At 73.1% G+C, this 57,671-nt stretch carries 46 protein-coding genes and 2 pseudogenes (2 of these 48 running past the window's edge); 28 read left to right on the top strand and 20 right to left on the bottom strand.

The annotated features are described in order from the left end of the window. Both DC008_RS03410 and DC008_RS03405 read left to right on the top strand, forming a co-directional pair. Positions 1-1,587, top strand: the 3' portion of a protein-coding gene (locus DC008_RS03410) for a galactose-binding domain-containing protein (RefSeq protein WP_244221329.1). The gene continues 477 nt to the left of window position 1, outside the view; only the last 1,587 of its 2,064 coding nucleotides appear in the window; the start codon falls outside the window, past its left edge; the stop codon is at positions 1,585-1,587. A 19-nt stretch (positions 1,588-1,606) separates the two neighbouring features. Continuing rightward, positions 1,607-2,203, top strand: coding sequence for a TetR/AcrR family transcriptional regulator (locus DC008_RS03405; protein WP_108705648.1), 597 nt, complete (start codon positions 1,607-1,609; stop codon positions 2,201-2,203). On the opposite strand, the gene DC008_RS03400 is transcribed toward DC008_RS03405, so the two are convergent. Next, positions 2,200-3,258 carry an acyltransferase family protein gene (locus DC008_RS03400; protein WP_425276564.1) on the bottom strand — a complete coding sequence of 353 codons (1,059 nt, stop codon included), beginning with the start codon at positions 3,256-3,258 and terminating at the stop codon, positions 2,200-2,202. The two genes, DC008_RS03405 and DC008_RS03400, sit on opposite strands and share 4 nt — an antisense overlap. 315 nt (positions 3,259-3,573) lie before the next feature. Between DC008_RS03400 and DC008_RS03395 the strand changes: the two genes are divergently transcribed. The 8 genes and pseudogenes from DC008_RS03395 (at position 3,574) to DC008_RS03360 (ending at position 12,742) form a co-directional block, all read left to right on the top strand. Then, entirely contained in the window at positions 3,574-4,254 is a 681-nt protein-coding gene (locus tag DC008_RS03395; protein ID WP_108705646.1) for a hypothetical protein, read from the top strand. Positions 4,255-4,460: 206 nt separating this feature from the next. After that, on the top strand, positions 4,461-5,090 hold the full coding sequence (locus DC008_RS03390; RefSeq protein WP_244221328.1) for a class F sortase: 630 nt from the start codon (positions 4,461-4,463) through the stop codon (positions 5,088-5,090). A gap of 105 nt (positions 5,091-5,195) precedes the next feature. Then, the gene (htpG, locus tag DC008_RS03385; RefSeq protein ID WP_108705644.1) at positions 5,196-7,094 is read left to right on the top strand and encodes a molecular chaperone HtpG; all 1,899 of its coding nucleotides are present in this window, start codon (positions 5,196-5,198) and stop codon (positions 7,092-7,094) included. Positions 7,095-7,189: 95 nt separating this feature from the next. Next, positions 7,190-7,600 carry a VOC family protein gene (locus DC008_RS03380; protein ID WP_108705643.1) on the top strand — a complete coding sequence of 137 codons (411 nt, stop codon included), beginning with the start codon at positions 7,190-7,192 and terminating at the stop codon, positions 7,598-7,600. 196 nt (positions 7,601-7,796) lie between these two features. After that, positions 7,797-8,924 carry a GNAT family N-acetyltransferase gene (locus DC008_RS03375; RefSeq protein WP_108705642.1) on the top strand — a complete coding sequence of 376 codons (1,128 nt, stop codon included), beginning with the start codon at positions 7,797-7,799 and terminating at the stop codon, positions 8,922-8,924. Positions 8,925-9,089: 165 nt separating this feature from the next. Continuing rightward, positions 9,090-10,331, top strand: a complete 1,242-nt coding sequence (locus tag DC008_RS03370; protein ID WP_108705641.1) for a DegT/DnrJ/EryC1/StrS family aminotransferase — start codon at positions 9,090-9,092, stop codon at positions 10,329-10,331. Between the two features lie 20 nt (positions 10,332-10,351). Further along, a pseudogene (gene polX, locus DC008_RS03365) lies at positions 10,352-12,087 on the top strand (DNA polymerase/3'-5' exonuclease PolX). Positions 12,088-12,289: 202 nt separating this feature from the next. After that, on the top strand, positions 12,290-12,742 hold the full coding sequence (locus DC008_RS03360) for a phospholipase (RefSeq protein ID WP_108705640.1): 453 nt from the start codon (positions 12,290-12,292) through the stop codon (positions 12,740-12,742). A gap of 61 nt (positions 12,743-12,803) precedes the next feature. Here DC008_RS03360 and DC008_RS03355 read toward each other — a convergent pair whose 3' ends face one another. Both DC008_RS03355 and DC008_RS03350 read right to left on the bottom strand, forming a co-directional pair. After that, positions 12,804-15,071 (bottom strand): heavy metal translocating P-type ATPase, encoded by a 2,268-nt coding sequence (locus tag DC008_RS03355; RefSeq protein ID WP_108705639.1) that lies wholly within the window; start codon positions 15,069-15,071, stop codon positions 12,804-12,806. A 64-nt stretch (positions 15,072-15,135) separates the two neighbouring features. Continuing rightward, complete coding sequence (locus DC008_RS03350; RefSeq protein WP_055619592.1) at positions 15,136-15,351, bottom strand: heavy-metal-associated domain-containing protein; 216 nt, start codon at positions 15,349-15,351, stop codon at positions 15,136-15,138. 192 nt (positions 15,352-15,543) lie between these two features. Here DC008_RS03350 and DC008_RS03345 point away from each other — a divergent pair, with 192 nt between their 5' ends. Continuing rightward, complete coding sequence (locus DC008_RS03345) at positions 15,544-16,497, top strand: hypothetical protein (RefSeq protein ID WP_108705638.1); 954 nt, start codon at positions 15,544-15,546, stop codon at positions 16,495-16,497. A gap of 3 nt (positions 16,498-16,500) precedes the next feature. Here DC008_RS03345 and DC008_RS03340 read toward each other — a convergent pair whose 3' ends face one another. Then, positions 16,501-18,336, bottom strand: a complete 1,836-nt coding sequence (locus DC008_RS03340) for a glycoside hydrolase family 15 protein (RefSeq protein ID WP_108705637.1) — start codon at positions 18,334-18,336, stop codon at positions 16,501-16,503. Positions 18,337-18,420: 84 nt separating this feature from the next. Next, entirely contained in the window at positions 18,421-19,200 is a 780-nt protein-coding gene (locus DC008_RS03335; RefSeq protein ID WP_108705636.1) for a DeoR/GlpR family DNA-binding transcription regulator, read from the bottom strand. Positions 19,201-19,333: 133 nt separating this feature from the next. Here DC008_RS03335 and DC008_RS03330 point away from each other — a divergent pair, with 133 nt between their 5' ends. Both DC008_RS03330 and DC008_RS03325 read left to right on the top strand, forming a co-directional pair. Continuing rightward, a complete protein-coding gene (locus tag DC008_RS03330) occupies positions 19,334-20,215 on the top strand; it encodes an SIS domain-containing protein (protein WP_108705635.1) in 882 nt (293 codons plus the stop codon). 46 nt (positions 20,216-20,261) lie between these two features. Further along, positions 20,262-21,119 carry a class II fructose-bisphosphate aldolase gene (locus DC008_RS03325; RefSeq protein ID WP_108705634.1) on the top strand — a complete coding sequence of 286 codons (858 nt, stop codon included), beginning with the start codon at positions 20,262-20,264 and terminating at the stop codon, positions 21,117-21,119. Here DC008_RS03325 and DC008_RS03320 read toward each other — a convergent pair. Then, positions 21,116-22,249, bottom strand: a complete 1,134-nt coding sequence (locus DC008_RS03320; protein ID WP_108710546.1) for a methyltransferase — start codon at positions 22,247-22,249, stop codon at positions 21,116-21,118. The genes DC008_RS03325 and DC008_RS03320 overlap by 4 nt on opposite strands. Positions 22,250-22,352: 103 nt before the next feature. Here DC008_RS03320 and DC008_RS03315 point away from each other — a divergent pair. From DC008_RS03315 to DC008_RS03300, 4 genes and pseudogenes are all read left to right on the top strand, one after another. Continuing rightward, a pseudogene (locus tag DC008_RS03315) lies at positions 22,353-22,993 on the top strand (alpha-ketoglutarate-dependent dioxygenase AlkB family protein). Positions 22,994-23,029: 36 nt separating this feature from the next. Then, on the top strand, positions 23,030-24,274 hold the full coding sequence (locus DC008_RS03310; protein WP_079033432.1) for an ROK family protein: 1,245 nt from the start codon (positions 23,030-23,032) through the stop codon (positions 24,272-24,274). Positions 24,275-24,319: 45 nt separating this feature from the next. Continuing rightward, a complete protein-coding gene (locus tag DC008_RS03305) occupies positions 24,320-24,763 on the top strand; it encodes an RpiB/LacA/LacB family sugar-phosphate isomerase (RefSeq protein WP_108705633.1) in 444 nt (147 codons plus the stop codon). A 132-nt stretch (positions 24,764-24,895) separates the two neighbouring features. Continuing rightward, positions 24,896-25,177 (top strand): SHOCT domain-containing protein, encoded by a 282-nt coding sequence (locus DC008_RS03300; RefSeq protein WP_108705632.1) that lies wholly within the window; start codon positions 24,896-24,898, stop codon positions 25,175-25,177. A gap of 136 nt (positions 25,178-25,313) precedes the next feature. Here the strand turns inward: DC008_RS03300 and DC008_RS03295 are convergent, their stop codons facing one another. Both DC008_RS03295 and DC008_RS03290 read right to left on the bottom strand, forming a co-directional pair. Next, positions 25,314-25,856 carry an ATP-binding protein gene (locus DC008_RS03295; RefSeq protein ID WP_108705631.1) on the bottom strand — a complete coding sequence of 181 codons (543 nt, stop codon included), beginning with the start codon at positions 25,854-25,856 and terminating at the stop codon, positions 25,314-25,316. A 184-nt stretch (positions 25,857-26,040) separates the two neighbouring features. After that, a complete protein-coding gene (locus DC008_RS03290; RefSeq protein WP_108705630.1) occupies positions 26,041-26,364 on the bottom strand; it encodes a hypothetical protein in 324 nt (107 codons plus the stop codon). 323 nt (positions 26,365-26,687) lie between these two features. Between DC008_RS03290 and cds1 the strand changes: the two genes are divergently transcribed. Further along, positions 26,688-27,812: an L-cysteine desulfhydrase Cds1 gene (gene cds1 / locus DC008_RS03285; RefSeq protein ID WP_108705629.1), complete on the top strand. Its 1,125-nt coding sequence runs from the start codon at positions 26,688-26,690 to the stop codon at positions 27,810-27,812. 25 nt (positions 27,813-27,837) lie between these two features. On the opposite strand, the gene DC008_RS03280 is transcribed toward cds1, so the two are convergent. Continuing rightward, complete coding sequence (locus DC008_RS03280; protein ID WP_108705628.1) at positions 27,838-28,317, bottom strand: SRPBCC family protein; 480 nt, start codon at positions 28,315-28,317, stop codon at positions 27,838-27,840. A 60-nt stretch (positions 28,318-28,377) separates the two neighbouring features. Continuing rightward, positions 28,378-29,205: a DeoR/GlpR family DNA-binding transcription regulator gene (locus DC008_RS03275; protein ID WP_055619605.1), complete on the bottom strand. Its 828-nt coding sequence runs from the start codon at positions 29,203-29,205 to the stop codon at positions 28,378-28,380. A gap of 288 nt (positions 29,206-29,493) precedes the next feature. On the opposite strand from DC008_RS03275, the gene DC008_RS03270 reads away from it, so the two are divergent. Beyond that, positions 29,494-31,821, top strand: a complete 2,328-nt coding sequence (locus DC008_RS03270; protein WP_382110121.1) for a hypothetical protein — start codon at positions 29,494-29,496, stop codon at positions 31,819-31,821. A gap of 21 nt (positions 31,822-31,842) precedes the next feature. Here the strand turns inward: DC008_RS03270 and DC008_RS03265 are convergent, their stop codons facing one another. From DC008_RS03265 to DC008_RS03250, 4 genes are all read right to left on the bottom strand, one after another. Beyond that, positions 31,843-34,284: a right-handed parallel beta-helix repeat-containing protein gene (locus DC008_RS03265; RefSeq protein WP_108705627.1), complete on the bottom strand. Its 2,442-nt coding sequence runs from the start codon at positions 34,282-34,284 to the stop codon at positions 31,843-31,845. A gap of 109 nt (positions 34,285-34,393) precedes the next feature. Further along, positions 34,394-34,999: an Rv1733c family protein gene (locus tag DC008_RS03260; RefSeq protein ID WP_108705626.1), complete on the bottom strand. Its 606-nt coding sequence runs from the start codon at positions 34,997-34,999 to the stop codon at positions 34,394-34,396. A 139-nt stretch (positions 35,000-35,138) separates the two neighbouring features. Then, positions 35,139-35,966 (bottom strand): MOSC domain-containing protein, encoded by an 828-nt coding sequence (locus tag DC008_RS03255; protein WP_108705625.1) that lies wholly within the window; start codon positions 35,964-35,966, stop codon positions 35,139-35,141. A 42-nt stretch (positions 35,967-36,008) separates the two neighbouring features. Then, complete coding sequence (locus DC008_RS03250; protein ID WP_108705624.1) at positions 36,009-36,446, bottom strand: DUF6643 family protein; 438 nt, start codon at positions 36,444-36,446, stop codon at positions 36,009-36,011. A gap of 293 nt (positions 36,447-36,739) precedes the next feature. Here DC008_RS03250 and DC008_RS03245 point away from each other — a divergent pair, with 293 nt between their 5' ends. Continuing rightward, a complete protein-coding gene (locus tag DC008_RS03245) occupies positions 36,740-38,011 on the top strand; it encodes a TerD family protein (protein WP_108705623.1) in 1,272 nt (423 codons plus the stop codon). On the opposite strand, the gene DC008_RS03240 is transcribed toward DC008_RS03245, so the two are convergent. After that, complete coding sequence (locus tag DC008_RS03240) at positions 38,012-39,205, bottom strand: glycosyltransferase (RefSeq protein WP_108710544.1); 1,194 nt, start codon at positions 39,203-39,205, stop codon at positions 38,012-38,014. A gap of 39 nt (positions 39,206-39,244) precedes the next feature. On the opposite strand from DC008_RS03240, the gene DC008_RS03235 reads away from it, so the two are divergent. Both DC008_RS03235 and DC008_RS03230 read left to right on the top strand, forming a co-directional pair. Then, a complete protein-coding gene (locus tag DC008_RS03235; RefSeq protein WP_108705622.1) occupies positions 39,245-40,030 on the top strand; it encodes a glutamate racemase in 786 nt (261 codons plus the stop codon). A 106-nt stretch (positions 40,031-40,136) separates the two neighbouring features. Next, a complete protein-coding gene (locus DC008_RS03230; protein WP_108705621.1) occupies positions 40,137-40,679 on the top strand; it encodes a hypothetical protein in 543 nt (180 codons plus the stop codon). Between the two features lie 108 nt (positions 40,680-40,787). Here the strand turns inward: DC008_RS03230 and DC008_RS03225 are convergent, their stop codons facing one another. After that, a complete protein-coding gene (locus DC008_RS03225; RefSeq protein ID WP_108705620.1) occupies positions 40,788-41,858 on the bottom strand; it encodes an O-antigen ligase family protein in 1,071 nt (356 codons plus the stop codon). 270 nt (positions 41,859-42,128) lie between these two features. On the opposite strand from DC008_RS03225, the gene lnt reads away from it, so the two are divergent. The 4 genes from lnt (at position 42,129) to DC008_RS03205 (ending at position 47,276) form a co-directional block, all read left to right on the top strand. Next, on the top strand, positions 42,129-43,739 hold the full coding sequence (gene lnt / locus DC008_RS03220; protein ID WP_108705619.1) for an apolipoprotein N-acyltransferase: 1,611 nt from the start codon (positions 42,129-42,131) through the stop codon (positions 43,737-43,739). A gap of 157 nt (positions 43,740-43,896) precedes the next feature. After that, a complete protein-coding gene (locus DC008_RS03215) occupies positions 43,897-44,370 on the top strand; it encodes an NUDIX hydrolase (RefSeq protein ID WP_108705618.1) in 474 nt (157 codons plus the stop codon). A 60-nt stretch (positions 44,371-44,430) separates the two neighbouring features. Next, positions 44,431-45,249 carry a 3-hydroxybutyrate dehydrogenase gene (locus DC008_RS03210; RefSeq protein WP_108705617.1) on the top strand — a complete coding sequence of 273 codons (819 nt, stop codon included), beginning with the start codon at positions 44,431-44,433 and terminating at the stop codon, positions 45,247-45,249. Between the two features lie 89 nt (positions 45,250-45,338). After that, positions 45,339-47,276: a helix-turn-helix domain-containing protein gene (locus DC008_RS03205; protein ID WP_108705616.1), complete on the top strand. Its 1,938-nt coding sequence runs from the start codon at positions 45,339-45,341 to the stop codon at positions 47,274-47,276. Positions 47,277-47,334: 58 nt separating this feature from the next. On the opposite strand, the gene DC008_RS03200 is transcribed toward DC008_RS03205, so the two are convergent. Next, a complete protein-coding gene (locus DC008_RS03200) occupies positions 47,335-48,729 on the bottom strand; it encodes an MFS transporter (RefSeq protein ID WP_108705615.1) in 1,395 nt (464 codons plus the stop codon). Between the two features lie 357 nt (positions 48,730-49,086). On the opposite strand from DC008_RS03200, the gene uppS reads away from it, so the two are divergent. Beyond that, positions 49,087-50,853: a polyprenyl diphosphate synthase gene (gene uppS, locus DC008_RS03195; protein WP_108705614.1), complete on the top strand. Its 1,767-nt coding sequence runs from the start codon at positions 49,087-49,089 to the stop codon at positions 50,851-50,853. A gap of 6 nt (positions 50,854-50,859) precedes the next feature. Here the strand turns inward: uppS and DC008_RS03190 are convergent, their stop codons facing one another. After that, positions 50,860-51,642 (bottom strand): thioesterase family protein, encoded by a 783-nt coding sequence (locus tag DC008_RS03190; RefSeq protein WP_235071714.1) that lies wholly within the window; start codon positions 51,640-51,642, stop codon positions 50,860-50,862. A 389-nt stretch (positions 51,643-52,031) separates the two neighbouring features. On the opposite strand from DC008_RS03190, the gene DC008_RS03185 reads away from it, so the two are divergent. Further along, positions 52,032-53,657, top strand: a complete 1,626-nt coding sequence (locus DC008_RS03185) for a sigma-70 family RNA polymerase sigma factor (RefSeq protein ID WP_108705612.1) — start codon at positions 52,032-52,034, stop codon at positions 53,655-53,657. A 26-nt stretch (positions 53,658-53,683) separates the two neighbouring features. On the opposite strand, the gene DC008_RS03180 is transcribed toward DC008_RS03185, so the two are convergent. Both DC008_RS03180 and DC008_RS03175 read right to left on the bottom strand, forming a co-directional pair. Further along, on the bottom strand, positions 53,684-56,134 hold the full coding sequence (locus tag DC008_RS03180; protein WP_108705611.1) for a SpoIIE family protein phosphatase: 2,451 nt from the start codon (positions 56,132-56,134) through the stop codon (positions 53,684-53,686). A gap of 186 nt (positions 56,135-56,320) precedes the next feature. Next, positions 56,321-57,671, bottom strand: the 3' portion of a protein-coding gene (locus DC008_RS03175; RefSeq protein WP_108705610.1) for a SpoIIE family protein phosphatase. It continues 725 nt past the right edge of the window; 1,351 of the gene's 2,076 nt are visible here — the last part of the coding sequence; its start codon lies off the right edge, out of view; the stop codon is at positions 56,321-56,323.

Here is a 57,671-nt window from a genome sequence, read left to right as displayed (position 1 = left end):
GCCTGGCGCGGCGGCCAGCGCGTCCTGGTCAACGATCTCGTCACCAACGGCGTGATCTGCTCCGTGTACTTCTTCAAGGACCGCTCCTGCGACGAGATGACGTCCATCCGGCTCCAGGCCAAGCTGACGTACGACCTCCAGGCCTACATCGACCGGATGTACGGCGGCCCCGGAAAGGGCTGGTTCCGGATCGTCACCGACAGCGCGCAGGCCCGCCAGGTCATCCAGCAGGGCAAGCTGGCCGTCGTCCTCGGCGTCGAGACCTCCGAGCCCTTCGGCTGCAAGCAGATCCTCGACATCGCCCAGTGCAGCAGGGAGGACATCGACAAGGGCCTCGACGAACTCCACGCGCTGGGCGTGCGCAGCATGTTCCTGTGCCACAAGTTCGACAACGCCCTGTGCGGCGTCCGCTTCGACTCCGGCACCCTCGGCACCGCCATCAACGTCGGCCAGTTCCTGTCCACCGGCACCTTCTGGAAGACCGAGAAGTGCACCGGCCCGCAGCACGACAACCCGATCGGCAACGCCACGGCCGCCGAGGCCGAGAAGAAGCTCCCGGCCGGCACCGACGTGCCCTCGTACAGCGGCGACGCCCAGTGCAACGTCCGCGGGCTCACCTCGCTCGGCGAATACGCCGTCCGGGGCATGATGAAACGCAAGATGATGCTCGAGGTCGACCATATGAGCGTCAAGGCCACCGGCCGCGTCCTCGACATCTTCGAGTCCGCGTCCTACGCCGGCGTCCTGTCCTCGCACAGCTGGATGGACCGCGAGTGGACCGAGCGCGTCTACGGCCTCGGCGGCTTCACCGCCCAGTACATGAACGGCTCGGAGCACTTCGTCGCGGAGGCGAAGCGCACCGAGGCGCTGCGCGACAAGTACGGCGTCGGCTACGGCTACGGCACCGACATGAACGGCGTCGGCGGCTGGCCGGCCCCGCGCGGCGCCGACGCCCCGAACAAGGTCACCTACCCCTTCCGCAGCGTCGACGGCGGCTCCGTCCTCGACCGCCAGACCACCGGCGAGCGCACCTGGGACATCAACACCGACGGTGCCTCCCACTACGGCCTCGTGCCGGACTGGATCGAGGACATCCGGCGCGTCGGCGGCCAGGACACCGTGGACGACCTGTTCCGGGGCGCCGAGTCCTACCTCGACACCTGGGCCGCCTCCGAGCGCCACGCGGCCGGCACGAACCTCGCGCGCGGAGCCGCGGCGACGGCCAGCTCCTCCGAGTGGAGCCTGTTCACCGGCTACCAGCCCGGCCGGGCCGTCGACGGCGACCAGAGCACCCGCTGGGCCAGCGACTGGAGCGACGACCAGTGGCTCACGGTCGACCTCGGCGCCACCCACCTGGTCGGCAGGGTCACCCTCGACTGGGAGCGCGCCTACGGCAGGGCGTACCGGATCGACCTGTCCACCGACGGCACCACCTGGCGGACCGCCTGGTCCACCTCGGCCGGCGACGGCGGCCTGGACACGGCCAGATTCACCGGCACCCCGGCCCGCTATGTGCGCGTCCAGGGCCTGGACCGGGGCACCGACTGGGGCTACTCCCTCCACGAGCTGGGCGTCCACAGCAGCTGACACCCACGAGAGGGGCTCCATGGCACGACTGCCGTCCGCCGAACGGCGGCGACAGCTCACCGAGGCGGCGATCAGAGCGATGGCCCGGGACGGCGTCCCCCGGACGACGACCCGGTCCATCGCCGCCGAGGCGGATGTCTCGCTGAGCGTGTTCCACTACTGCTTCGACTCCAAGCAGGAGCTGATCGAGTCCGTCATCACCACCATCACCGACCACTACGCGGGCGTGGTGAAGGAGGCCCTGCGCCCCCGGACGACCCTCGAGGACACCGTCCGCGCGGGCTTCCAGGCGTACTGGGACCACGTCCGCGCCCACCCGGACGAGCACATGCTCACCTACGAGCTGACCCAGTACGCCCTGCGCCAGCCCGGCTTCGAGCATCTGGCCCGGCACCAGTACGAGCTGTACGCCGCCGTCTACACCGACCTGATCGACCAGCTCAGCGCCACGATGGGCCTGCGCCTGCGGGTCCCCGTCCCGGTCCTCGCCCGCTATCTGGCCGCCATGACCGACGGCCTCACCCTCAACTACCTCGTCCTCGGCGACGACGCCGCCTGGACCGGCATCCTCGACACGGTCACCGCCCACGTGGCCTCGCTCGTGCGTGAACCCTAGGCGGGGTCCCGCCGGAACAGCCACGGCATCCGGGGCTCGACCACCCAGCGCAGGGCGTGCCGGACGGGCGGGGTGCACAGCAGCGTCACGACGGTCGCGGCGACGGCGGTCACCACCAGCGCGCCACCCGGCGTGTGGACCCACGCCGGGTCGTACCAGCCGAAACGCCCGGCCGCCTGCGCCACGAACCCGTGCAGCAGATAGCCGAACAGCGTGCCCGTGCCCAGCACCGTGCACCACATCCGCCGCCCCGGCACCCAGGACAGGAAACAGGCCACCAGCACCAGCGAGCAGACGAAGAGCACCGGCGTCATCACCAGCCCCGCCCACGGCGGCGCGCCCAGTTCCCCGGCGCTGTCCCGGTGGTAGAACCAGCCGCCCGTCATCCGCGGCTGCGCCCAGTACGCCACCGCGAGCGCGCCCGCGAACACGGGCACCGCGGCGATCCGCACCGCACGGCGCCGCACCCACCGGAAGTGCTCGGGCCGCAGCATCAGCCCCACCACGAAGTACGGCAGGAACTGCAGGACACGCTGCAGATCCAGGTCGTTGCCGATCGGTGACAGCGTGGCCAGCATCGCCACGGCCAGTGCCACCCCGACGGCGTAGCGCAGCCGCCGCCACAGCGGAGCCGTGAGCCGCCACACGAACAGCGCCGCCAGGAACCAGGTCAGATACAGGGGGTCCAGAAGGCTGATCGGCCGGCCGGGTTCCCCGTCCGTCCACCGGGTGAAGAACGTGTAGGCGGTCTCGAAGATCACATACGGCACGAGCAGCCCGGTGACCAGCCGTTTCAGCTGCTCCGAACGGGCCTCGAAGCTTCGCGAGAAGTAGCCCGAGACGATGATGAAGGCCGGCATGTGGAAGGCGTACACGAGCATGTACAGCGCGCTGACGGCCCGGCTGCCGTCCCGCAGCGGCTCCCACGCGTGCCCCACCGCGACGAGCACGATCGCCGCGTACTTGGCATTGTCGAAGAACGCGTCCCGCTGACCGGAAGCCGCAGGTCGCGGCGGTGCGGCACGCTCCGGAGCGGTCTGCGCGGCCGGGCTCACCACACCGCCTCCCGGGCACCGCGCACGGGCCCCGGGCAGGGGCCGGCGGCTCTCGGGGGCAGGGCTGGACGGAGGCTGGGCTTCGGCATCCCCCGCGTCTCACCACTTACGGGTGATCCAAACCCGGGGGAGGGGATGCCGCTGGTCACAGGGGTAGGGACACCCGTTCATACGGCCGTCAGGGTGTGCGGGTAACCCATGTGATCGCTTCGGATGGTGCCCCGGGTGGACATGGCTGACGGTGGATCACGTCAAGGCCTGGCTCCAGTGGTGATGAAGCGTCAGCCGCCCAGGCCGTGACGGGAGGACTCACCTATGCGCTCTGTTCGCATGCTGCTCGCCACCGCGACGGCCACGGCCGCGCTGGCGATCGCACCCGCCGCCCACGCCGTCACCACCGGTGACTGGGACAACAACGACGACCCGTCCCACAGCAAGGAGCACGGCAAGGGCACCGACAAGTCCGACGAGCACGCGAAGTCCGAGGACCACGGCAAGTCCGACGAGCACGGCAAGTCCGAGGACCACGGGAAGCCCGACCACGACCAGTCCTACAGCAAGGAGCACGACAAGGAGGACAAGCACGACGGTCCGCGCGGCGGGATCCACACCGGTGGCGGAGCGCTCGGCTCCGTCATGAACGGCGACGACTGGGGCGGCGACCCCAAGCACGACCCGGACACGTACCGCAACAAGGACGACGGCGAGAAGGACGGCTGGAAGGGCGACCACGGCAAGGACTCGTGGAAGGCCGAGGAGAAGAACGACTCGTGGGGCGGCGGTGACCACGGTGACGACTCCTGGGGCGGCGACCACGACGAGGAGGAGTCGTGGGGCGGCGGCGGTGACCACGACAAGCCGCGCGGCGGGATGCACACCGGTGGCGGCGGCCTCGCCTCCTCGGGTGTGACGGCCGGCGGACTGGCCGTCCTCGGGGTCGCGGGCGCCGGCGTGTACGCGATGCGTCGCAGGAAGGCCGCCGGGTCCGTGGCCTGACCCACACCCGGCGACCGGCCGTCGAGGCCGCCGCACGTGCCCGCGCGTCGCGGCGGCCCCGCCCGCCCCTCCACCCCGACCGTCCGCTGTCCCGCTGCCCGTCCCAGTGAGGTGGTTCCCCGATGGACGCCGGCCGTCCTCCCGCACCCCAGCCCGGCCCGGCCGGTCGCGACGACCCGCCCGCGCGCTCGCGGCGGACCCGACGCGTGGCCGTCGTGTTCTGGAGCGCCCTCGCCACGACGATCCTCTTCACCCTGTTCTCCGGCGGCCGCACCGACGGGGAAGGGCGCGTCGGCGCCCCCCACGCGCCGCCCGCCGCCACCTCCTCCGCACCCGCGACGGCCGAGCCGGCCGGGCCCGACGCGCGTCCAGGCAGCAAGCATCTGCCCAGGTCACGCCCGGTGCGCCTGGTCATCCCGAAGATCTCGGTGGACGCCCCCTTCACCGACCTGGCCATCGGCCGCGCCGGCCGTCTCGAGCCGCCGCCCGCCCATGACACCAACCTCGTCGGCTGGTACGCCAAGGGCGCCTCACCGGGCGAGCGGGGCACGTCGATCATCGCCGGGCACGTCGACACGGCGACGTCCCCGGCCGTCTTCGCCGAACTGCACCGGCTGGCCAAGGGGGACCGCTTCGAGGTGCGCCGCGCCGACGGGCAGAAGGCCGTCTTCGAGGTCGACGAGGCGCAGACCTTCGACAAGGACAGCTTCCCGAGCGACCGCGTCTACGAGGACACCCCCACCCCCCAGGTCCGGCTGATCACCTGCGCGGGCGACTACGACCGCCAGGTCCGCGACTACACCGCCAACCTGGTCGTCTTCGCGCACCTCGTCTGAGCCGCCCGGGCCGGGTTCCCCCGGCCCCGCTCTCCGCGCTGACCTCGTGTCTTACAGTGACTGCTACCAGATCCGGTGAACGAACCTGTGAGGTAGTCGCTAACCATGCCGACCGAGACGTTTGAGTTCCAGGTAGAGGCCAGGCAGCTGCTCCAGCTGATGATCCACTCGGTCTACTCGAACAAGGATGTCTTTCTCCGCGAGCTCGTCTCCAACGCCTCCGACGCGCTCGACAAGCTGCGCCTGGAGAAGCTGCGGGACGACGCGCTCGACGCCGATGTGTCCGACCTGCACATCGAGATCGACGTGGACAAGGAGGCCCGTACCCTCACCGTGCGGGACAACGGCATCGGGATGTCGTACGACGAGGTGGGGCGGCTCATCGGCACCATCGCCAACTCCGGCACCGCCGGCTTCCTGAAGGAGCTGCGGGAGGCCGAGGACGAGAAGGGCGCCGAGGGCCTGATCGGCCAGTTCGGCGTCGGCTTCTACTCCGGCTTCATGGTCGCCGACGAGATGACCCTGGTGACCCGGCGGGCCGGCGAGAGCAAGGGCACGCGCTGGTCGTCGCGCGGCGAGGCCACGTACACGCTGGAGACCGTCGAGGACGCCCCGCAGGGCACCTCCGTCACCCTGCACCTGAAGCCCGCCGACCCCGAGAACCAGCTCCACGACTACACCTCGCCGTGGAAGGTCCGGGAGATCGTCAAGAGGTACTCGGACTTCATCACCTGGCCGATCCGGATGGTCCCGGAGACCGCCGACGGCGACGGCACGCCCGAGCCGGAGACGCTGAACTCGATGAAGGCCCTCTGGGCGCGCTCGCGCGACCAGGTGACCGACGACGAGTACCACGAGCTGTACAAGCACATCAGCCACGACTGGCGCGAACCGCTGGAGACCATCCGGCTCCAGGCCGAGGGCACCTTCGAGTACCAGGCCCTGCTGTTCCTGCCCTCGCACGCCCCGTACGACCTGTTCACCCGCGATCACAAGCGCGGCGTCCAGCTGTATGTGAAACGCGTGTTCATCATGGACGACTGCGAGGAGCTGCTCCCGCCCTATCTGCGCTTCGTCAAGGGCGTCGTCGACGCGGCCGACCTCTCGCTGAACGTCTCGCGCGAGATCCTGCAGCAGGACCGGCACATCCGGATGATGCAGCGCCGGCTCACCAAGAAGGTGCTGTCCACGGTCAAGGAGATCATGACCAAGGACAGCGAGCGCTACGCCACGTTCTGGCGGGAGTTCGGCACCGTCCTCAAGGAGGGCCTGGTCACCGACTCCGAGAACAGCGAGGGCATCCTCGCCGTCGCCTCGTTCGCGACCACCCACTCCGACGACGAGCCGACCACCCTGGCGCAGTACGTCGAACGGATGGGCGACGAGCAGAAGGACATCTACTACATCACCGGCGAGTCCCGGCAGAGCGTCGAGAACTCCCCGCACATGGAGGCGTTCCGGGACAAGGGCATCGAGGTGCTGCTGCTCACCGACCCCGTCGACGAGGTGTGGGTCGACGCCGTCGGCGAGTACCAGGGCAAGAAGCTGCGGTCCGTCACCAAGGGCGAGATCGACCTCGACGCCAAGGGCGACGAGCAGGCCGACGAGGAGCGCGAGAAGCAGGCCGAGGACTACGCGGGGCTGCTCGGCTGGATGGGGGAGCGGCTCGCGGAGGACATCAAGGAGGTCCGGCTGTCGACCCGGCTGACGGTCTCGCCCGCCTGCGTCGTCTCGGACGCGCAGGACCTCACCCCGGCCCTGGAGCAGATGTACCGCGCCATGGGCCAGGAGGTGCCGCGCACCAAGCGCATCCTGGAGCTCAACGCCGACCACCCGCTGGTCAAGGGCCTCAACCAGGCGTTCAAGAACGACGACGACCGCACGCGCCTCGCCGAGTCCGCCGAACTGCTGCACACCCTGGCGGTGCTCGCCGAGGGCGGCCAGGCCAAGGACCCCGCGCGGTTCGTGAAGCTGGTCGCGGAGCGCATGGAGCGCACCCTGTAGCCGGGCCTGTGCCCCGTACGGCCGTGAGCGCGGGCCGCTGTCAGTGGCCCGCGCTACGTTCCGTGGAGTCGGCTTCCGTCACTCCAGGAGGAACCATGGCTTCACGACTCAACCCCTACATCACGTTCGCCGGCGACGCCCGCGAGGCGCTGGAGTTCTACCAGCAGGTCTTCGGCGGCACCCTCGACGTGAACACCTACGCCGCGTTCGGCCAGGCGGACACACCGCTCGCGGACAAGATCATGCACGGCATGCTGGAGACCCCGAGCGGCTTCACCCTCATGGGCGCCGACACCCCCACGGGCGACCACCGTCCCGGCAACAACATCTCCGTGAGCCTGAGCGGCGACGACGAGTCCGAGCTGCGCGGCTACTGGGAGAAGCTCAGCGACGGCGCCACGGTGAGCGTCCCGCTGGAGAAGCAGATGTGGGGCGACGTCTTCGGCATGTGCACGGACCGGTTCGGCGTCACATGGATGGTCGACATCACCGGTCAGGAGGGCTGAGCGGAGGCCGCCGGGCGGCACGGGCCCGGCACCGTCCGATCCCAAGTACTGCTAAAGGATTCTTCACCTGCCTTGACAGTGTGCGTCCCGCTTCGCGACGTTTGATCCTCGCCGCATGGTTCGACAGAGGGGGAGACCGTGTGGCGGGCGCGCCGGAAAGCGCGCCCTGGGGGGACATCTGGGGGGAGCGGTCGCCATGCGATCCACGAACGCCATCACCATTCACCGGCCCGAGGACCTGAGCGGCCCGCTGCGCGCGGCATGGCACCGGGCCATGGACGAGTCACCCGAGTACGCCAACCCGTTCCTGTCACCCGAGTTCGCGCTCGGCGTCGGCCGATTCCGGCCGGGCGCGCGGGTGGCCGTGCTGCACCAGGAGGGGGAGGCCGTCGGCTTCCTTCCGTACGAACGCAACGCCCTCGGCGTCGGCCGGGCCATCGGCCTCGGGCTGTCCGACTGCCAGGCGCTGGTGCACCGGCCGGGCGTCGGCTGGGACACCCGTGAACTGCTGGCGGCGTGCGGCCTGGCCGTCCTCGAGTTCGACCATCTGGTCGAGGAGCAGCGGCCGTTCGCCCCGTACGTCACGGGCACCTTCGCCTCACCCGTGCTCGACCTCAAGCCCGCCGAGGGCGACTACCCGGCCTGGCTGCGCGCCACCTACCCCGGGCAGGCCAAGACGACGCTGAAGAAGGAGCGCCGGCTCGGCCGGAACGTCGGCGAGTTCCGCTTCGTGTACGACGAACGCGACCCGCGCGTCCTGCGGACGCTCATGCGCTGGAAGTCCGCCCAGTACCGCAGGACGGGGCGGATGGACCGGTTCTCCAAGCCGTGGATCGTCGCTCTGGTCGACCATCTCTTCCAGGTCCGCGAGGACCACTTCACCGGCATCCTGTCCGTCGTGTACGCGGGGGACAGGCCCGTCGCCGCGCACTTCGGGCCCCGTTCACGCAGCGTGCTCGCCGCCTGGTTCACCGCCTACGACCCCGAGTTCGCGTACTACTCGCCCGGTCTGATGATGCACCTGCGGATGGCGTACGCCGCGGGCCGGGACGGCGTCACCCTCATGGACATGGGGCGCGGCGAGAAGGAGTACAAGGACTGGCTGAAGACCCGTGAGCTGCGGGTGGCCGAAGGGTTCGCGACGCGCCCCCACCCGGTCGCGGCGGCCCACCGGATGTGGCGCAGACCCGTCCGCGGCCTGCGCAACACCGTCCTCGCCCACCCGGCCCTGCGGGACCCCGCCGACCGGCTGCTCAGAACCGCCGGCGGCCTGCGCACCTCTGTCGTCGCCCGCACGAGAGGCACCGACTCCGGCACCCGCTGACCGCCGCCCCACCCCACTCACCGCCGCCGTCCACCACGGACGCCGCGGCCCTGGCCCCGCACGCCCTCATCCCACCCCCCGCGAGACGGCCCCGCACGACGTCCGCCAGCCCGCACAGCCCGCCCCCGGGCGGTCTTCGCCGAAGCTCTCACGGAAGAGGTGACCATGCCGTACGGATCGCGGCTCGCCGCGATGATGACGCGGCGCATCGGACGCGAATGCGTCTACACGCCCTCGGCCCGACTCGCCCTCTATCTGGCGCTGCGGCGCTGGTGCCGGCCGGGCGGACGCGTGCTGATGTCCCCGGTGAACGACGACGTGATCCTCTTCGTCGTCCTCGCCGCCGGACTGCGCCCCGTGCAGGCCCCCGTCTCCCGCTGGGACGGCAACATCGACCCGGACGCCGTACCGGAGGCCACCTGGCGCGGGATCGACGCCGTCCTGACCACCAACCTGTACGGCCTGCCGGACCGGGTCGTCGAGCTGCGGCGGCGCTGCGAGGCGCTCGGCATCCCGCTGATCGAGGACGCGGCGCACGCCATCGGCACCCATGTGGACGGACAGCCCGTCGGGACCTTCGGCACGGCCGCCGCGTTCAGCCTCTCCAAGCATGTCGCGGCGACGGCCGGCGGCTTCCTCGCCGTCGACGACGTACGCACCCGGCGCGAACTCGAACGGCTGCGCGACGACCTGCTCACCCCGCGCCGGCTGCGCGCCGACCTCACCGTCACCCTGCGCCCCCTGGCCCGGTCCGCCGTCCGCTCGCTCCACCTGGTGCGGCCCGTGTGGCGCACCATGCAGCGGCTCGGCCTGCTGGAACGCGACGAGTTCCGGATGGCCCTGCACGCCCCGCGCCTCACCGCGAGCGCCCGTCGCGCGCCCAGCCTGGCCGCGTACGAGCCCTGGGTACGGGTCGACCTCCACGGCTTCCGGAACCGGCACGGGGCGCTGGTGCGCGGGCAGCTGCAGCTGCGCATGGCCCTGCTCGACGGCGACCTCGCCCGCCGCAGGGACGGTGTCTCGCGGCTGGCCGGCACCACCTGGGCCAGCCCGGCGCTGCGGGAGCGGACCGCGCACGACGGCCCGCCCGCCCTCTTCCGCGCCCCGCTGCTGGTCCACGACCGTGACGCGCTGGTGGACCGGCTCGTCGACAGCGGTGTGGTCACGGGCTACATCTACGATCCGCCGCTCGACGACTACGCCGGCGCCGAGTTCGTGGAACCGTCGCCCGACCCGACGGCGGCCCGCTGGTTCGCCCGGCACGTCCTGCCGGCCGACCCCCTCCTGGCCCGCGGGATCGCCGCCTGCCTCACCAGGGAGCAGGTCACCCCGGCCCACCCGCCGCTCTCCGCCACGGCCGGCGAACCGGACCCGGCTGCCACACCGCCCGCCGGGAGCCCTGCCTGATCCGTGCCTACGCTGGAGGGGTGGCCCGGTCCAACGACGAGGTGGCCGCGCTCCTCCAGGAGTACGCGGACCTGATCTCCCTCACGGGAGGCGACGCGTTCAAGGCACGTGTCTACGAGAAGGCGGCCCGTGCCCTGGGCGCCCATCCCGCCGACGTGTCCACCCTCGACGTGGACCAGCTCAAGGAGATCCCGAACGTCGGCCGGTCCATCGCCGAGAAGGTCGTCGAGTACTTCTCCACCGGCCGGGTGGCGGCGGTGGAGGAGCTGCGGGAGCGTGTCCCCGCCGGGGTCCGGCAGCTGACCGCCATACCGACGCTCGGCCCGAAGAAGTCCCTCGTCCTCCACCGGGAGCTGGGCATCTCCACCGTCGACGAACTCGAGGACGCCATCGCCCAGGAGAGGCTGCGCGGCCTCAAGGGCTTCGGGCCCCGGACCGAGGCCAAGATCCTCCACGGCATCCGCCTGCTGCGGTCCTTCGGCGACCGGCTCCTGATCGACGTCGCCCTGGAACTGGCCGAGGACATCGTCGCCGCGCTGTCCCGGGTGCCCGGCTGCGAGCGCTGCGCCTACGCGGGATCGCTGCGCCGCGCCCGCGAGACGATCGGCGACGTCGACATCCTGGCCGCGGCCACCGAGCCCGGCCCGGTGATGCGGGCCTTCACCGCGCTGCCCGAGGTCCGGGAGGTCGTCGCGAGCGGCGAGAAGAAGACGTCGGTCCGCACCGCGCAAGGCCTCCAGGTCGATCTTCGGGTCGTCCCGCCGGACGCGTGGGGCGCCGCGATGCAGTACTTCACCGGCTCCAAGGCGCACAACATCCGCATCCGCGAGCTGGCCGTCGCCAGAAGCTCAAGCTCTCCGAGTACGGGCTGTTCGACGTGGAGAGCGGGGTGCGGATCGTCTCCGGGACCGAGGAGGAGGTCTACGCCCGGCTCGGCCTGCCGTGGATCCCGCCGCCGCTGCGTGAGGACCGGGGCGAGATCGAGGCCGGGCTGCGCGGCGAACTGCCCGTCCTGCTCCAGGAGCCGGACCTCCGGGGTGATCTGCACACGCACACCGATCTGACGGACGGCTTGGCCCCGCTGGAGGAGATGGCCGCTGCGGCCGCCGCACGGGGCCACGCCTACTACGCCGTCACCGACCACGGCCCGGACATGGCGATGCAGCGGATGACGGCCGAGCGGATGCTCGCCCAGCGCGCCCGCCTCCGCGCGCTGGACGGGACGTACGGCGGGATGCGGCTGCTGCACGGCGTGGAGCTGAACATCGGCCCCGACGGCGAGGTGGACTGGCCCGCCGAGTTCCTGGCGGACTTCGACGTGTGCGTGGCCTCGGTGCACTCGCACTTCGACCAGGACCGCGACACGATGACCCGCCGTCTGATCCGGGCCTGCGAGAACCCGCACGTCCACATCATCGGGCACCCCACCACCCGTCTCATCGGCCGGCGTCCCGGCATCGACGCCGACCTCGACGCGGTCTTCGCGGCCTGCGCGCGCACCGGCACCGCGCTGGAGATCAACTCCCATCCGGACCGGCTCGATCTGCGGGACGAGGACATCCTGCGGGCCCGGCGGCACGGGGCGCGGTTCGCCGTCGACAGTGACGCCCACGCGGTGACCCATCTGGCCAATCTGCGCTTCGGGGTGGGCACGGCCCAGCGTGGCTGGCTCACCGCGGACGACGTGATCGACGCCTGGCCGCTGAGCAGGCTGCGCCGCTTCCTCGACAAGGGGCGGGGCCCGACGGCGGATTGAGCGGCGCAACCCCCTGGAGACCGCTGCGGCCCGCTGTTCCAGGCCCTCCTGACCCTTGCCCCGAGTGCCCCGAACCCCTGTCAAGTCCCCCGAGTTGACGGTTTGTTGAGCCGTAACGGAGTAAACGACCGTTCAGGTGTCAATCATCTTGTCATGAACCTGCGGTCCGACGGGCGGACCGCAGCCTCATGGAGGTGTGGAAATGCGCCGCACACTCACCACCACGCTCGCCGCCTCGGCCGTGTCCGTCGCGACTCTCGTCGTCCTCGCACCGGCCGCCCAGGCCGCTCCCGCGGACAAGCCCCAGGTACTGTCCAGTTGGACGCAGACGTCCGCGTCCAGCTACAACGCCTGGGTCTCCGCCCGCAACAACCAGTCCGGATGGGCCGCCTACGGATTCGACTGGTCCACCGACTACTGCTCCTCGTCCCCGGACAACCCCTTCGGCTTCCCGTTCCAGACGTCCTGTGCCCGGCATGACTTCGGCTATCGCAACTACAAGGCCCTGGGCACGTTCAGCGCCAACAAGTCCCGTCTCGACAGCGCCTTCTACGAAGACCTCAAGCGTGTGTGCGCCGGGTACAGCGGCGCGAGCAAGACCACCTGCAACAGCACGGCGTGGACCTACTACCAGGCCGTGAAGGCGTTCGGCTGAGCCGACGGCACACGGCGGAGGGGCGCCGCGACCGCGGCGCCCCTCCTGTCCCTTACGGCCCTCAGTCCGTGGCGCGGAAGGACCGCAGCCGCAGCGAGTTGCCGACCACGAACACCGAGGAGAAGGCCATCGCCGCCCCCGCGATCATCGGGTTGAGCAGCCCGGCCGCGGCCAGCGGCAGCGCGGCGACGTTGTAGGCGAAGGCCCAGAACAGGTTCGACCGGATCGTACCGAGCGTACGGCGGGCGAGCCGGATGGCGTCGGCGGCGGCACGCAGGTCGCCGCGCACGAGCGTGAGGTCACCGGCCTCGATCGCCGCGTCCGTCCCGGTGCCCATCGCGAGCCCCAGGTCGGCCTGGGCCAGCGCGGCCGCGTCGTTGACGCCGTCACCCACCATGGCGACCGAACGGCCCTCGTCCTGCAGCCGCTTGACGATGTCGGCCTTGTCCTGCGGCAGCACCTCGGCGATCACGTCGTCGGCCGCGACGCCGACCTCGGCGGCGACCGCCAGGGCGACCCGACGGTTGTCACCCGTCAGCAGCATCGGCGTCAGACCGAGGTCCCGCAGCCGTGCGACAGCCTCCCGGCTGGTCGGCTTCACCGCGTCGGCGACCTCCAGCACCGCCCGTGCGGCGCCGCCCCAGGCCACCACGACCGCCGTACGGCCCGCCGCCTCGGCGGACTCCAGGGCCCGCCGCAGCTCCTCCGGCAGCTCCGGCACCTCGCCGGTGAGCAGCCGCTCGCGGCCCACGAGCACGCTGTGCCCCTCGACCACGCCCCGCACGCCGAGCCCCGGCACGTTCGCGAACTCCTCGGGCGCGGGCAGCGATCCGAGCCGGCCCAGGGCCCCCTCGGCCACCGCACGGGCGACCGGGTGCTCGGAGGCGTGCTCCAGCGCCCCCGCCAGCCGCAGCACGTCCTCCTCCTCCGTGCCGGTGGCGGTGTGCACGGCCAGCAGCGTCATCCGGCCGGTCGTGACGGTGCCCGTCTTGTCCAGGACGACGGTGTCGACCCGGCGCGTGGACTCCAGTACCTCGGGGCCCTTGATGAGGATGCCGAGCTGCGCGCCGCGCCCGGTGCCGACCAGCAGCGCGGTCGGCGTGGCCAGGCCCAGGGCGCAGGGGCAGGCGATGATGAGCACGGCCACGGCTGCCGTGAACGCGGCTGCCGTACCGGCGCCGTTGCCCAGCCAGAAGCCGAGGGTGCCCAGTGCCAGGGCGATGACGATCGGCACGAACACGGCGGAGATCCGGTCCGCCAGCCGCTGCGCGGCGGCCTTGCCGTTCTGCGCATCCTCCACCAGCCGAGCCATCCGCGCCAGTTGGGTGTCCGCGCCGACACGCGTCGCCTCGACGACCAGCCGGCCGCCCGCGTTCAGCGTCGCGCCCGTCACCGGGTCGCCGACGGAGACCTCGACCGGCACGGACTCTCCGGTCAGCATCGATGCGTCCACCGCGGAGGAACCCTCGACCACCGTGCCGTCGGTGGCGATCTTCTCGCCGGGACGGACGAGGAAGCGGTCGCCCACGGCCAACTGCCCGACCGGTACGGTCCGTTCGGTGCCGTCCGGGCCCAGGACGGTGACGTCCTTGGCACCCAGCTCCAGCAGGGCCTTCAGGGCCGCGCCCGCCTTGCGCTTGGAGCGGGCCTCGAAGTAGCGCCCGGCCAGGATGAAGGCGGTGACACCGGCGGCCGCCTCCAGGTAGATGTTCCCCGAGCCGTCGCCGCGGGCGATGGTCAGCTCGAAGGGGTGGGTCATGCCGGGCTCGCCGGCCGTGCCCAGGAACAGCGCCCACAGCGACCACAGGAACGCGGCCGACGTGCCGACCGAGATCAGGGTGTCCATGGTCGCGGCGCCGTGCCGCAGATTGGTGAACGCGGCCCGGTGGAAGGGCCAGGCGGCATACGTCACCACGGGCGCCGCCAGGGTGAGCGACAGCCACTGCCAGTACTCGAACTGCAGGGCCGGGACCATCGCCATCGCGACGACGGGCACCGCCAGGACCACCGCCGTCACCAGCCGCTGCCGGAGCGTCCGCAGGCCGTCGCCCCCGTCCCCGTCTCCGTCCTGGCCCGCCGGGATGTCGGCGGCGGGCGGCTCGGGCTCCCGGGCGGTGTACCCGGTCGCCTCGACGGTGGAGATCAGGTCCTGGACGGAGACCCCGGCGGCGAAGCTGACCCTGGCCTTCTCGGTGGCGTAGTTGACGGTGGCGGTCACGCCCTCCATGCGGTTCAGCTTCTTCTCGACGCGCGCCGCGCACGAGGCGCACGTCATGCCGCCGATGGCGAGCTCCACGTCGCTCGTCGGGCCGGTCGCGGTGGTGGTCATCACTGCTCCTGGTGAGGGATGCGGGCGGGGGCCCGGCGTGGCCGGGCCCCGGGGGAGGGGTGCGTCAGGCGGCGCGGCCGGTGAGCTCGTAGCCGGCGTCGTCCACGACGGCGGCCACGCGTGCGTCGTCCGGCTCGGCGGCGCTGGTGACGGTGACCAGTCCGGTGGCGAGATCGACGTCGACTCCGGTGACGCCGTCCAGCCCGCCGATGGCCTCGGTGAGCGTGGCCCGGCAGTGGCCGCAGCTCATCCCGGAGACCGCGTACGTGGTGGTGGACATGCGTTCCTCCTTGGCAGGGGGTCGGTGATCGACCCTGATACGGGGCGGGGGTACCCTCGCCGGAGTCCATGTATACCCCTGGGGGGTAAGGGAGGCAAGTCCTCTCCCTCGACTTGACTTGGTACCCCCCAGGGGTATGGTGAACTGCATCGAAGGACAGACGCAGCAGCATCAGACCCGCAGGAGACCGCCATGCATGCCGGACTGAGGATCACCGCGTTCACCGCCGCGCTGGCCGCGACATTCGGCACGGCCTACGGCGTCGGCCAGGCGTTCGACCCCGTCGTCGAGGACGCCGTGCCCGCCCGCCACGACACCCACCCCCGGGCCTCGGCGGAGCCGGCGGAGGAAGGTGACCACGGCGGGCACGAGGCGGAGCCCGCCGGGGGACTGCAGATCTCCGAGGGCGGCTACACCCTCGACCTCGCCACCCCGCGGGTCGCCGCCGGCGAGCGCTCGAAGCTGAGCTTCGTGATCCGCGACGGCGCGGGCCGGGCCGTCACCGCGTACCAGCGCGAGCACGAGAAGGAACTGCACCTCATCGTGGCCTCACGCGACCTGGGCACCTACCGCCATCTGCACCCCACCCGCGCCGCCGACGGCACCTGGAGCATCCCGGTGGACCTGCCGCGCGCGGGCGGCTACCGCGTCTTCGCCGACTTCACCCCGGCGAGGAAGGGTGCCGAGAACCTCACCCTCGGCGCGGACCTCGCGGCCTCCGGCCCCTACGAGTCGCAGCGCCTCCCGGTCCCGAACAGCACCGCGAAGGTCGACGGCTACGAGGTCCGGCTCGACGGCGGCCTGCGTCCGGGCAAGGCGGGCGAGCTCAAGCTGAAGGTGTCCCGCGACGGCCGCCCGGTGACCGACCTCCAGCCCTACCTCGGCGCCTACGGACACCTGGTCGCCCTGCGCTCCGGCGACCTCGCCTACCTCCACGTCCACCCCAACGGCGAGCCCGGCGACGGCACCACGAGGCCCGGCCCGGACGTCTCCTTCACCGCCACGGCACCGAGCGCCGGCAGCTACCGGCTCTTCCTGGACTTCAAGCACGAGGGCAAGGTCCACACCGCCGCCTTCACGATCCGGGCCGGCGCCACGCAGAGCACCGAGGAGCCCCACGCCGACGAGCCGGGGCACGGGCACTGAGCCTCAGCCCAGCGCACGGTCCAGGTTGAACGCGGCGCTGATCAGGGCCAGATGTGTGAACGCCTGCGGGAAGTTGCCCTGTTGCTCGCCCGTGTGGCTGATCTCCTCGGCGTACAGGCCCAGATGGTTGGCGTACGTGAGCATCTTCTCGAAGGCCAGCCGGGCCTCGTCCAGCCGGCCCGCGCGCACCAGGGCCTCCACGTACCAGAAGGAGCAGATGGAGAACGTGCCCTCGTCGCCGCGCAGCCCGTCCGGGCTGACCCGGGGGTCGTACCGGTAGACCAGTGAGTCGGACACCAGCTCCTCGCTGAGCGCGTCCAGCGTGGACAGCCACTTGGGGTCCGTCGGCGCGATGAACTTCGTCAACGGCATCATCAGGACGGCCGCGTCCAGCACGTCGGTGTCCTCGTGCTGGACGAACGCCTGCCGGGACTGGGACCAGCCGTGGCTCATGATCCGGCGGTAGATGGTGTCCCGGCAGCCCTGCCAGCGGGCCAGGTCGGCGGGCAGGCCGCGCCGCAGCGCCATCCGGATGGCCCGTTCGATCGCCACCCAGCACATCAGCCGGGAGTAGAGGAACTTCCGGCGCCCGCCCCGCGTCTCCCAGATCCCCTCGTCGGGCTGGTCCCAGTGCGCGCACACCCAGTCGACCAGGCCGCACACGTCGTCCCACTGGTCGCTGGAGATCGGCTGCGCCCACTTGTCGTACAGGTAGACGGAGTCGATCAGCGCGCCGTAGATGTCGAGCTGGAGCTGGCCGACGGCGCCGTTGCCGACCCGGACCGGCGCCGAGCACAGATGCCCCTCAAGGTGGCCGAGCTCGCGCTCGGGCAGGTCGGTGCGGCCGTCGATGCCGTACATGATCTGCAGCGGTCCCGAGCCGTGGCCCTCGCCCGGGGTGATGTGCCGGCTCAGGAACCGCATGAACGCCTCGGCCTCGCTGGTGAACCCGAGCCGCAGCATGGCGTACACGGCGAAGGCGGCGTCGCGCACCCAGGCGTACCGGTAGTCCCAGTTGCGCTCGCCGCCCACCTGCTCGGGCAGGCTCGTGGTCGGCGCGGCCACGATGGCGCCGGTCGGGGCGTAGGTGAGCAGCTTCAAGGTGAGGGCCGAGCGGTGCACCATCTCCCGCCAGCGGCCCCGGTACCGGGAGGAGGACAGCCAGCGCCGCCAGTACGCCACCGTGCCGTTGAACTCGTCCTCCGCCTCGGTCCACGCGCACCGGCGCGGGGTCACCTCGCCGCCGACCTGGTCCAGGGCGAACACCGCCCCCTCGCCCTCGGCGATCTTGAACTCGGCGTGCACGTCGGCGCCGTCGATCTCCAGCGGCACGGTCGAGGTCAGCCCCAGCGACAGCTTCGCGGACTCGAAGACCGCGACGTCGTCGATCATGCGCAGGGTGTGCGGATCGGCGCCGTAGCCGAAGCGAGGCGCGATCCGGGTGCGGAACGGGATGGACCCGCGCACGCCCACCACCCGCCGGATCAGCCGGTGCCGGTCCGTCTCGGCCGGATTCCCGCCGACCGGCATGAAGTCCTGGATCTCACCGACGCCGTCCTCGGTGAAGAAGCGGGTGATCAGGACGTTGGTGTCCGGGAAGTAGAACTGCTTGGTGCGAGCGGGCACCGCGGCCGCCAGCTCGAAGCACCCCCCGCGCTCGGTGTCCAGGATCGAGGCGAAGACGCTCGGGGCGTCGAAGGCCCCGCAGCAGTACCAGTCGATGGTGCCGTCCACACCCACCAGGGCGACACTGCGCAGATCGCCGATCAGCCCGTGGTCGGCGATCGGCACATAGCCCCTCGCCCCGGGTGTGTCCGCCTCGATGGGAGTGGTGCTCATCGCAGCCTCCTAGGCTGTGCGCCTCGCTCCCAGCGTAGAAGCAATCGCGCGGACCGGCGCCGTCACGGCCGGAGCCGTGCGGGCTCAGACCGTGAGGACCCGCAGGCCGGTCTCCTCGAAGCCGCGCACCAGCTCCGGGTCGGCCGCCGTGTCGGTGACGAGGGTGTCCACCGTGTCCACCGCGCAGATCCGGGCGAAGGCCCGCCGGCCCAGCTTGCTGGAGTCGGCCGCGACGACCACGCGTTCGGCGCGCTCGCACAGCAGCCGGTTGATCGCCGCCTCCGCCTCGTCGTGCGCGGCGGCGCCGTGGACGACGTCGAGGGCCACCACGCCGAGCACGGCCACGTCCAGGGTGATCTGGGACAGCACCCCGTCCGCGAGCGGCCCGATCAGCTCGTACGACTGCGGGCGCGCGACCCCGCCGGTCAGCACGATCTTGAACTGGGGGCGTACGGCGAGCTCGTTGGCGATGTTGAGCGCGTTGGTGACGACGGTCAGCGCGGGCGTGCCCGAGGTGAGGTCGCCGCGTACGGCGAGGGCGCGGGCCACCTCGGTCGTGGTCGTGCCGCCGGTCAGCCCGACCGCCTCACCCGGCGCCAGGAGATCGGCCACCGCGGCGGCGATGCGCTGCTTCTCGGAGGCGTTGCGGGCCGTCTTGTAGCGCAGCGGCAGCTCGTACGACACCCCGTGCACGACCGCGCCGCCACGGGTGCGGACCAGCATCTGCTGGGCGGCGAGCTGGTCGAAGTCGCGGCGGATCGTGGCGGCGGACACCTCCAGTTCGGCGGCCGCCTCCTCGACGTCCAGCCGTCCCCGCTCCACGAGCAGGTCCAGGAGCGCCTTCCAGCGGGCGTCGCGCGACATCCGCCCTCCAATCCGTCGATCTCCCGTGACCTTAGCGCACGCCCGTTCCCGCGCTTTGCTTGATTCTGCTCGAAAGCTCGCTATATCTTGCAAGAACAAGCATCTTGGATGCAGGGCCGGGAGGGGTGGCGGCATGACGTACGTCGAGGACGAGCTCAACAGCCAGCCGGAGTGCTGGACCCGTGCCGCGGCGGACGCCACGGACGCGTGCGCGAGGCTGCCGGAGCCGGGGGAGCGGGTCGCGGTCGTCGGCTGCGGCACCTCGTACTTCATGGCGCAGGCCTACGCCGCGCTGCGCGAAGCGGCGGGCGCCGGCGAGACCGACGCTTTCGCCGCGTCGGAGTTCCCGCACGGCCGCGCCTACGACCGGATCCTCGCCCTCACCCGCTCCGGCACGACCACCGAGGTGCTGGACCTGCTGGAGCGGGCCGAAGGACGTATGCGCACCACGGCGATCACCGCCGACCCGGACACCCCCGTGATGACCGCCGCCGACGACGTCGTGGTCCTCGACTACGCGGACGAACGCTCCGTCGTACAGACCCGCTTCGCCACCACCGCGCTCACCCTGCTCCGCGCACACCTCGGCCGGCACCCCGAGACCGCCGTGGCCGACGCGCGCACCGCGCTCGCCGACGACCTCCCCGAAGACCTCGTCCGGTCCAGCCAGTTCACCTTCCTGGGCCGGGGCTGGACCGTCGGTCTCGCCAACGAGGCCGCCCTGAAGATGCGCGAGGCGTCCCTGTCCTGGACCGAGGCGTACCCGGCGATGGAGTACCGGCACGGCCCCATCAGCGTCACCACCACCGGCACCGCGACCTGGATGTTCGGCGAGGCCCCCGAAGGGCTGGCCGCGCAGGTCCGCGCCACCGGCGCCCGCTGGATCGACGGCCGGCTCGACCCGCTCGCCGAACTGGTCCGCGCCCAGCGCCTCGCCGTCGCCGTCGCCGCGGCCCGCGGCCTCGACCCCGACCGGCCGCGCCACCTCACCCGCTCGGTGATCCTCACCCCCTGACGCGCCGCGCCCGTCCATGCCCGCCCCCGCCCAGAAAGGACAGGCCGTGCCCCTCGTGACCACCGGCGAGCTCGTCACCCGCGCCGCCGCCGACCGTTCCGCCGTCGCCGCGTTCAACGTCATCACCCTGGAGCACGTCGAGGCCGTCGTCGCCGGCGCGGAGAGCGCCGGTTCACCCGTCGTTCTCCAGGTCAGCGAGAACGCCGTCAAGTTCCGCTACGGACGGCTGCTGCCCCTCGCCCGCGCGGCCGTCGCCGCCGCCGAACGCGCGGACGTCCCCGTCGCCCTGCACCTGGACCACGTCCAGAGCGACGACCTGCTGCGCCAGGCGCCCGCCGCCGGATTCAGCTCCGTGATGTACGACGCGGCCCGGCTGCCCTACCTCGACAACCTCGCCGCGACCAAGGCCGCCGCGGACTGGGCACACGCCCAGGGACTGTGGATCGAGGCCGAGCTGGGCCGCCTCGGCGGCAAGAACGGCGAGCCGCCGCTCGACGCGCACGCCCCCGGCGCCCGCACCGACCCGGCGGAGGCGCACGCGTTCGTCGCCGACTCCGGCGTGGACGCCCTCGCCGTCGCCATCGGCAGCGCGCACGCCATGACGACCCGTACCGCCGCCCTCGACCACACCCTGCTCAAGCGCCTGTCCGCCGCCCTCGAGGTCCCCCCCGTCCTGCACGGCTCCTCCGGCGTCCCCGACGGGGAGCTGACCGAGGCCGTCGTGGGCGGCATCGCCAAGGTGAACGTCGGCACGGCCCTCAACCTCGCGATGACGACCGCGATCCGCGAGTTCCTCGCCGCCCACCCGGACGCCGTCGACTCGCGCACGTACCTCAGCGTGGGACGGGAGGCGATGGTGCGCGCGGTCGCCCGGATCATCACACTGCTGGCCGGCACGCTCTAGCTGCGGACCGCCCGCAGCACCACGAACTTGGGGTCGGAGGCGACCACTTCGCTGTTCCCGAACAGCCGCCGCAGCTTCACGTGGTAGCCGAGGTGCCGGTTGCCGACCACCCACAGCTCACCACCCGGCCGCAGCGCCCGCCGCGCCCCGGTGAACATCCGCCAGGCCGTCGCGTCGGTCGTGGCCTGGTGGGAGTGGAACGGGGGGTTGTTCAGCACCAGGTCGACGCTGCCCGCCGGCACCCCCGCCATTCCGTCGCCCACCCGGAACTCGGCGTGCCCGGGGACGCCGTTCGCCTTGAAGGTGGCCTCCGCCGACGCCACGGCCTGGAACGACTCGTCGACGAACAGCACCTCGGCCTCCGGGTTCGCCAGTGCCACCGCCGTCCCCACGACGCCGTTGCCGCACCCCAGGTCCACCACCCGCCGCGGCCCCCGCCCGCCCGGCAGATGCGCCAGGAAGAACCGGGTGCCGATGTCGAGCCGGTCGGCGCAGAACACCCCCGCGTGATTGACGACCGTGCTCCCGGACACGGCCCCCACTCCGTCCGGCAGCGTGTAGGTGTTCGGCCACGGGTTCGCGGGCCGTTCCACGGACGGCTCGGGCCTGCAGAAGATCAGACGGGCCTTCCGCTTCGCCAGCGACGTCCGCGTCGGCCCCAGGATCCGCCCGAACAGCTCCAGCGTGGACGTGTGGATCTCCCGCACCATGCCGGTGCCCACCACGACCGTGCCCCCGTGCACGAAGGGCGCCAGCCGCAGCAGCTGGTCCTCCAGCAGCGCCAGGCTCTTCGGCACCCGCACCAGCAGCACGTCGATCCGCGGCGGAGGCGGGTCCTGCGTCGTGAGCAGCCGGACCGCGCCGGGCTCGACGCCGTGCCGCGCGAGGTTGGCCCGGGTGGCCTCCTGCGCCAGCCAGGAGTCCGTGATCTGGGTCGGCCGGTGCGCCGCCAGCGCCGTGACCAGGGCGCCCCAGCGGTCGCCGACGACCACGACCGTGCCCGACAGCGGGACGTCCTGCTCGGCCAGGTGCGCCAGAAGGTACTCGTCGGAGGCGTCCCAGGCGCGCAGCCTGTCGCGGGGGTCCTCGGGGAAGCGGGTCAGCGCGAGAGCGCCCCAGGGCGTCGTCATCCGGTCGTTCATCGTGCGTCAAGGCTAAGCGACCACGGGCGCCCGCCCGCACCGAGCCGCGACGCCGGACCGCGGAGGAGGACCGTGGGGCAGGATGGGGGACATGGACGCCGAGCTGTTCCCGCGGGAGCGCACCGTCGTCGCCCCGGGCGCGGTGCACGTCCCCGACTGGCTGGACGCCGCCGCCCAGCGCGAGCTGCTGGACGCCTGTCGCGTCTGGGCCCGCCCCCGGCCGGCCTGCGCACCGTCCGCACCCCCGGCGGCGGCACGATGACGGCCCGGCAGGTGTGCCTCGGCCGGCACTGGTACCCCTACGGCTACGCCCCCACGGCCGTCGACGGCGACGGCGCCCCGGTCAAGCCGTTCCCCGGGTGGCTGGACGAACTGGCCCGGCGCGCGGTCCGGGACGCCCTCGGCGAGGAGGCCGGCCCCTACGACATCGCGCTGATCAACTTCTACGACGCCGAGGCCCGGATGGGCATGCACCGCGACGCCGACGAGCGGTCCCCACAGCCCGTGGTCTCCTTGAGCCTCGGCGACAGCTGCGTCTTCCGCTTCGGCAACACCGAGACCCGGACCCGGCCGTACACGGACGTCGAACTGCGCAGCGGCGACCTCTTCGTGTTCGGCGGCCCCGCGCGGCTCGCCCACCACGGGGTGCCCACCGTGCACCCGGGCACCGCGCCCCCGGAGCTCGGTCTCACGGGGCGGCTGAACCTCACGCTGAGAGTGAGCGGCCTGTAGGCCACGGCGTTCCGGGATCATGGGAGACTCGCCCTCATGAGCGGCAAGGCGGACCCCCGGCCGGCGGGGGAAGGGACCACCACCCCGAGGACGCGACTGGAGCGTGGGCGCGGTGCGCTCGGGCCCGCGTTGGAGCTCGTGCACACCGGGCGCGCCCCCACCCGTGCCGTCCTCACCGCCGAACTCGGCGTCACCCGGGCCACGGCCGGGGTGGTCGCCGCCGAACTGGAGGCGCTCGGGCTGATCCGGGTCGACGCCCGGCCGGGCGCGGCGGCCGGCTCCCAGGGACGGCCCTCGCACCGGCTGTCCGTCGCCGAGGACGGCCCGGTCGTCCTCGCCGCCCAGGTGCACGCCGACGGGTTCCGGGCCGCGCTGGTCGGCCTCGGCGGCCGTATCGTCGCCACCGCCCCGGGCTGCGAGACCGTGGAGGCCGACCCGGCCAAGGTGCTCGGCTCGGTCGTCGAGGCCGGCGCGGACCTGCTGAGCGCGACCGGCCGGCGCTGTGTCGGCGCCGGACTCGCGGTCCCGTCCGCCGTCGCCGAACCGGACGGCCTCGCCCTCAACCCGCTGCACCTGGCGTGGCCCGTGGGCGCCCCCGTCCGCCGTATCTTCACCGAGTGCGTGCGCGCGGCCGGGATCACCGGACCGGCGTTCACCGGCAACGACGTCAACCTGGCCGCGCTCGCCGAACACCGGCACGGCGCCGGGCGCGGCGCCCGCGATCTGCTGTGCGTGGCCACCGGGCACCGGGGCGTCGGCGGCGCGCTCGTCCTGGACGGCCGTCTGCACACCGGGAGTTCGGGGCTGGCCCTGGAGGTCGGACACCTCACCGTCAACCCCGAGGGCCGGCCCTGCCACTGCGGCAGCCGGGGCTGTCTGGACGTCGAGGCCGACCCGCTGGCCCTGCTCACGGCGGCCGGCCGCGAGCCCGGCCCCGAGGTGTCGCTGCTGAAGCAGGCCATCGACCTGATCCAGGACCACTACGACGACCCGACGGTCCGCACCGCCACCGAGGCCCTGATCGACCGGCTCGGCCTCGGCCTGGCCGGCCTGGTCAACATCCTCAACCCCGACCGCATCATCCTCGGCGGTCTGCACCGCACCCTCTTCGACGCCGACCCCGGCCGGCTGCGCGCGGTCGTCGCCGACCGCAGCCTGTGGGGGCAGAGCGGCGGCGTCCCGATCCTCGCGTGCAGCCTCGACCACAACAGCCTCGTCGGCGCCGCCGAGTTGGCGTGGCAGCCGGTGCTCGACGACCCGCTCACCGCGCTGGCGGCCTAGGGTCTTTCGTTAACGAAGACCCTGGCGGTCGGTAGGCTTTTCGGTATGCGGATCTCCGTCTCCTCGGACATGGACGAACCCGTCGCACGGCGCCTCGTCGCCGAGCTGCGCGAGCGGGGGCACGACGTGCGGGCGCACGGCGCGCTCGGCCCCGGCGACGACGCGCGCTGGGCCGTCTGCTCGCAGGCGGCGGCCGCCGAGGTCGTGGAGGGCACGGCCGACCAGGCCGTGGTGTGCTGCTGGACCGGCACGGGCGCGTCGATCGCCGCGAACAAGGTGCCCGGCGTCCGAGCGGCCCTGTGCACCGACGCGTACACGGCGGAGGGCGCCCGGCGCTGGAACGACGCCAATGTGCTCGCCCTCAGCCTGCGGCTGACGTCGGAGCCGCTGCTCAAGGAGATCCTCGACGCCTGGTTCGCCACCGAGGCCGGCACGGACGCCGAGGACCGGGAGAACGTGGCGTACCTCGAACGGCCCGACGGAACCTGACGGCGTACTCCACGGCGTACTCCTCCGGGGGTACGCACGGTGCCGCTGCCCGTACGACGACCCGGACCCCTCGCGGCGCGAAGCTCGAGTCATCACTCAGGAACGTCCCGACCACCCGGGAGATGACCCGACATGCAGACCTTCGCGCACTTCGCCGACGGCGGGCCCGGCCCGTGGATCCTCTTCTTCCCGCTGATCTGGGCTGCCGTCGTGATCGGCGGCATCACGCTGCTGCGCCGCACAGGATGGCGCCCGCGCCGCGGACCCCGGCCGACGGGCCCCGACGACAGCTCGCCGATCACCGTCCTCGGCCACCGGTTCGCCTCCGGCGAGATCGACGAGGACGAGTACTGGCGCCGGTTGTCCGTCCTCAACGAGGAGTTCGGCCGCACGGGCAAGGGCGGCCCCGTGTGACACCTGAGGGTGCGCGGCGGCAAGGGCTGCCCCGTGTGACCCCAGAAGGCCCGACGCCGGTGAGACATCCCAAGGGCCCGGGCCCGTGTGACACCTGACGGTGCGCGGCGGCCCCCGTGACCCCCTCACCGCCCGGTCAGCCGGCAACGGCCGACCGGGCGGGAGCGCGTTCCGGCCGACGCAGGTCGACCGGTGGACCGATGGCCGCGAGCCGGCGTACGGGCTGCTCCACGGTGACGCGGCGCGGTGGCCGCGCGGCCGTGGACGGCGCGGCGCCGGGCGTCGGCAGCGAGAACCACACGACCTTGCCGGACTCGCCCTCCGGCCGCACGCCCCAGCTCTCGCTGAGGGCCGCGACCATCGCGAGCCCGCGCCCGCAGGTGGCGAGCGCCTCGGTGTCCCCGGGGTCGGCGGCGACCGGCAGCCGGGGGTCGTGGTCGTGCACGGAGACCGTGAGGCGGTCGAGCAGCAACTCGATCTCCACGGTGCACGTCTTGTCCGGCCGCGCATGTTGATGGACGTTGGTCAGCAGCTCGGTCACGCCGAGCGCGGCGCGGTCTATCAACGGGTCCAGATGCCAGTAGCGCAACTGCGCCGATACGATTCTGCGGACCTGGCCGATCCGCGACGGCAGGGCTTGGAGCTCCACCGCGCAGTGCCTGCTTGGGTAACTGATCACGGCTGCGACTCCCCGACTGAAGAGGTCCGGAAGAACACGGAGTTCGGATCCAGCAGGGTGCTTGAAGGAAACGGCCGCCTGCTGTCGTGGCCGGCGGGCTGGTTCGCAGCGTTATCGCCGGTAAACCCAGAGTGACGTGAGACCAGCGTGACGCAGGAGGCGCGGTAACGCAACTCGCGGTGACTCAGCCGTTACGCCCCGCAGCCCTGTGTACGGCCTCGATGAACCGGCGCGCGGCGGGCGGTCCGGGCTCGCCCGGGGCGGGGTCGTGATCCCCCAACGTCAGTGAGTAGCGCTTGCCGTTGAGGTCGGCGAGCGCCCGGTCGTCCGGCGCGAACCAGGGCCGGGACGCGCGCACCGCCTGCACCGGCGCGCTGTCGATCTCGGTGCCGTAGCTCGTGAGCAACTGCAGCCGGCCCTCGCTGATCCGCACCTGCCCGGCCCGGGTCAGGGAGCGCAGGCGCTTCCCGATCCGCACGCCCTTGGCCGTGAACTCCGCCTCCGCCATGCCCCGCCCCCTCGTGCGTCTCGGTGGCCGGCCCGCTCCGCGCGGGCACCGGCCGGGCCCCGGTCGTGATCCAGTGTGCACCCCGTCGGGTGGAGTCTGCCCCCGTCCCGCGTCCCGCACCAGTGCGCGCGTGCCCCTCGCCGGGGGCGCTCGGAGCACTCGCGCGGATGCGCCCCCGCCGGGTGCGCCGCGACCGCCTGCCCAGGGGTGACTTTGAGCCTCTCAAAGGTGTGTTTATGCAGGTGAGAAGCGTCCTGAAGATGTCTATGCTCGAAGGGACGGCAGTGCGAGTCGCCGCTGCCGCGAGCCCGAGGAGCAGCGCCGTGAGCACCGTCCAGCAGACCCCGTCCGGCGTGACCCTCGACGTCGACCGAAGCGATCCCGCCTACCGGGACTGGCTGAAAGACGCCGTGCGCAAGGTGCAGGCCGACGCCAACCGCTCGGCCGACACCCACCTCCTGCGCTTCCCGCTGCCCGAGCGCTGGGGCATCGACCTGTACCTCAAGGACGAGTCCACGCACCCCACCGGCAGCCTCAAGCACCGGCTGGCCCGCTCGCTGTTCCTGTACGGACTGTGCAATGGCTGGATCCGGCCGGGCCGACCGGTGATCGAGGCGTCCAGCGGCTCGACCGCCGTCTCCGAGGCGTACTTCGCGAAGCTGATCGGCGTGCCCTTCATCGCGGTCATGCCGCGCACGACGAGCGCCGAGAAGTGCCGTCTGATCGAGTTCCACGGCGGCCGGTGCCACTTCGTGGACGACTCCCGCCGGATGTACGAGGAGTCGGCCCGGCTCGCGGTGGAGACGGGCGGCCACTACATGGACCAGTTCACCTACGCGGAGCGGGCCACGGACTGGCGCGGCAACAACAACATCGCCGAGTCGATCTTCCGTCAGCTGCGGCTCGAGCGGTATCCGGAGCCCGCCTGGGTCGTCGCCACCGCCGGCACCGGCGGCACCTCCGCGACCCTCGCCCGCTACGTGCACTACATGCAGTACGACACCCGTATCTGCGTGGCCGACCCGGAGAACTCCTGTTTCTTCGAGGGCTGGACGACCGGCGACGCCCATGTCACCTGCGACTGCGGCTCCCGGATCGAGGGCATCGGCCGGCCCCGGATGGAACCGAGCTTCGTGCCCGGCGCCGTCGACCGCATGATGAAGGTGCCCGACGCCGCCAGTGTCGCCGCCGTCCGCGCCCTGGAGCGTGCCATCGGCCGCAAGGCCGGCGGCTCCACCGGCACCGGCCTGTGGAGCGCGCTGAAGATCGTCGCCGAGATGGTGGCCGAGGGACGGCAGGGCAGCGTGGTGACGCTGCTGTGCGACCCGGGGGACCGGTACCTCGACAAGTACTACTCGGACGCCTGGCTCGCCGAACAGGGCCTGGACATCACGCCGTACGCGGCGGCCCTGGAACAGGTCCTCGCCACCGGCGTCTGGCCCGAGTGAGGCCGCGCCGGCGTCTGACGCCGGCTCAGGACGCGGCGGAGGTCAACCGGCGGTCCAGCGAGACCACCGCGCCCCGGAACGAGCGGGCCAGACCGGCGCGCCCCAGCCGCACCGCCGTACGGAACGGCGCGGTGCCGTCCACGGCGAAGGTCCACTGCACCCGGGTGCCGGTACCGGACGGCGAGAGCCGCCACTCCTCGACGATCGTCCGGGAGCCCGGCACGTTCGTCAGGTCGACGCGATAGGCGTACACCTCGGGGCGCTCGGCCGCGAGCACCGTCTCCTCGAAACGCGTGCCGCCCTTGAGCCGGATCTCGCGCCGGGCCCCGCCGTCCAGCGGACGGGCCAGGGTCACCGCCGCGAACCACCGCGTCCAGCCCGGCACGTCCTCGGCCAGCGCGGTGTACACCGCGTCCGGCGGCGCGGTCGTCTCGCGCGCGAAGACATGCCGTACGGGGGCGGCCCCGACGAAGTCGAGCCCCACCTCACGCAGCAGATGAACCATGGACGACAACCCCCTGTGGGTGACGCTGCACCGGGCAGCGTCACCCTAGCTGGCGCCTCCTCAGATGTCTGCACCCTCATCGGGCTCGCCCGCCACCACCAGCCGCAGATGCTCCGCGATCTCCGCGCGGGCGCCGCCGTCCAGCCCCGAGTCCGTCACCAGGGTGTCGACCTGCTCCAGCGAGGCGAACGAACTCAGGCCCACCACACCCCACTTGGTGTGGTCGGCGATCACCACGACACGCCGCGCCGACTGCACCAGCCGCCGGTTCGTCTCGGCCTCCGCCAGATTCGGTGTGGACAGGCCGGCCTCGGCCGATATCCCGTGCACGCCCAGGAACAGCATGTCGAAGTGGAGCGCCGCGATCGCCTGGTCGGCGACCGGCCCCACCAGCGAGTCGGACGGGGTCCGCACCCCGCCGGTCAGCACGACCGTGGCCGCGCCCTGCCGGGGGCCGGTCGTGCGCTGCGCGGCGTGGAAGACGTCGGCCACCCGCACCGAGTTGGTGACCACGGTCAGATCGGGGACGTCGACCAGCCGGTGCGCCAGCGCGTACGTCGTCGTGCCGCCGGACAGAGCGATCGCGCTGCCCGGGACGACCAGCTCGGCCGCCGCCCGCGCGATGTCCTCCTTCGCGGTCAGCTCCAGACCCGACTTGGCCTCGAAACCCGGCTCGTGCGTGCTCGCCTCGACCACCGGGACGGCACCGCCGTGCACCTTCTCCAGCACGCCCTGCCGGGCGAGCGCGTCGAGGTCCCGGCGCACCGTCATGTCCGACACGCCGAGCTTGCGGGTCAGCTCGTTGACACGCACCCCGCCTCGGCGCCGTACCTCGTCCAGGATCAGGGCGCGTCGCTGCTCCGCGAGGAGGTTCTGATTCTCGCTCACGTACGCTCCGGTCCTCTCGCCGCTGCTGTCCGACCTTGCCCCGGCCACCCTGTCCGACAAGGGCATTCTCGCCCCTGCCCGGGCGCGGGACGACCCATCCTCGCACGGGCCGCCCCCACCCGCGCCACCGGTCGCCCCGACGCGTGCATGCCACATTCGGACGCCCCCTCCGCCCGCCCCGAGCACGCACCGGGGAGATTCCGTGACGAGAGGTGTACGGCGGCCCGGAAACGGAGATCCTGTGCCCGCACGGACACACGCCTCAGCGCTCACGGGGGAGCCGCCGACATGGGCCGCACAGACAGACACGCCGCCGCGAACAGCGCGGACACCGCACCCGGGACACCCGGCCCCTGCGCCGGGGAGGCCAGGATCGCCCTGGAACTCCTCGTCCACGGCGTCGGCGGCACCACACCCCAGCAGATGCTGGACGATCCGCGGACCCAGCGGATCACCGGCGACGACACCGCCGCCGTCTTCCGCCGCGCCGACGACGTCGACGCCGAGGACCGGCCCGACGACTACCGGGGCCGGCCGGTGCCCGAGGCGTACGTCTGGTGCAACCTCACCTCCGGCAACAGCGCCCGCGCGTTATGGCTGCTCCTGCTGCCCTTCATGGTGGTCAACCTCGCCCACTGGATGCGCCCCGCCGCCCGCGACCGCACCCGCACGATCCGCCTGTACGGCCTGCTCGTCCGGCTCGCCGGGCTCAGCCTGACCGTGCTGCTCGTCGCCGCCGCCTGCGAGGTCGCCCTGGACCTCACGGCCTGGCAGTGCGCCGGCACCCCCGACTGCGCCGGCCGGCACAGCTGGCTGGGCTTCCTGTCGGACGGCGGCTGGTGGAGCGCGCCCGGCCGCAGACTCGCCCTCGCCGCCGTCGTGCCCACGGCCCTCACCGGCCTCCTCTGGTACCTCTCCCGCCGTACCTGGAGCGCCTACGAGTCCCAGGAGCCCCTCTTCCAGCAGCCCGAACCCGACGAGACGGCGGGCGGCGCCCTGGGCCGCCCCGGCTTCTGGTACGGCCGCCGGCTGGTCGCCCGGCTGCGCGCCGCGCACACCGCCGCCGGACTGCTGACGGTGGCCGCGGCGGTCGGCTCGGCCGCGGCCCGCTTCGACCGCCGCCCCGGCGGACCCGCGCTCCTCGACGTGCTCGGCCGACTCCTCGACGCGGCCCTCGTCACCGGCGTGGCCGCCGTGGTGTGGGTGGTGTGCCGCCGGGGCCGCAGCGAGGACCGCCTCGACCGGGAACTCGACGCCCGTCTGGTCCGCCGGCTGCCGCTCGCCGCGCTCGCCCTGCTCGTGCTCACCCTCGTCTACGCCGGATGGGAACGCCCCGGCTGGCAGTCGGCGGGGCGCCTCCCGGGCGACGCCACCTTCGGCGCCATCGCCCTCATGCAGGGCCTGACCGCCGTCGTCCTCGCCGTCGTCGCGCACCTCCTGCACCGCACGGCACCCGACCCGCGCGCCGCCCTGCGCGGCCTCGGCGGACCCGCCGTGGTGATGCTGGCCTGCGCCCTCGGCGGTGTGATGTCCGGCGGCGTCTCCCAGCGCGTCGCGGACTGGCTGGACGGCACCCGCGCCTCCCTCCCCGGCCCGCCCGTCCTGCTGACCTGGCAGGCCTCCGTCATCCCGCCCCTGCTGGTCCTCCTGCTGCTGCTCTGCGCACTGCTCGCGCGGCGCGCCTGGCTGCTGCGCCGCGCCGAACTCGTCGCCGTCGAACGCGACTACACGGGCGAGCCGCACGACAGCGCGCGCACCCGCCGGATCGCGAGCACCCGCGCGATGGCCTCCCTCACCGACCGGGCGCCCCTCGTCGTCGCCGTCACCGCCGTCGCCACCCTGCTCCTGGGCGCCGGAGCGCTCGCCGGGGCGCTGATCACCGGGGACACCCCGAGCGAGACGGCGGCGGGCACCTACGCAGTCGTCCACGGGGCCGCCCAGACCGCGCAGGCCCTCGGCTCCTGGCTGATCGGCTTCGGCTTCATACTGTTCGTCACCTGGGGCCGGCGCGCCTACAAGGACGCCTCCGCCCGCCGCACCATCGGCATCCTCTGGGACGTCGGCACCTTCTGGCCGCGCGCCGCGCACCCCTTCGCGCCGCCCTGCTACGCCGAACGCGCGGTGCCCGACCTGACCTGGCGCATCGCCACCTGGACCCGGGCAGGTGAGGGCCGCCGGCTGGTCCTCTCCGGGCACTCCCAGGGCAGCGTCCTCGCGGCGGCGGCGGCCTGGCAGCTGACCCCGGCCGACCGCCGGCGGGTCGCGCTGCTCACCTACGGCTCCCCGCTGGAGCGCCTGTACGGCCGCTGGTTCCCCGCCCACTTCGGCCCCGACGCGCTCACCGCGCTGCACGCCGAGGTGGACTGCTGGCGCAATCTGCACCGGCCCACCGACCCCATCGGCGGGCCGGTCCGCCTGTCCGGCGACGCCGGACCCGCCGTGGACCGCGAGGCCCTCAAGGACCCGCTGGCCTACGGGCGCACCGCGGCACACCCGCTGCCCGCGCCGATCCACGGCCACAGCGACTACCAGGCCGACCCCGCCTTCGCGGAGGAACGGCAGCGGCTGCTCGGGCGGCTGGGACCGGAGGTGCCGGGGCAGCGCCCCGAGAGCTGACCCGGCCGCCGGGGCGCCCGGTCAGCTCAGCTCGGGCAGGTCCTCGGTGTAGAGGAGCGTCAGATCGTCCGTGCTGGGCTCGGCGAGCTGGGCGACCCGGCCCGCGTGCCGCTCCACCATCGCCTCGAACGTCTGCCGGGCCGTACGGCCGTTGCCGAACGCGGGCCCCTTGGGGAGCACCGTGAAGTACTTCTGCAGTGCCTCGGCGACCCCCGGGCCCAGCCGGTACTCGTGCTCCTCGGCCTGCTGCTCCACGATCCGCAGCAGTTCCTCGGGGCCGTAGTCGCTGAAGGTGATGGTCCGTGAGAACCGGGACGCCACACCGGGGTTGACCTGGAGGAACCGCTCCATCTCGGCCGTGTAGCCCGCCACGATGACGACGACCGCGTCCCGATGGTCCTCCATCAGCTTCACCAGGGTGTCGATGGCCTCCTTGCCGAAGTCCCGGCCGGAGTCCTCCGGAGACAGCGCGTACGCCTCGTCGATGAACAGCACACCGCCGCGCGCCTTCTCGAACGCCTCCTGCGTACGGATCGCCGTCGAGCCGATGTGCTCTCCGACCAGGTCGACCCGGGACACCTCCACCAGATGCCCCTTCTCCAGCACGCCGAGGGAGGCGAGGATCTCCCCGTAGAGCCGGGCGACCGTCGTCTTGCCGGTGCCGGGAGAGCCGGTGAAGACCAGATGGCGCTTGACCGAGGCCGCCTTCAGCCCGGCCTCGCGGCGGCGGCGGCCCACCTCGATCATGTCGGTGAGGGCCCGCACCTCGCGCTTGACGCTCTCCAGGCCGACCAGCGCGTCGAGTTCACCGAGGACGTCCTGGGAGGTGCGGGACGGCTCACCGGGCCGCGTGTCGGGGGCCGCGGGCTCCTCCCCGGTGCCGCGCGGGCCCGGGACCGAGCCGAGCAGACCGCCCGGCGCCTGGTGCGCCGTCTGCACCACGGGCTCCGGCGCCGACGGCTGCTGCCGCAGGCTCCCGCTCTCGTCGCTCGTGCAGTCCTCCACGTCCGGGCCCGTGCCCGGCCCGTCCCCGGCACCGTCCGCGAACTCGTAACCCCCGCGCGCGCAGCGCTCGGTACGGCACTTGCGCAGTGTCGTACGGCAGCCGTCGATCACATGGAAGCCGTAGCCCGCGCTGCCCCTGACCCGGCAGTTCGTGAAGGTGCCGCGGCCGCCCGCCGAGACGTAGAAGCCGGCCTCCGCCGGGGAGTCGACGGTGCAGCGCTCGATCGTGGGGTCGGCGCCCTTGGTGACGATGACCCCGGTCTGCGTGCCGTCCACCGTGCAGTTGCTGAGCGTGCCGCCGCTGCCGTGATCACGGAACCAGGCGCCCGTCGCGGCCTCCCGGATACGGCAGTCGTCGAGCTGGGCGGTGGCGCCGTCGCTCACCGACACCGCGGTGTTGCGCACCTGGAACAGATCGCTGTCCACGACGTCCGCGCGGGAGCCCCGGTCGAGGACGAACAGCGCGTCCGGCACGTCGTGCACCCGGCAGGAGTCCAGCACCGCGGTGGCGCCGTCGCTGACCCACACCGCCGGATAGTCGCCGGTGCTGTCGAAGATCTCGCACTGGTTGGCATCCACCCGGGTGCCCGGGTCCCACACCGACAGGCCGTTGCGCCCGAACTGACGGACCGTCGTACGGGTCAGGGTGAGCACCGAACGCGAGCGCAGGTCGACCGCGTTCTCCGGGACGTCGTGGATCCGGCAGTCCGCGAGGGTCAGCACGGCGTCCGTGTCGAGGGTGACCCCGTCGGACGTGGTCCGGTGCACATCGCAGTCGGTGAGGTGAGCGGTGGCCCTGCCGGTGATCTGCACCCCCGAGCCCCGCACCTCGTAGATCTCGCAACCCACGGCCTCCAGCGCGGAGTTCTCCCCGGTGGCCGTCAGACCCGAGCCGGAGGCGTGGTGCACCCGGCAGCGCTCCAGGCGGGGATGGCCGCCGCCGCGCACCGCGATGCCGGCCTGGCCGGCCGCGACGACCTCGCACTCCTCGAACACCCCGCCGCCGCCGTCGAGTACGGCGATGCCGATGCCCGCGGGATTGTCCACCGTGCAGCGCCGCACGGTGGGCCGGGCGCCGCCGCGCACCTCGATACCGGCGGCGGAGCGGGTGACGACCCGCACGCCGGACAGCTCCGGGGTGCCCTCCTCGATGAGCAGCGCCGGCGCCGCCGCGTCCTGGCCCTCCACATGGAGGTCGAGGACCACCGCCGAGGCGCGCACGGTCAACGGCACACCGTCCAGCGGCGCGATCCGCACCGAGCCGGGGGAGCCCTCGGGGCCGCGCAGGGTCACCGCCCGCTGTACCACGAGGTTCTCCCGGTAGGTGCCGGGGGCGACGGTGAGGACGTCACCGTCCGCCGCGGCCTCCAGGGCGGCGGCGAGCGACGCGTACTCACCCGTGCGGCGCCGCCACCGCGAAGTGCCGGTGTGCGTCACCTGGACCGTGCCCTGTGCCATGGTGTTGACGTGCCCCCACCTCGTAGTACGCGGGTCTCCCAGCCGAAGACTTCGGCCGGTCCACCGTAGCGTGCGCGCGGACGGTGGGTTGACCGGAGCCGGAAGGCCGTCAGCTGCCGGCGCCGGTACGGCCCCAGTCGGGGCCCGCCTTGTCCCAGGCCCGGTCCCAACTCAGGTACCGGCGGCGGACCATACGCCAGACGATCAGCCGTCTGGCGGCCTCTATCAGGGCGATCGCGAGCAGCGCGGCGCCGAACCCGGCGATCACGGCGTGCGTCGACGCCGTCGCCGAGTCCAGCGGCGGGGCCACGGCCCGGCCCCGGCGGTCGATCCACAGCGGGAAACGCGTGCCCGGGTCGGGACTGAGCAGGTCGACCGTGACCGCGCCCCGGCGCGCGGTGCCGTCCGCGGTGGTCCAGTCGGCCAGGACGCGGGCCCGTATACCGCGTCCCGTGGTGGTCTCGGGGTCGGCGTCGAGCCGTGTCCCGTCGAGCTTGCGGACCACGGTCGCCCACACCTGGTGCCGCGACGCGCGCTGCTGCCGTACGGACTCCTGGAGGGACTCCTGGGCGAGGCCGCCGACCACGGAGCCGGCCGTGGGCGCGGCGACGACGATCAGCAGCAGCGCCAGCAGGGCGATCCAGCCCTCGGCCACATCGGTCCGGCGGCGCAGCGGATTGTGCCGCCAGCGCCACAGACCCGTGATCGCCCGCATCGTCGCTCACCCCCCTTCCGGCTCCGTCGCCACCCCGCGCCCGTGGCGCCCCGCGGCCTTCACATCCGTCTCACAGCATGCCCAACGCGCGGCGCCCCGGCCGCGGTTCCCGCGAACCGGCGCACTCGCACAGATCTTCTCAGCCGAGGACCCGGACCGGGTCGCCGGTCCGGATCGTGCCCGGGCCGAGGGGGACCAGATTCTGGCCGAACACCAGCTTGCCCCGCATACGCCGGTGCCGGGCGAGGGTGTGCAGGGGCTCCTTGCCACGCTCGCCGGTGCGCTGGTCGGTGGTGGTGACCGTGCAGCGTCCGCACACCTTGGCGACCCGGAAGGTGACGTCCCCGATGGCGACGCGGCTCCAGTCGTCCTCGGCCCAGGCGTCCGTGCCGGAGACGACGACGTTCGGCCGGAAGCGGTTCATGGGCAGCGGGCCCTCGGCGGCGTGCTCGCCGCGCGCGACCAGGGAGTTGAGGGCGTCGAGCGAGGCCGTGGTGGTGAGCAGCAGCGGATAGCCGTCGGCGAGGCTCACGGTCTCGCCGGGCTGCGCGTACTCCGGGTCGACGGGTCGGCGGGTCGCGGGGGAGTCCAGGTGGACGAGGCGCATCGGAGCGCCGAGGTAGGTGCTGCACCAGGTGTGCGCGGCGTCGCCGTCGGCGGGGACCGTCTCCACCTTGTCCCCGAACACGTCCGTCGGCACGGTGTCCGAGGCGCGCGGCACGGCCACCGTCAAGGGCTCCATGCCGGGCGCGGACAGACGGACGCCGCCGCCGGGCAGAAGCTCGGCGGCGGCGCGCGTCAGGCGCGGGTGTCTGCGCTGTGTCACGACCTTCGCCCCCGCGTCGATCAGCGCCCAGCGCCGGTCTCCGGCCAGCCCCCAGGGCTCCACGACGGCTTCCCGGAGTTCGATGCTCCGGAACGCCTTGACCGGGTGGACGTGGATCGACTGCAGCTGCGGGTGTCCCATGGGGTCATCGTGCCAGGCGGCACCGGCAACCCCTGGGACGGATCAGTAGCCGCGGTACTGCTGCTGGTTGTTGTACGGGTCCTGGTACTGCTGCGGGGCGGGCCGGGGAGCCGCGGGGCGCATCGCCTCGTAGCCCATGCCGCCCGGGGCCACCGGGCGCGGCTGCTGCGGAGCCTGCGGACCGGGGTACCCGCGCGGGGCGGCCTGCTGCGGGATGTAGGCCGCGGGCGCCTGCTGCAGCGGTGCGGGCTGCGGTGCCTGCGGATAACCGTAGGAGGGCTGGGACGGCGCCGCCGGGAGGGCGGGCAGCGCGGACGGCAGGGCCGGCAGATGGCTGCCCGGGCTGTCGTACGCGGCGGGGACCCGGATCGGGGCGATCTGCGGGGTGCCCCGCTCGGCCACGAGCGAGTCGTAGATCGGGGTGTCCGGGAAGGCAGCGGAGTAGTAGCCGCCGCCATACGTGGAGCGGGGGGAGGTCATGGCACATAAGGTAAGCCCACGATGTGCTGGTTGGGGAGACCGATAAGAGGGTTGTTTTACGGTTCCGCAGTGACGTCGGATCCCCAATGCGAGCGAACTTGTCAAAAAGGGACGCCAATCGGTGTTCGGATCAGGTAAAGGCCGAGTTCCCAGGGCGTTACCGGCGGTTGACCTCCCCTCTTCCGATCCCCCTCGCGAGACTTCCGGGGCCCACGGAATAGGTTGACCCTGGAGAACTCGACGACCCGCCGGCACACCCCGGCGAAGATCAAACGATGGGGGCGGACATGACAATGTCGAAAGGGTCCAATGTTCCGGTGCCGGCCACGGCATTGACGGTCGAATTGGGCTGGCACTCGGCACCGGGCACCCCCGACGTGGACGCCTCGGCCCTGCTGCTCGTCGGCGGCAAGGTCCGCTCCGACGACGACTTCGTCTTCTACAACCAGCCCGCCCACGCGTCCGGGGCCGTCCGGCACGAGGGCAAGACGACCGCGGGTGCCCAGGTCACCGACCGCCTCCTCGTCGACCTCCCGCGCGTGGAACCCTCGATCGAGACCGTCATCCTCGCCGCCTCCGCGGACGGCGGGGCCTTCGGCCAGGTCCCCGGCCTCTACATCGAGGTCCGTGACGCCCAGGGCGCGGTCGTCGCCCGCTTCGACAGCACCGGCGCCACCGTGGAGACCGCGTTCGTCCTCGGCGAGTTCTACCGCCGGCAGGGCGCCTGGAAGTTCCGCGCCGTCGGCCAGGGCTACGGCACCGGCCTCGCGGGCCTGGCCACCGACTACGGCATCAGCGTCGACGAACCCCAGCAGGCGGCGCCCACGCCCGCCGCCCCCATGACCCCGCCCCCGGCGCCGCCCGTGACGATGCCCCCGCCGCCCGCCATGCCGCCGGTCCCGCCGCCCGCACCCCAGGCGCCCCCGGTCAGCCTGAGCAAGGTGACACTCACCAAGGCGTCCCCGTCCGTCTCCCTCACCAAGCAGGGCGGCACCTCGGGCGCCATGCGCGTCAACCTCAACTGGCAGGTGCGCAAGCAGTTCTCCGGCTGGGCCAGCAAACTGGGCCGCCCGGTCGCCATGCACAACGACCTCGACCTCGACCTGTGCGCCCTGTACGAACTGGCCGACGGCCGCAAGGGCGTCATCCAGGCCCTCGGCAACGCCTACGGAGCCCTGCACCAGCCGCCGTACATCCACCTCGACGGCGACGACCGCACCGGCGCCATGGCCACCGGCGAGAACCTCACCATCAACCTCGACCACCAGCAGGCCTTCCGGCGCATCCTCGTCTTCGTCACCATCTACCAGGGCGCGCGCTCCTTCGCCGACCTGAACGCCACGGTCACCCTCACCCCGCAGCACGGCGCCCCCGTCGACTTCTCCCTCGACGAGTGCACCGTCCCCTCCACGGTCTGCGCCCTCGCCCTCATCACCCGGACCGGCGACGACCTCGTCGTCCAGCGCGAGGCCCGCTACCTCGTCCCGGAACGCGGCGTGAGCCCCCAGCGCACCGTCGACTACGCCTACGGCTGGGGCATGAACTGGACCCCGGGCCGCAAGTAGTCAGCCCTCGTCCGACACCGTCCCGGGACGCGTGTAGGTGCGGCCCTTCCAGGCCGCGCCGCGCCCACGGTAGTGCTGGACCGCGGAGTCGGCCGTCATCAGCAGATAGAGGAACGCCGTCACCGGCAGCAGCGGAGCCGGCCACAGCGGCTGCCGGTAGTAGCGGAGCATCGGCACATACGTGCCCGTCATCACCAGCCACGCCAGCCCGCCCAGGACCGCCGTCACCCCGTCCCCGGAGGCTGCGCCGAAGGCCACGGCCACGGGCGGCACCAGATAGACGAGCCCCAGCCCGGCGATCGTCCCGAGCAGCAGCGAGGGCTGGTGCCGCAGCTGCGCGTAGGCGCTGCGCGAGACCATCCGCCACAGGTCGGCCAGCCGCGGATACGGCCGCACACTGTCCACCCGGTCCGCCAGCCCCAGCCAGACCCGGCCCCCGCCGCGCTTCACCGCGCGCGCGAGCGCCACGTCGTCGATGACGGCACCCCGGATGGCGTCCGGGATCCGCGCCCGTACGGCCGCCTCGGTCCGCAGCAGGACACAGCCGCCCGCCGCGGCGGCCGTCCGCGTGCCCGTACGGCCGATCCGGCGGAACGGGTACAGCTGGGCGAAGAAGTACACGAACGCCGGCACCACCAGCCGCTCCCAAACACTGTCCACGCGGAGCCGGGCCATCTGCGAGACGGCGTCGAAGCCGCCCGTGCGCGCCGCCGCCACCAGCTCCCGCAGGCTGTCCGGGGCGTGCGCGATGTCCGCGTCCGTCAGCAGCAGATACTCGGGATCACGCGCGCGGGCCAAGCCGATGCCGTGCCGCACCGCCCAGAGCTTGCCCGTCCACCCGGCCGGCGGCTCGCCGGGGGAGTCCACGGTCAGCGCGAGCCCGCCCCGCTCGCGCGCGAGCCGCCGCGCCAGCTCGCCCGTGCCGTCGGAGCTCCCGTCGTCGACGAGGAAGACCTCCGCACGCCCCGGGTAGTCCTGGGCGAGCAGCGACGGCAGGCTCGCGGGCAGTACCGCCGCCTCGTCCCGGGCCGGCACGACCACACAGACGGACGGCCACTCCCCGGGTTCCGTACGCCTGGGAAGCCGGACGTCCGTCCGCCAGAAGAAGCCCTGGAACAGCAGCAGCCACAGCCAGGCGGCCAGGGATCCGGCGGCGGTCCACGCGTAGGCGCTCACGCGCGCAGTCTGCCCCACGACGGCCGCCCGCAAGGGCCCATCGTCTATCGTGGCCGGGTGAAGATCGCGCTGATGGACTCCGGAATCGGCCTGCTGGCGGCGACGGCCGCCGTACGGCGGCTGCGACCCGACGCGGATCTCGTGCTCTCGCTCGACCCCGACGGCATGCCCTGGGGACCGCGGACCCCCGAGGACCTCACCCGGCGCGCCGTGGCCGTCGCCGAGGCCGCCGCCGCGCATCGCCCCGACGCCCTGATCATCGGCTGCAACACCGCCACCGTGCACGCCCTGCCGACGCTGCGGGCCCGCCTTGAACCGGGCATACCGGTCATCGGCACGGTCCCGGCGATCAAGCCGGCCGCCGCCGGTGGCGGCCCCGTCGCGATCTGGGCCACCCCCGCCACCACCGGCAGCCCCTACCAGCGCGGACTGATCGAGGACTTCGCCGCCGGAGTGAAGGTCACCGAGGTCCCCTGCTTCGGGCTGGCCGAGGCGGTCGAGCACGCGGACGAAACGGCCATCGACGCCGCCGTCGCCGCGGCCGCCGCGCTCACCCCCGACGACGTCACCACCGTCGTCCTCGGCTGCACCCACTACGAACTGGTCGCCGAACGCATCCGCACCGCCGTCCAGCGCCCCGGCCTCCCGCCGCTCGTCCTGCACGGCTCCGCCGGAGCGGTCGCCGCGCAGGCCATGCGCCGGCTCGGCGAGCAGCCCGCCCCGCGCGCGGAGTCCACCGGCACCCTGACCGTGCTGCTCAGCGGCCGCGAGGGCGCCCTGCCGGAAGCGGCCCTCATCTACGCGGAAGGCCGGCTCCTCAAGGCGACCAGCCCCGCCGGCTGACCTCCGGGCCGCCTGGCGGAACCGTCCGCTCCGGGCTGGGCCGGTCGGAGCAGTCACCCTGTGCAGCGCGGTACCACCACAGCGAAAGCTGAGTAACCTCATAGCCATGAGGGACCACCCCCACGGCAGGAAGCCGCACCCCGACATCTGGACCGGGCGGGCGACCAACAGGGTCCAGTGGCTGCTCGCACTCGCCGGCGCCGCCTGCATGGCGCTCGGCATCGGGCTGGCCGTCGACTCCGCGTGGACCGGCGGCCTCGCCCCCCTCGTGATGGCCGTCGTCGGCTGCATCGCCGCCGGGCTGCTCGTCCTCTTCGGCACCCTCGCCTTCGTGCATGTCGCGCTGAAGGTCGACCAGGAGTGCCTGGAGGTGCGCTGCGGCCACATCGGCGTGCCGCGCCGCCGTATCCCGCTCTCCGAGATCGTCGGCGCCGACTTCCTGCCGCTGGTCACCCCGCGCCACTGGGGCGGCTGGGGCTACCGGTGGCGCCCGGACAAGGGCACCGCCGTCGTCGTACGCCGGGGAGAGGGGCTGGTCCTGCGGCTGGGGGACGGCCACACCTTCACCGTGACCGTGGACGACGCCGAGGCGGCCGTCCGGGTCATCGAGGACCGGCTCCGCACACGGACGGCGGGCACGGCGCTCTGAGGGCGGCGGGTCACGGGATGACTGTCCCGGGCGCGGGACAGCGACTCGTTGCTCGGGGACGGTGCGGTCGTCAGGGGTCGTGCCGTGGCCAGGCCCGCGGGGGGTGGCTCACGGCACGCGATGACCGTCCCGCGCGAGGGCCGGTGACTCGTCGCTCCGGGATGGTGCGGTCGTCAGGGGTCGTGCCGTGGCCAGGCCCGCCAGCAGGCCCGCGCCGACCGAGACCGCCGTGAAGCTGAGCGCGTTGCCGACGGCGGCGATCGAGGCCAGGGCCGTCAGGGTCGCGCCCGCCGTGAGGGCGACCGGTGTCGGGCGGCCCGTGCGCCACAGGGCGAACAGCATCCAGCAGAAGGCCGCCGCGAGCAGCAGCAGTCCTACGACTCCCTGCTCCGCGACCTGCTGCAGCAGCGCCGAGTGCGGCTTGCCGTCCACCGGCACGGCGCCGTCGGCCGTCCCGCCGAGCTCGCCGAAGCGGCCGGGACCGACGCCGAGGGCGAGATCCTGGTTCGCCAGCCGCAGGGCCTCGTGCCACAGCCGCACCCGCTGCCGGGTGAGCTGCCCCTCCAGCCAGCCGCCGAACCCGCCCGGCACCGCCCTCGCCGCGACCGCCCAGGTCAGCCCGGTCACCGCCAGCGCCGCCACGGCCAGCCCGGCGATGCCCAGGCCCCGGCGGCGCACCTGACCGGCGGCGAGCGAGCACAGCAGTACGGCGGCGCAGCCGACGAAACCACTCGTGGAGCCCAGCACCGCCGCGATCACCGCGATCCCGGCGGCGAGCAGGCGCAGACCCAGGCGGAGCACCGCGGATCGCGCCGACCAGGCCGCGCAGCAGGCGGCGCCGGCCGAGAGGGGCAGCACGGCGGCCGTGGCCCCGGCGTGGCCCAGCGGGGCGACAAGCTGAGGTCCGGGCGCCAACTGCGGCACGGCCAGGGTGAGGGCCACCCCGGCCAGCGCGCCGGCGCAGGGCGCGGCGACCGGCAGCAGCGCGCCGCTGATCCGCCCCACCGCATAGCCGGCGGCCACCGCGAGCACCGCCAGCAGAACGCCCTCGGGGCGCCCGCCGTGGACAGCCGCCGAGATCAGCGACCACGCGGCACAGGCGCCCAGCACCACGACGCCCGTCGCGTCAGAAACGTTTCGTCTGTCGCTGTCCTCGCCCGGACCTGCCTCAGACGTCATCCCCGTGAGACCCACCCCGCCCCCTGAACCCGGTCCCCCGACCTGTGACGGACCCCGTCCACCGGACCTGAACCGGATGCGATCGGGGCTGCGGCATACCGTAACGGCAGATGGGCGGTTTGTGGACGTCTCGTGCATGGGGCATCCACGGGTCGGGGAGGTGGGCCCGTCACCGTCCGGTCGAGCGGTGCGTGGGCGAGGCGCCCACCGTCGCCCTCCCGCCGCCGGCCGCGCTGTCGGCCCCGAGCCCGCCCGCCGTACACTCCGGGAGTGACCGTCACCGCAACCTCCGTGGACGAGTCGGACCAGCTCAAGCCGCCGATCGCGCCCTCGTCGCGCGCGGCGAAGCTCCTGCGGCTGGTTCCGGCCCTCACCGCCGCGCTCTCCGGAGTGCTGCTCTACGTCAGTTTCCCGCCCCGCACCCTCTGGTGGCTGGCCCTGCCCGCCTTCGCGGGACTCGGCTGGGTGCTGCGCGGCCGCAGCTGGAAGGCGGGACTCGGCCTCGGCTACCTGTTCGGCCTCGGCTTTCTGTTGCCACTGCTGGTGTGGACCGGTGTGGAGGTGGGCCCCGGGCCCTGGCTCGCGCTCGTGGCCATCGAGGCGGTCTTCGTCGCGCTGGTGGGTGCCGGGATCGCCGCGGTGTCGAAGCTCCCGGGCTCGGCGATCTGGGCGGCGGCCCTGTGGATCGCCGGTGAGGCGGCCCGCGCGCGTGCGCCGTTCAACGGCTTCCCCTGGGGCAAGATCGCGTTCGGCCAGGCCGACGGCGTCTTCCTGCCGCTGGCCGCCGTGGGCGGCACCCCGGTGCTCGGCTTCGCCGTCGTCCTGTGCGGCTTCGGCCTGTACGAGCTCGTGCGGCTCGCCGTCGAGCGCAGCCGGACCCGGGTGCTGCGGCGGTCGGCCGCGACCGTGGCCCTGCTGAGCGTGGCGGTGCCCGTGGCCGGCGCCCTGGCCGCGCGGCCCCTGGTCAGCGACACGGCGGAGGACGGCACCGCGACCGTCGCGGTCATCCAGGGCAATGTGCCCCGCGCCGGCCTCGACTTCAACGCCCAGCGGCGGGCCGTCCTCGACCACCACGCCCGGGAGACCGAGCGGCTGGCCGCCGAGGTGAAGGCCGGCAAGGTCGCCAGGCCCGACTTCGTGCTGTGGCCGGAGAACTCCTCCGACATCGACCCCTTCGCCAACGCCGACGCCCGTGCCGTCATCGACTCGGCGGCCAAGGCGATCGGCGTGCCCATCTCGGTCGGCGGCGTCGTCGAGCGGGACGGCAAGCTGCTCAACGAGCAGATCCTCTGGGACCCGGAGAAGGGCCCCGTGGACACCTACGACAAGCGGCAGATCCAGCCCTTCGGCGAGTATCTGCCGCTGCGCTCGCTCGTCGGGGCCATCAACGAGGAGTGGACCTCGATGGTCCGCAAGGACTTCAGCCGGGGCAGCGAACCGGGCGTGTTCACCATGGCCGGAACCCGGGTCGGCCTCGTCACCTGCTACGAGGCCGCCTTCGACTGGGCGGTGCGCTCCGAGGTCGAGGACGGTGCGCAGATCATCTCCGTGCCGAGCAACAACGCGACCTTCGACCGCAGCGAGATGACCTACCAGCAGCTCGCCATGTCCCGGGTGCGGGCCGTCGAGCACAGCCGGACCGTCACGGTTCCGGTGACCAGCGGCGTCAGCGCGATCATCATGCCGGACGGGACCATCACCCAGCGGACGGGCATGTTCGTCGCCGACTCCCTCGTCCAGAAGGTGCCGCTGCGCTCCGGGGAGACCCCCGCCACCCGGCTGGGCGTCCTGCCGGAGATCGCCCTGGTGCTGCTCGCCGCGGGCGGACTGGGCTGGGCGATCGGCTCCGGCATCCGCGCGCGCCGGGCCGCCGAGGCCTGACCCGGATCCTGTTCGCCAACACCTGCCCACGGTCGCCGACACCTGCCCACGGTCGCCAAGACCCGCGCAGGGTCGGTCGCCGGACCCACGCCCCCATCCCCGCCCTCGCACCCGGTCCCATCTCCGGAGGCGAGGGCGGCGCCGTTAGGGTCGGGCCATGGCTACTCCTGACTTCATCCGGACGATCCGTGCCGCCGCGGGTCACCAGCTGCTGTGGCTCCCCGGCGTCAGCGCCGTCGTGTTCGACGACGAGGGGCGGGTCCTGCTCGGGCAGCGGGCCGACAACCAGCAGTGGACGGTGGTCAACGGCATCCCGGACCCCGGCGAGCAGCCCGCGGCCGCCGCCGTGCGCGAGGTGTACGAGGAGACCGGCGTCCGGTGCGTCGCCGAGCGGGTCGTCCTGGTCAGGTCCAGCCAGGAGGTCACCTACCCCAACGGGGACGTGTGCCAGTTCATGGACATCACCTTCCGCTGCCGTGCGCTGGGCGGCGAGGCCCGGGTGAACGACGACGAGTCCCTGGAGGTGGGCTGGTTCGAGGTCGACGCCCTGCCGCGGATGAAGGAGAGCCAGCTCTTCCGGATCAAGCAAGCCCTGGCCGATGAACCCACGTGGTTCGAACCTATGGATTGAGCCTGAAGTATGGGCTGCGGCCATATGTGGCCAGGTGAGGGGGCTGCCTAGGGTCGAGCCATGACCCCGCCCAGCATCCCTCCCGCCCACGGCTCGACCCCGCCCTCCCCGCCCTCCCCGCTCGATCTCGGGGGGCGCACCGCCCTGGTCACCGGTGCCGCCGGCGGCATCGGGCGCGCCTGTGCGCTCCGGCTCGCGGCCGCGGGGGCCAAGGTCAGAGCCGTCGACCGGGACGCGGCAGGACTGGAGGCGCTCGCCGAGCAGGCGCAGGACCTCGGGGGTGCCGTGGAACCCCATGTCCTCGACCTGACGGACCTCGACGCCGCCGAGCAGTCCGCCGCCGGCACCGATGTGCTGGTCAACAACGCCGGGCTTCAGCTGGTGCGCCCGATCGAGGAGTTCCCGCCGGACACCTTCCACACCGTGCTCACGGTGATGCTGGAGGCGCCGTTCCGGCTCATCCGTGGAGCCCTGCCCCATATGTACGAGCAGGGCTGGGGCCGCATCGTGAATGTGTCCTCCGTCCATGGGCTGCGCGCCTCGGCGTTCAAGTCGGCCTATGTGGCCGCCAAACATGGGCTGGAGGGCCTCTCCAAGGTCGCGGCTCTGGAGGGCGCCTCCCACGGGGTGACCTCGAACTGTGTGAACCCCGGCTATGTGCGCACCCCACTGGTCGAGAAGCAGCTCGCCGACCAGGCCCGGGCGCACGGCATCCCCGAGGAGCGGGTGCTGGCCGAGGTGATGCTCCAGGACAGCGCGGTCAAGCGGCTCATCGAGCCGGAGGAGGTCGCCGAGGCGGTGGCATACCTGTGCGGGCCGCAGGCGTCCTTCGTCACCGGCACCTCGCTCGTGCTCGACGGCGGCTGGACCGCGCACTGAGCGATGGCACCGCGACGGCCCGGACCGGCCGGACATCGAGTTGTCCACAGGGCTGACGAGGTGGTGGCGCGATGAGCAATCCTGTCGGCATGTCCCGCGATCACGTGCAGCCCACCGGGCGTCCCGCCGCAGCCTCCCTGACCGGCGCCGAGACGCCGTTCCTCGAACTGCTGGCCAGGGGCGCGTCCGCCGACGCCTACGAGCAGCCGGTGCTGCTCGCCCGCGCCGAGGGCCGCCCCACCGAGCAGATCGTCGCCCTCGAACAGGCCAAGCTGCTCGCGCTGCGAGTGCGCTCGGAGCTGGAGGGCCGGCGCAGACGCGAGGCCGAGCTGTCGGCCCTCTTCGAGACCGCCCACGACCTGGCCGGGCTGCGGGACCTGGACGCCGTCCTCCAGGCCATCGTCCAGCGCGCCCGCTCGCTCCTCGGCACGGACGTCGCCTACCTCAGCCTCAACGACCCGGCCAGGGGTGACACCTATATGCGGGTCACCGAGGGCTCGGTCGCCGCCCGCTTCCAGCAGCTGCGCCTCGGCATGGGGGAGGGCCTCGGCGGACTCGTCGCCCAGACCGCCCGCCCCTATGTCACCGACGACTACTTCAAGGACGACCGGTTCCAGCACACCCTGGCCATCGACGCGGGTGTGCGCGACGAGGGGCTGGTCGCGATCCTCGGCGTACCGCTGACGCTGGGGCACCACGTCATCGGCGTCCTCTTCGCCGCCGACCGGCGCGCCCGCGTCTTCGAGCGGGAGCAGATCGCGCTGCTCGGCTCCTTCGCCGCGCTCGCCGCGGCCGCCATCGACACGGCGAACCTGCTCTCCGAGACCCGCTCGGCCCTCGCCGACCTGGAGCGGGCCAACGAGATCATCCGGGACCGCTCCGGGGTCATCGAGCGGGCCTCCGACGTGCACGACCGGCTCGCGCAACTCGTGCTGCACGGCGGCGGGGTGCACGACGTGGCCGCCGCGGTCTCCGAAGTCCTCGACGGCACCGTCGAGTTCACCGAGGCCACCGAAGTCCCCGCCGCCGCCCTGGAGGCGTCCCGCGCCGAGGGCCACGCCGTGCGGCACGGCGGCGACTGGGTCGCGGCCGTGGTGGCCGGCGGCGAACTGCTCGGCGCCCTCGTCCTGCGCGGCCAGCCAGGCCTCGACCCCGTCGACCAGAGCACGCTGGAACGGGCGGCCACCGTCACCTCGCTGCTGCTCCTCGCCCGACGCTCCGCCGCCGAGGCCGAGCAGCGCGTCCGGGGCGAGCTGCTCGACGACCTGCTCGACGCCCGAGACCGCGACCCGCGCCTGCTGCGCGAGCGCGCCTCCCGGCTGCACGCCGACCTCGACGCCCGGCATGTCGTCCTCGCCGCCCGCCTCGACGCCGTCGCGGCCGACGCCGAACATGAGGCGGACGCCCGCCGGCGGCTGTGGTCGGCCGCCTCCCACCTCGCCGCCACCCGGCACGGTCTCGCCGCCGCCCGCGACGGCGGCACGGTGCTCCTGCTGCCCCTCACCGGGGACGACACCGCCACCGCGCTGGCCCGGCGCACCGCCCGCCACCTCGGCACGGCCGTCCACGAGGCGGTCACCGTCGGCGCCTCCGCCCCGGTCGAGGACCTCGCCGCCCACCCGGACGCCGTGGCCGCCGCCTACGAGGAGGGCCGCCGCTGTCTGGAGGCCCTGCGCCTCCTCGGCCGGCCTGGCGACGGTGCCGCCGCCGAGGACTTCGGCTTCCTCGGTCTGCTCCTGGCCGGCGACCGGGACGTCACGGGCTTCGTCACCCGTACGATCGGTCCGGTCGTCGCCTACGACCAACGCCGCGGCACCGACCTGCTGCGCACCCTGGACGCCTACTTCGCCTGCGGGATGAGCCCGGCCCGCACCAAGGACGACCTGCACGTCCATGTGAACACCGTCGCCCAGCGGCTGGAGCGTGTCGGCCGCCTCCTCGGCGACGACTGGCAGAGCCCGGCCCGCGCCCTGGAGATCCAGCTGGCGCTGCGGCTGCACCGCCTGTCCGCCCCCGCACAGCGCTGACCCCCGCACCCCCGGAGTACGGGGGATACGGGGGCGGCCCGTCAGGACGCCGTCCGCGTCAGACGAGCGGGGCGCCGGCGGCGGGAGCCTTGGCGGGCACCTCACCGTCCGAGGGGTCGACATCGGTGAGATCGCGGTCGCGGGTCTCCTTGGCCACGAGGACGGCGACCACCGTCAGCAGCGCCGCCGCGATGACGTACAGGGAGATCGGCGTCGAGGTGCCGTAGTCCTTCAGCAGCGCGGTGGCGATCAGCGGAGCGGGCGCGCCCGCCGCGACCGACGCGAACTGGGCGCCGATGGAGGCACCGGAGTAGCGCATCCGGGTCGCGAACATCTCGGAGAAGAAGGCGGCCTGCGGCGCGTACATGGCGCCGTGCAGCACGAGGCCCACGGTCACCGCGAGGAGCAGGTTGCCGAAGCCGCCGGTGTCGATGAGGGCGAAGAACGGGAACATCCACAGGCCCACGCCGACCGCGCCGATCAGATAGACGGGACGCCGGCCGAGCCGGTCCGACAGCGCGCCCCAGGCCGGGATGACGGCGAAGTGGATCGCGGAGGCGATCAGCACCGCGTTGAGGGCGGTCTGCTTGGACACACCGGCCGACGTCGTGGCGTACACGAGGATGAACGCGGTGATGACGTAGTAGCTGATGTTCTCCGCCATCCGCGCGCCCATCGCCACCAGCACCTCCCGCCAGTGGTGGCGCAGCACGGCGACCAGCGGCATCTTCTCCGCGATGGCGTCGGCGGACTTCTTGCGCGCCTCGGCCTGCTCCAACGCCTGCTTGAAGACCGGCGATTCATCGACAGAGAGACGAATCCACAAGCCGACGATCACCAGCACACCGGAGAGCAGGAAGGGCACACGCCAGCCCCAGCTGCCGAACGCGCTCTCCGACAGCACGGCCGTCAGCAGCGACAGCACACCCGTCGCCAGCAACTGCCCGGCGGGCGCCCCGGTCTGCGGCCACGACGCCCAGAACCCGCGCCGGCGGGCGTCCCCGTGCTCGGACACCAGCAGCACCGCACCGCCCCACTCACCGCCCAGCGCGAAGCCCTGCACCAGACGCAGCACGGTCAGCAGCACCGGGGCGGCACTGCCGACGCTGGCGTGCGTCGGCAGCAGACCGATCGCGAAGGTCGCCCCGCCCATCATCAGCAGGCTCAGCACCAGCAGCTTCTTCCGGCCCAGCCGGTCGCCGTAGTGCCCGAACACCAGCGCGCCCAGCGGCCGGGCGGCGAAGCCCACGGCGTACGTGAGGAAGGAGAGGAGGGTGCCCACCAGGGGGTCCTCCTCGGGGAAGAACAGCTTGTTGAAGACAAGCGCGGCGGCGGCGCCGTAGAGGAAGAAGTCGTACCACTCGATGGTGGTGCCGATGAGGCTGGCGGCGACGATGCGCTTCAGATTGCCGGGGCTTGTGGGCTGCGGTGGAGCGGATGCTGCGGAGGCCATGTGCGCCACTTCCTCGTGTGCGGTGGGGACGGGTACGTGTCGGCACACCGTAGGAACACGCAGGTCGGGCGCACATGTGGTGGGGCTACATAGTTCCATGAGCTCTTATGCGTGGGATCACCATGCGGGGGTGGGGGAGTGGGGTGCCCCGACGGCTGCTGTGCGGGTGCCGTACCAACCCGCGGCCCCCGTACGCCCGCCCCGGCCCCCGTCAACTCACGCCCCCGCACCCCCCGTTGAGCGGCCGAAAAACCTCGGCGTGCCGCTCTCGTTGTGAACTGCGTGTTCTTCACCTTCTCAGGCCGGCGGCGGCATGCCCCGCGAGCGGCCGACCGCCCGGCCAGATCCGTAGCGGCGGTGATCGGTGACGACCCCGCGCTCCGGTCGGCGTACCGGTTGTGCCGCGACCGCACCCGGCGGCAGGACCCGGCGGAGTACGCGCTGATCCAGCTCGTGCCCGTCGCCCTGCGCCCCGCCTGCTGGGCCCTGTGGGCCGCCGCCAACGCCATCGACGATCTCGCCGACGACCGTACGGCCTCCGCCGGGGAACGGGCCGCGCGGGTCCGGCGGTGGATCGACGCCCTGGAGCGTGAGCTGACCAGCGGGACCAGCACGGACCCCGTCCGCCGGGCCCTGGTGGACACCGCGGCCCGCTGGCGGCTGGACCTGAGCGGACTGCACCACGCCATGACCGAGGTCGCGGTCGACGCGCACGGCAGGCGGTTCGCCGACTGGAGCGGCTGGCGCGCCTGGGGCCGGGGCAATCTGCTGCCCTGGTTCGAGCAGGTCCGCGACCTGTTCGACCGGGCCGGTGTGCCCGTCGCCCTGCGGCTGGACCGGCAGGAGTCGTACGAGCGGTTCCTCGACGGGATGCGCCTCGCCGACATCCTCACCGACCTGTCCGCCGACCTCGCGCACGGCGACCTTCTGCTGCCCGCCGAAGCCCTCGACCGCTGCCCCGGCGCCGAGGAGGACCTGACCGCGCTGCGCTGGAGCCCCGCCGTCGCCGCACTGGTCGCCCACCTCACGGACCTCTGCCGCCAGTGGGTGACCCAGCCGGCCCTCACCCGGGGCATGCACCCCGGGCCCGCAACGGTCCTCGCCGCCATGGCCGACCTGCTGCTCGCCCAACTCGACGCCGTCGACGCCGCCGGCCCCGCCCTGCTACGAGCCCGGCCCCGGCCCGCGCTGCTCACCACCGCCCGGCTGCTCGCCCCCGCCCGGGCCCGCGCGGCACTCGCCTGGTCCCTGACCCCGGTGCCCGCCCCGCCCGCACGGCGTCCCGCACCGCACCTCCCGGCCGTGCACCCCCGCCCCCTGCGCCGCCCCGCCTTCCGCAGCCCGCCGCCCCACCCCAGCGGGGAGCGGCCGCCGCGGATCCCCGCGGAGCGGATGCCCGCGCACGTCGCCGTGATCATGGACGGGAACGGCCGCTGGGCGCAGCGCCACGGCCTGCCCCGCCACGAGGGCCACCGCGCCGGAGCCGCAGCCGTACGCGACGTCGTCCACGGCGCCCTGGAGATCGGGCTGCGGCATCTGACCCTGTACGCCTTCTCCACCGAGAACTGGAAGCGCGACCCCGAGGAGACCGCCGCGATCCTCGACCTCCTGCGCCAGGAGACACGGGCGTACCCCTTCGAGGACCTCGACGTCCGGATGCGCTGGCACGGCCGTGCCGACAACCTTCCGCAGGATCTGGTCGACCTGCTGGACATGCGGGAGCGCAGCACCCGCGACCGCACCGGGCTGACGGTGACGACCTGCGTCAACTACGGCGGCCGCGACGAGATCGCCCGGACCGCCGCCGCCCTCGCCCGGCGGGCGCGCAGCGGCCGGCTCGACCCGGACCTCATCGGCGAGCAGGACTTCGCCGAGCATCTGCCCCGGCCTGACATGCCCGACGTCGACCTGCTGTGGCGCACCGGCAACGAGCAGCGCACCTCGAACTTCCTGCCCTGGCAGGCCGCCTACGCCGAGCTCCACTTCACGCCCGACCACTGGCCCGATGTCGACCGGCGCGACCTGTGGCGGGCCATCACCGAGTACACGCGCCGGCAACGCCGTCACGGAGCCGCCGGGCCAGCTCCTCACGAACCGGCCACCGCTCCCCGCGAAGGGGCCTGAGGGCACCTATCGGGGGCGGACCGTGAGGATCTGCTGCGCCGTGCCGACGGGGCCGTCCACGTCGTGGAGGACGGTGCTGGTCAGGCCCTGACCGGAGGGGCCGAAGGAGACCGTGGTGTCCAGGCCGGTCCAGCCGCCGCGGGGTTGCCGGTGCAGATGGACGGTCAGATCGACGTTGGGGAACATCCACTCGGCCGGCGGCCGCAGCACGGCGATGCCGTTGGCGGTGTCGACCAGCGCGAGATACGAGGCGAGCGGGCTGACGGTCTCCCCGGCCACCAGGTCCAGCGGGGTGGACACCCAGGCCGTGGTGCGGCCCGGCCGGGGCGGTGTGACGGCACGGACGTCCAGGGAGGCGATGTAGCCGCCGGACCACAGCTCGGACATCGGCCACCGGTCCAGCGCGTCGGGCGGGGTCAGGGGCTCCGCCGTACCGCCCGCGACCTCCGTGGTGTCCAGGGCCGTGAGGTACCAGGCGCGGGCCCGCACCACCGGGCGCCCGGCGATCCGGACGACCGCCTCGAGCAGGGCGATGGTGCGCCCGGGGCGGACGGTCTCCACCTCGATCTCGCACTCGTCCACGGCGAGCTTGCCCAGGATGTCGTAGCTGATCCGGGCGAGCACCAGCCCGTCGTCGGGTGACGCCGCGCGATGCCGGTCCAGGGCATGGACGACCAGCCCGCCCAGCGGACTGAAGTGCTGCTCGTCGCGGCGCCAGGCGCCGCCCACATGTGGCGTGGGCTTGTAGCGGCGGTCGTCTATGGCCTCGAAGTAGCTGTCGGGCGTCACAGCGCGTCTTCTCCCCAGGGTGCGAGGGGCCTGGCGGGCCGGGGCCCGGCAAGCCGGTGTGGCGCCAGGGTAGTTCGCGGCCGCCGGGCGTCCGGCCGACGGGGTGCACATATCGGAACCGGCGTTCCCGACCGTCCCATTCGGCAGATTCACGGACGTTCCCGTGCACACGGTTCCCGGTGTGATGTTCCCCATTGCGGACCCGGCCGGGGCTCGTGAGTCTCACGGACAGCGCGCGGCCTGAACCGTCCGAAACCTCCGAGTCCCACCCGAGCCCCATCCGGGAAACGGTCCGGCGAAATCCGTCGGAGAACCGTTATCCGAGGCCCGCCGAGCGATCTCCCAGGTATCGGACACCACCGTCCGGCGTCGACGACAGGGAAGCATTGATGAGTACAGAGCGCACGAGGGAACTGACGGCCCTGGTCACCGCTGCCCGTGACGGCGACCCGCAGGCCCAGGACGCCCTGGTCGGTGCGTACCTCCCGCTGATCTACAACGTCGTGGGGAGGGCTCTGAACGGTTCCGTCGACGTCGACGACGTCGTGCAGGAGACCATGCTGCGCGCCCTCGACGCGCTCGACGGGCTGCGGACGCCCGAGAGCTTCCGCTCCTGGCTCGTGGCGATCGCGATGAACCAGGTGCGCGCCCACTGGCACGCCCGGCAGAACGCCCCCGGCGGGGTCGAGGAGGCACGCGAACTCGCCGACCCGGGCGCCGACTTCGTGGACCTGACGATGGTCCGCCTCCAGCTGTCCGGGCAGCGCCGGGAGACCGCGCGCGCCACGCGCTGGCTGGAGCCCGACGACCGGGGTCTGCTGTCGCTGTGGTGGCTGGAGTGCGCCGGCGAGCTCACCCGCGCCGAGGTCGCGCAGGCGCTGGAACTGTCGCTGCAGCACACGGCGGTACGGGTGCAGCGGATGAAGGCGCAGCTGGAAGCCGCCCGGGTCGTGGTGCGCGCGCTCGACTCCCGCCCCCTGTGCGAGGAACTGCACGGCCTGCTCGGCTCCTGGGACGGCCGGCCCTCGGCACTGTGGCGCAAGCGAATAGCCCGGCATGCCCGGGGTTGTGCCCGTTGCTCCGGACTGTGGAGCGGGCTGATGCCCGCCGAAGGGCTGCTCGCCGGACTGGCGTTGGTCGCCGCGGCCCCCGCGCTGCTGGACCGGATCCGCTCGGCCGCCGACCTGGCCCCGGCCGGCTCGACGTCCGCGCTCGCCGCCGACGGACACGGCGGCCACCCGACCGCGGGCAGCCGGTCCGCCGCCCGCGGTGAGGCCCGCCGGCGTCGCCGCAACCGGCGCCGCGCCGTCGGAGGCGCCGTCGTGGCGGCCTGTGTGGCGGGCGGCGGGCTCTGGTACTTCGAATCCGTGCCCGGCGCGGGCCGGGAGGAACCGGCCGCCGCGCGCGGAGCCGGCGCCGCCGTACCGGACGAACTCGTCGAGCCCAGCCCGGTCAGCACCTCGGCGTCGGCGTCCGCGTCGGCCTCGGCGTCCGCGAAGCCGTCCGCCAAGCCCTCGGAGAAGGCCACGCCCTCCCCGTCCGCGAAGAAGACCGAGAAGGCCACGCCCACCAGCCAGGCACCCACCCGGGCGTCCCGCAAGGCGGCGGGCGCCCCCCAGCAGGAGGCCCCGTCCGGCACCGTCGGCCAGGTGGTCGCCCTGGTGAACAAGGAGCGGGCCGCCGCAGGCTGCGGTCCCCTCGCGGAGGACTCCCTCCTCGACAAGTCGGCGCAGGCGCACTCCGCCGACATGGCCGCCCGGGACTTCTTCGACCACACCAACCCCGACGGCGCCGACCCCGGGCAGCGCATCACCGCGGCCGGCTACCGCTGGTCGACGTACGGGGAGAACATCGCGATGGGGCAGCGGACGCCCGAGGCCGTGATGGAGTCCTGGATGAACAGCCCCGGCCACCGGGCGAACATCCTCAACTGCTCGTTCAAGGACATCGGCATCGGCGTCCACGAGGGCCCGGGCGGCCCCTGGTGGACCCAGAACTTCGGCGCCAAGCTCTGACGAAGCCGCCGGGCGACGAAAGAAGGTCACAGGCTCAGGGCGCCGCCGTTCGTGGTGAGGGGCTGCTCGGTCCAGATCGTCTTGCGGTTGCGGCCGTAGCGTGTGCCCCACCGCTCGGCGAGCTGCGCCACGAGGAACAGGCCGCGTCCGCCCTCGTCGGTGCTGCTGGCCTGGCGCAGATGCGGCGAGGTGCTGCTGGAGTCGGAGACCTCGCAGATCAGGTACCCGTCCCGGATCAGCCGCAGCTGCACGGGACCGCCGGCGTACCGGTAGGCGTTGGTGACCAGTTCGCTGACGATGAGTTCGGTGGTGAAGGCCAGCTCCTCGTCGAGCCCCCACTGGGCCAGCTGGTCCCGCACGAGGGCCCGGGCGTCGCCCGCGGCGGTCGGCTCGGCGGGCAGCTCCCAGGTGGCCACGTGGCCCGTCGGCAGGACGCGCGTACGGCCCAGCAGCAGGGTCACGTCGTCGTCGGGGCGGCCGGGCAGCATGGCGTCCTCCACCGCCTTGCAGGTGTGCTCCAGGGACGGTGTCGTACCGGCCAGCGTGATCCGCAGCAGGGCCAGGCCCTCGTCGATGTCGCGGTCGCCGGCCAGCAGCAGACCGTCGCTGCAGAGGGCGATCAGGCTGCCCTCCGCCAGTTCGCACTCGGCGCTCTCGAACGGCAGCCCGCCGAGGCCGAGGGGCGGCCCGGCGGGCACCTCGACGTCCTGCACCTGCCCCTCCGGGTCGAGCACCGTCGGCGGGGGATGCCCGGCGCGGGCCATGGCGCAGTGCCGGGAGACCGGGTCGTAGATGGCGTACAGGCAGGTGGCGCCCACGAGTTGGGGGGCGTTGGCGTCGGCCTGCCGCTGCTCGGTCGCGAGATGGTCCACCAGGTCGTCGAGCCGGGCCAGCACCTCGTCCGGCGCCAGATCCAGGTGGGCGAGCGTGTGCACGGCGGCCCGAAGCCGCCCCATGGTGGCGGAGGCGTGCATCCCGTGCCCGACCACGTCGCCCACCACCAGGGCGACGCGCAGCCCCGACAGCGGGATCACATCGAACCAGTCGCCGCCCACCCCGGTGGAGGCCCGCGCCGGCAGATAGCGGTGCGCGGTCTCCACGGCCGGGTGCCAGGGCACCTCGCTCGGCAGCAGACTGCGCTGGAGGGCCTCGGCGGCCTGGTGCTGCTGGGTGTAGCGGCGGGCGTTGTCGATGCAGACGGCCGCCCGCGCCGCGAACTCCTCCGCCAGCGTCAGATCGTCGGCCTCGAAGGGCTCCGGGCGCTGCGAACGCCACAGGGACACCACGCCGAGGACGACCCCGCGGGCGGCGAGCGGCACCACGATCAGCGAGTGGACGCCGGCCTCCAGCGCCTGCCGGGCCCGTTCCGGTTCGGCGGCGATCCAGCCCGAGCCCGTCTTCAGCTCGGGCAGCAGCACCGGCCGGTGCTCGGCCAGACAGCGCTGCGGCGCGGTGTCCGGCGGGAAGAAGAACAGATGGCCCTCGGGGTACATCAGCCGTACCCCTTCGGGCCGGACCGCGCGGGCCGCCATCCGGCGCAGCGGACCCAAGCTGTCCGGTTCCGGTTCCTCGCCGCGGGTCACCGGCTCCAGCAGGTCGACCGAGAGGGCGTCCGCGCGCTCCGGTACGGCCGCCTCGGCGAGCTCGCGGGCGGTGCGGCCCACGTCCAGAGTGCTGCCGATCCTGGTGCCGGCCTGGTTGAGCAGGGCCAGCCGCCGGCGCGCCCGGTGCCGGTCGGTGACGTCCTCGACGATCTGGGTGACGCCCAGCACCCGCCCGGACGGGTCCTCCATCCGGAACGCCGACACGGAGATCACGATCTCCTTCTGCGGATCGCCGAGCAGCCGGCACCGCTGCTCGGCGAAGATCAGTGGCCGCCCCGTGGCCAGGACCGTCTGGAGTTTGCCCTCCACCCAGTCCGCGACCGGCCCCAGCAGGAAGTCCCCGGCCCGCCGCCCCCGGTAGGCGTCGGCGGGCAGTCCGCCGAAGCGGGCGATCGCCTGGTTGACCCGCAGCACCCGCAGATCGGGGCCCAGCACCACCACCCCGATGGGGGAGCGGCGGAAGAAGCCGTCCAGTACCGAGCGGTCGATCTCCCACTGGGTGATCTCATGGGCGAGCGAGCCGACCAGCAGCCACTCGTCGCCGCTGTCCAGCCGCTGCACCCGCCGGGCCCGGAAGCCCACGTGCAGCCGGCGCCCCGAGCTGTGCCGCACCGGGAGCAGGCCGAACCAGCCGTGCTCGCGCAGACAGGAGCGGGCGGCCTCGGCGACGACATCCTCGTCCCCGGCGTCGACCAGGAACTCGTGCACGGTCCGGCCCAGCACCTCGTCCGCCCGGTATCCCAGCAGCGTGGTCGCCTGCTCGCTCCAGGCGACCACCCGTCCACGCCGGTCCAGCACCGCCGACGCGGACCGGAGCACCGAGAACGGGTCCTCCGGACTCTCGCTGAGCGACGTAGGGGATGTGTCGTGCATCGCCCACCCATCTCGCGCCGTGCGCCGGGCCACGGGGCCCGGCCACGGGCGCTGCTGCCGTTCCGAATGCCTGGCCTTGCAGCGTTCCCTCTCAGTATCAGCCGTGAGGGCACCCCGTGCTTGATCACGGTGGCCGGGGGCCCTCGGTCGGGTGACGGGGCCGGACACCGGCCGCCCGGTGCCGCCTCACCCGGGCAGCGCCCGGGCCAGCAGCAAGGCCACGTCGTCGTCGGCGGCCCCCGGCACCAGGTCCGCGAGCAGGTCGTCGCAGATCCGCTCCAGCGGCAGGCCCGGGTCGGGCACCGCACGGGCCAGCCGGTGCAGGCCCTGCTCCAGGTCGGTGCCCCGGCTTTCGATCAGCCCGTCGGTGTACGTCAGCAGGAGGCTGCCCGGCTCCAGATTCAGATGCCGCACATGCCAGTCCTGCCGGCCCACGCCGAGCGGAGGACCGGCCGCACCGTCCAGGAAGGCGACTGTGCCCCGCCGGTCGGCGACCAGCGGCGGAGGATGTCCGGCGCTGGCGATCAGACAGTGCCCGGACGCCTGGTCGTGCACGGCGTACAGACAGGTGGCCATCTCGTTCTCCCCGAGGTCGGCCACGACGGCGTCCAGGAACCGCAGCACCTGGTCCGGGGTGGTGCCCCGGCGCGCGAGGGTCCGTACGGCCGTGCGCAGCTGCCCCATGACGGCCGCCGCGTGGATGCCGTGCCCCATCACGTCCCCGATCACCAGCGCGGTCCGCCCGCCCGGCAGGGCGATGGCGTCGAACCAGTCCCCGCCGACCTCGTGCTCGCCCGCCGGCAGATAGCGCCCGGTGAGCTCGAGGCCGCCGACCTCCGGCAGACAGGGGTCCATGAGGCTGCGCTGCAGGGTGAGGGCGGCGTCCCGCTCGTGGCTGTACATACGGGCGTTGTCGATGTTCAGCGCCGCCCGCGCCACCAGCTCGTCGATCAGCAGCGTGTCCTGGTCGTCGAACGGCTCGCGGTCCCTCGTCCGCGTCACCACGACGGCGCCCAGCACCGTCCCCCGGGCCACCAGCGGCACCAGCCGCGCCGACCCGACCCGGGCGTACAGGTACGCGCGCAGCGGTTCGGACTCGGGGCCGGGGATCAGCCGGTCGATGTCGTCCGGGTACAGGTTCATGGGCCGGCCGGCGTCGATGATCCGCTCGTACTCCGAACCCGGGGGGACCTGCACGGTCATCCCGACCTCGAGGTGCCCGGCCGGCGCCCGCGGGTCGACGAAGGACGCCGCCGCGCGCCGGGCCACCCCGTGCGCCGACGCGGCGGTCTCGTCGGGTGCGACCGCCTCCTCCAGCAGCTGGACGTCGGCGGAGTCGGCCAGCCGGGGCACCAGGACCCGGACGACCTCCTCGGCGGTCTGCCGCAGATCCAGCGTCGAGCCCATCTGCGCGCCCGCCTCCGCCAGCAGCGCCAGCCGCCGCCGGGCCCGCTCGGCCTCCAGGTGGGCGCGCTGCTCACGGGTGACGTCGATCAGCGAGGCGATCACCCCGACCCGCCGGCCGGCCCCGCCGAGC

Origin of the sequence: Streptomyces nigra (genome assembly GCF_003074055.1) — a bacterium.
Classification (GTDB): Bacteria; Actinomycetota; Actinomycetes; order Streptomycetales; family Streptomycetaceae; genus Streptomyces; species Streptomyces nigra.
This window is presented reverse-complemented; position numbering and strand designations above follow the sequence as displayed.

Coding starts and splice junctions, on each gene's coding strand:
- DC008_RS03265 (WP_108705627.1), bottom strand. CDS start 34,284: ATGGCACAGGGCACGGTCCAGGTGACGCACACCGGCACTTCGCGGTGG.
- DC008_RS03375 (WP_108705642.1), top strand. CDS start 7,797: ATGCGATCCACGAACGCCATCACCATTCACCGGCCCGAGGACCTGAGC.
- DC008_RS03350 (WP_055619592.1), bottom strand. CDS start 15,351: ATGTCCACCACCACGTACGCGGTCTCCGGGATGAGCTGCGGCCACTGC.
- DC008_RS03305 (WP_108705633.1), top strand. CDS start 24,320: ATGCGGATCTCCGTCTCCTCGGACATGGACGAACCCGTCGCACGGCGC.
- DC008_RS03335 (WP_108705636.1), bottom strand. CDS start 19,200: ATGTCGCGCGACGCCCGCTGGAAGGCGCTCCTGGACCTGCTCGTGGAG.
- DC008_RS03370 (WP_108705641.1), top strand. CDS start 9,090: ATGCCGTACGGATCGCGGCTCGCCGCGATGATGACGCGGCGCATCGGA.
- DC008_RS03245 (WP_108705623.1), top strand. CDS start 36,740: ATGTCGAAAGGGTCCAATGTTCCGGTGCCGGCCACGGCATTGACGGTC.
- DC008_RS03345 (WP_108705638.1), top strand. CDS start 15,544: ATGCATGCCGGACTGAGGATCACCGCGTTCACCGCCGCGCTGGCCGCG.
- htpG (WP_108705644.1), top strand. CDS start 5,196: ATGCCGACCGAGACGTTTGAGTTCCAGGTAGAGGCCAGGCAGCTGCTC.
- DC008_RS03310 (WP_079033432.1), top strand. CDS start 23,030: ATGAGCGGCAAGGCGGACCCCCGGCCGGCGGGGGAAGGGACCACCACC.
- DC008_RS03255 (WP_108705625.1), bottom strand. CDS start 35,966: ATGGGACACCCGCAGCTGCAGTCGATCCACGTCCACCCGGTCAAGGCG.
- DC008_RS03340 (WP_108705637.1), bottom strand. CDS start 18,336: ATGAGCACCACTCCCATCGAGGCGGACACACCCGGGGCGAGGGGCTAT.
- DC008_RS03320 (WP_108710546.1), bottom strand. CDS start 22,249: ATGACGACGCCCTGGGGCGCTCTCGCGCTGACCCGCTTCCCCGAGGAC.
- DC008_RS03300 (WP_108705632.1), top strand. CDS start 24,896: ATGCAGACCTTCGCGCACTTCGCCGACGGCGGGCCCGGCCCGTGGATC.
- DC008_RS03405 (WP_108705648.1), top strand. CDS start 1,607: ATGGCACGACTGCCGTCCGCCGAACGGCGGCGACAGCTCACCGAGGCG.
- DC008_RS03230 (WP_108705621.1), top strand. CDS start 40,137: ATGAGGGACCACCCCCACGGCAGGAAGCCGCACCCCGACATCTGGACC.
- DC008_RS03355 (WP_108705639.1), bottom strand. CDS start 15,071: ATGACCACCACCGCGACCGGCCCGACGAGCGACGTGGAGCTCGCCATC.
- DC008_RS03210 (WP_108705617.1), top strand. CDS start 44,431: ATGACCCCGCCCAGCATCCCTCCCGCCCACGGCTCGACCCCGCCCTCC.
- DC008_RS03280 (WP_108705628.1), bottom strand. CDS start 28,317: ATGGTTCATCTGCTGCGTGAGGTGGGGCTCGACTTCGTCGGGGCCGCC.
- DC008_RS03290 (WP_108705630.1), bottom strand. CDS start 26,364: ATGGCGGAGGCGGAGTTCACGGCCAAGGGCGTGCGGATCGGGAAGCGC.
- DC008_RS03250 (WP_108705624.1), bottom strand. CDS start 36,446: ATGACCTCCCCCCGCTCCACGTATGGCGGCGGCTACTACTCCGCTGCC.
- DC008_RS03225 (WP_108705620.1), bottom strand. CDS start 41,858: ATGACGTCTGAGGCAGGTCCGGGCGAGGACAGCGACAGACGAAACGTT.
- DC008_RS03260 (WP_108705626.1), bottom strand. CDS start 34,999: ATGCGGGCGATCACGGGTCTGTGGCGCTGGCGGCACAATCCGCTGCGC.
- DC008_RS03270 (WP_382110121.1), top strand. CDS start 29,494: ATGGGCCGCACAGACAGACACGCCGCCGCGAACAGCGCGGACACCGCA.
- DC008_RS03205 (WP_108705616.1), top strand. CDS start 45,339: ATGTCCCGCGATCACGTGCAGCCCACCGGGCGTCCCGCCGCAGCCTCC.
- DC008_RS03200 (WP_108705615.1), bottom strand. CDS start 48,729: ATGGCCTCCGCAGCATCCGCTCCACCGCAGCCCACAAGCCCCGGCAAT.
- DC008_RS03185 (WP_108705612.1), top strand. CDS start 52,032: ATGAGTACAGAGCGCACGAGGGAACTGACGGCCCTGGTCACCGCTGCC.
- DC008_RS03360 (WP_108705640.1), top strand. CDS start 12,290: ATGCGCCGCACACTCACCACCACGCTCGCCGCCTCGGCCGTGTCCGTC.
- DC008_RS03215 (WP_108705618.1), top strand. CDS start 43,897: ATGGCTACTCCTGACTTCATCCGGACGATCCGTGCCGCCGCGGGTCAC.
- DC008_RS03395 (WP_108705646.1), top strand. CDS start 3,574: ATGCGCTCTGTTCGCATGCTGCTCGCCACCGCGACGGCCACGGCCGCG.
- DC008_RS03180 (WP_108705611.1), bottom strand. CDS start 56,134: ATGCACGACACATCCCCTACGTCGCTCAGCGAGAGTCCGGAGGACCCG.
- DC008_RS03380 (WP_108705643.1), top strand. CDS start 7,190: ATGGCTTCACGACTCAACCCCTACATCACGTTCGCCGGCGACGCCCGC.
- DC008_RS03330 (WP_108705635.1), top strand. CDS start 19,334: ATGACGTACGTCGAGGACGAGCTCAACAGCCAGCCGGAGTGCTGGACC.